54 protein-coding genes (1 of these 54 running past the window's edge) are annotated in these 56,396 nt (G+C 61.7%); 36 read left to right on the top strand and 18 right to left on the bottom strand.

The window, feature by feature from the left end; genetic code table 11:
* The 3 genes from F8C90_RS05635 to F8C90_RS05625 form a co-directional block, all read left to right on the top strand.
* Positions 1-919 carry the 3' end of a DEAD/DEAH box helicase gene (locus F8C90_RS05635; protein WP_211361034.1) on the top strand. The gene continues 1,712 nt to the left of window position 1, outside the view, so the window shows 919 of its 2,631 coding nt (coding positions 1,713-2,631); its start codon lies off the left edge, out of view; the stop codon is at positions 917-919.
* A 215-nt stretch (positions 920-1,134) separates the two neighbouring features.
* Positions 1,135-1,521 (top strand): heavy-metal-associated domain-containing protein, encoded by a 387-nt coding sequence (locus F8C90_RS05630; protein ID WP_158049479.1) that lies wholly within the window; start codon positions 1,135-1,137, stop codon positions 1,519-1,521.
* Positions 1,522-1,609: 88 nt separating this feature from the next.
* Positions 1,610-3,124 (top strand): BspA family leucine-rich repeat surface protein, encoded by a 1,515-nt coding sequence (locus F8C90_RS05625; protein ID WP_158049478.1) that lies wholly within the window; start codon positions 1,610-1,612, stop codon positions 3,122-3,124.
* On the opposite strand, the gene F8C90_RS05620 is transcribed toward F8C90_RS05625, so the two are convergent.
* Genes F8C90_RS05620 through F8C90_RS05605 form a run of 4 tightly spaced genes read right to left on the bottom strand, consistent with a single transcriptional unit; the run spans position 3,064 to position 5,269 of the window.
* A complete protein-coding gene (locus tag F8C90_RS05620; RefSeq protein WP_158049477.1) occupies positions 3,064-3,438 on the bottom strand; it encodes a fluoride efflux transporter FluC in 375 nt (124 codons plus the stop codon). The genes F8C90_RS05625 and F8C90_RS05620 overlap by 61 nt on opposite strands.
* A complete protein-coding gene (locus tag F8C90_RS05615; protein WP_158049476.1) occupies positions 3,435-4,058 on the bottom strand; it encodes a fluoride efflux transporter FluC in 624 nt (207 codons plus the stop codon). The genes F8C90_RS05620 and F8C90_RS05615 overlap by 4 nt, the downstream gene beginning before the upstream one ends.
* Positions 4,058-4,765 (bottom strand): 5'-methylthioadenosine/adenosylhomocysteine nucleosidase, encoded by a 708-nt coding sequence (locus F8C90_RS05610; RefSeq protein ID WP_158049475.1) that lies wholly within the window; start codon positions 4,763-4,765, stop codon positions 4,058-4,060. Before F8C90_RS05610 ends, F8C90_RS05615 begins: the two co-directional genes overlap by 1 nt.
* Before the next feature lie 9 nt (positions 4,766-4,774).
* Positions 4,775-5,269 carry an S-ribosylhomocysteine lyase gene (locus F8C90_RS05605; RefSeq protein WP_158049474.1) on the bottom strand — a complete coding sequence of 165 codons (495 nt, stop codon included), beginning with the start codon at positions 5,267-5,269 and terminating at the stop codon, positions 4,775-4,777.
* 321 nt (positions 5,270-5,590) lie between these two features.
* Here F8C90_RS05605 and F8C90_RS05600 point away from each other — a divergent pair, with 321 nt between their 5' ends.
* The 7 genes from F8C90_RS05600 (at position 5,591) to F8C90_RS05575 (ending at position 13,948) form a co-directional block, all read left to right on the top strand.
* Complete coding sequence (locus F8C90_RS05600) at positions 5,591-6,001, top strand: hypothetical protein (protein ID WP_158049473.1); 411 nt, start codon at positions 5,591-5,593, stop codon at positions 5,999-6,001.
* A 178-nt stretch (positions 6,002-6,179) separates the two neighbouring features.
* A complete protein-coding gene (locus tag F8C90_RS05595; protein ID WP_211361033.1) occupies positions 6,180-6,971 on the top strand; it encodes a helicase-related protein in 792 nt (263 codons plus the stop codon).
* A 296-nt stretch (positions 6,972-7,267) separates the two neighbouring features.
* Complete coding sequence (locus F8C90_RS05590; RefSeq protein WP_170264563.1) at positions 7,268-9,517, top strand: molybdopterin-containing oxidoreductase family protein; 2,250 nt, start codon at positions 7,268-7,270, stop codon at positions 9,515-9,517.
* Complete coding sequence (locus F8C90_RS11405) at positions 9,418-9,855, top strand: 4Fe-4S dicluster domain-containing protein (protein ID WP_417059092.1); 438 nt, start codon at positions 9,418-9,420, stop codon at positions 9,853-9,855. Before F8C90_RS05590 ends, F8C90_RS11405 begins: the two co-directional genes overlap by 100 nt.
* A gap of 158 nt (positions 9,856-10,013) precedes the next feature.
* Complete coding sequence (locus F8C90_RS05585) at positions 10,014-10,958, top strand: LysR family transcriptional regulator (RefSeq protein ID WP_158049471.1); 945 nt, start codon at positions 10,014-10,016, stop codon at positions 10,956-10,958.
* 192 nt (positions 10,959-11,150) lie between these two features.
* On the top strand, positions 11,151-12,488 hold the full coding sequence (locus tag F8C90_RS05580; protein ID WP_158049470.1) for an MFS transporter: 1,338 nt from the start codon (positions 11,151-11,153) through the stop codon (positions 12,486-12,488).
* Positions 12,489-12,535: 47 nt separating this feature from the next.
* Complete coding sequence (locus F8C90_RS05575) at positions 12,536-13,948, top strand: SLC13 family permease (protein ID WP_246155805.1); 1,413 nt, start codon at positions 12,536-12,538, stop codon at positions 13,946-13,948.
* A gap of 70 nt (positions 13,949-14,018) precedes the next feature.
* On the opposite strand, the gene F8C90_RS05570 is transcribed toward F8C90_RS05575, so the two are convergent.
* The 4 genes from F8C90_RS05570 to F8C90_RS05555 all read right to left on the bottom strand — a co-directional run bounded on the left by F8C90_RS05570 (position 14,019) and on the right by F8C90_RS05555 (position 18,286).
* A complete protein-coding gene (locus tag F8C90_RS05570) occupies positions 14,019-14,453 on the bottom strand; it encodes a helix-turn-helix domain-containing protein (RefSeq protein WP_158049469.1) in 435 nt (144 codons plus the stop codon).
* 11 nt (positions 14,454-14,464) lie between these two features.
* Entirely contained in the window at positions 14,465-14,719 is a 255-nt protein-coding gene (locus F8C90_RS05565; protein WP_158049468.1) for a DUF4160 domain-containing protein, read from the bottom strand.
* A 115-nt stretch (positions 14,720-14,834) separates the two neighbouring features.
* Entirely contained in the window at positions 14,835-15,662 is an 828-nt protein-coding gene (locus tag F8C90_RS05560) for a 4Fe-4S dicluster domain-containing protein (RefSeq protein ID WP_158049467.1), read from the bottom strand.
* Positions 15,663-15,664: 2 nt separating this feature from the next.
* Complete coding sequence (locus F8C90_RS05555) at positions 15,665-18,286, bottom strand: molybdopterin-dependent oxidoreductase (RefSeq protein WP_158049466.1); 2,622 nt, start codon at positions 18,284-18,286, stop codon at positions 15,665-15,667.
* Between the two features lie 584 nt (positions 18,287-18,870).
* On the opposite strand from F8C90_RS05555, the gene F8C90_RS05550 reads away from it, so the two are divergent.
* The 7 genes from F8C90_RS05550 to yfcE all read left to right on the top strand — a co-directional run bounded on the left by F8C90_RS05550 (position 18,871) and on the right by yfcE (position 26,139).
* Entirely contained in the window at positions 18,871-20,406 is a 1,536-nt protein-coding gene (locus tag F8C90_RS05550; protein WP_170264562.1) for a response regulator transcription factor, read from the top strand.
* Between the two features lie 184 nt (positions 20,407-20,590).
* Positions 20,591-21,865, top strand: coding sequence for an ArsB/NhaD family transporter (locus tag F8C90_RS05545; protein ID WP_158049464.1), 1,275 nt, complete (start codon positions 20,591-20,593; stop codon positions 21,863-21,865).
* 96 nt (positions 21,866-21,961) lie between these two features.
* Complete coding sequence (locus F8C90_RS05540) at positions 21,962-22,498, top strand: VanZ family protein (protein WP_158049463.1); 537 nt, start codon at positions 21,962-21,964, stop codon at positions 22,496-22,498.
* Positions 22,499-22,585: 87 nt separating this feature from the next.
* Positions 22,586-23,620 carry a threonine aldolase family protein gene (locus F8C90_RS05535; protein ID WP_158049462.1) on the top strand — a complete coding sequence of 345 codons (1,035 nt, stop codon included), beginning with the start codon at positions 22,586-22,588 and terminating at the stop codon, positions 23,618-23,620.
* A 79-nt stretch (positions 23,621-23,699) separates the two neighbouring features.
* Positions 23,700-24,224: a nitroreductase family protein gene (locus F8C90_RS05530; protein WP_170264561.1), complete on the top strand. Its 525-nt coding sequence runs from the start codon at positions 23,700-23,702 to the stop codon at positions 24,222-24,224.
* A complete protein-coding gene (locus F8C90_RS05525) occupies positions 24,225-25,460 on the top strand; it encodes an SLC13 family permease (RefSeq protein WP_158049460.1) in 1,236 nt (411 codons plus the stop codon).
* A gap of 115 nt (positions 25,461-25,575) precedes the next feature.
* Entirely contained in the window at positions 25,576-26,139 is a 564-nt protein-coding gene (yfcE, locus tag F8C90_RS05520) for a phosphodiesterase (RefSeq protein WP_158049459.1), read from the top strand.
* A 112-nt stretch (positions 26,140-26,251) separates the two neighbouring features.
* On the opposite strand, the gene F8C90_RS05515 is transcribed toward yfcE, so the two are convergent.
* A complete protein-coding gene (locus F8C90_RS05515; protein ID WP_158049458.1) occupies positions 26,252-26,674 on the bottom strand; it encodes a flavodoxin in 423 nt (140 codons plus the stop codon).
* A gap of 110 nt (positions 26,675-26,784) precedes the next feature.
* The gene (locus F8C90_RS05510) at positions 26,785-27,477 is read right to left on the bottom strand and encodes a DUF3793 family protein (RefSeq protein WP_158049457.1); all 693 of its coding nucleotides are present in this window, start codon (positions 27,475-27,477) and stop codon (positions 26,785-26,787) included.
* A gap of 178 nt (positions 27,478-27,655) precedes the next feature.
* Between F8C90_RS05510 and F8C90_RS05505 the strand changes: the two genes are divergently transcribed.
* Complete coding sequence (locus F8C90_RS05505; protein WP_158049456.1) at positions 27,656-28,171, top strand: flavin reductase; 516 nt, start codon at positions 27,656-27,658, stop codon at positions 28,169-28,171.
* 74 nt (positions 28,172-28,245) lie between these two features.
* Here the strand turns inward: F8C90_RS05505 and F8C90_RS05500 are convergent, their stop codons facing one another.
* From F8C90_RS05500 to F8C90_RS05465, 8 genes are all read right to left on the bottom strand, one after another.
* On the bottom strand, positions 28,246-28,749 hold the full coding sequence (locus tag F8C90_RS05500) for an NUDIX hydrolase (RefSeq protein ID WP_158049455.1): 504 nt from the start codon (positions 28,747-28,749) through the stop codon (positions 28,246-28,248).
* A 15-nt stretch (positions 28,750-28,764) separates the two neighbouring features.
* Complete coding sequence (locus tag F8C90_RS05495; protein WP_158049454.1) at positions 28,765-30,975, bottom strand: HelD family protein; 2,211 nt, start codon at positions 30,973-30,975, stop codon at positions 28,765-28,767.
* A gap of 46 nt (positions 30,976-31,021) precedes the next feature.
* Positions 31,022-31,882, bottom strand: coding sequence for a TIGR02452 family protein (locus tag F8C90_RS05490; RefSeq protein WP_158049453.1), 861 nt, complete (start codon positions 31,880-31,882; stop codon positions 31,022-31,024).
* A 35-nt stretch (positions 31,883-31,917) separates the two neighbouring features.
* Positions 31,918-33,135: an ABC transporter ATP-binding protein gene (locus tag F8C90_RS05485; protein ID WP_246155803.1), complete on the bottom strand. Its 1,218-nt coding sequence runs from the start codon at positions 33,133-33,135 to the stop codon at positions 31,918-31,920.
* Positions 33,136-33,249: 114 nt separating this feature from the next.
* Complete coding sequence (locus F8C90_RS05480) at positions 33,250-34,272, bottom strand: FecCD family ABC transporter permease (RefSeq protein WP_158049451.1); 1,023 nt, start codon at positions 34,270-34,272, stop codon at positions 33,250-33,252.
* A gap of 22 nt (positions 34,273-34,294) precedes the next feature.
* Positions 34,295-35,866, bottom strand: a complete 1,572-nt coding sequence (locus tag F8C90_RS05475; protein WP_158049450.1) for an ABC transporter substrate-binding protein — start codon at positions 35,864-35,866, stop codon at positions 34,295-34,297.
* 4 nt (positions 35,867-35,870) lie between these two features.
* Entirely contained in the window at positions 35,871-36,404 is a 534-nt protein-coding gene (locus tag F8C90_RS05470) for a hypothetical protein (RefSeq protein ID WP_158049449.1), read from the bottom strand.
* Positions 36,405-36,548: 144 nt separating this feature from the next.
* On the bottom strand, positions 36,549-37,475 hold the full coding sequence (locus F8C90_RS05465; protein ID WP_158049448.1) for a sirohydrochlorin cobaltochelatase: 927 nt from the start codon (positions 37,473-37,475) through the stop codon (positions 36,549-36,551).
* Between the two features lie 527 nt (positions 37,476-38,002).
* Here F8C90_RS05465 and cobM point away from each other — a divergent pair.
* From cobM to F8C90_RS05375, 18 genes are all read left to right on the top strand, one after another.
* Positions 38,003-38,794, top strand: coding sequence for a precorrin-4 C(11)-methyltransferase (gene cobM / locus F8C90_RS05460; protein WP_158049447.1), 792 nt, complete (start codon positions 38,003-38,005; stop codon positions 38,792-38,794).
* 1 nt (position 38,795) lies between these two features.
* Positions 38,796-39,980: a cobalt-precorrin-5B (C(1))-methyltransferase CbiD gene (gene cbiD, locus F8C90_RS05455; protein ID WP_211361032.1), complete on the top strand. Its 1,185-nt coding sequence runs from the start codon at positions 38,796-38,798 to the stop codon at positions 39,978-39,980.
* A 4-nt stretch (positions 39,981-39,984) separates the two neighbouring features.
* A complete protein-coding gene (locus F8C90_RS05450; RefSeq protein WP_246155801.1) occupies positions 39,985-40,377 on the top strand; it encodes an SAM-dependent methyltransferase in 393 nt (130 codons plus the stop codon).
* Positions 40,378-40,419: 42 nt separating this feature from the next.
* On the top strand, positions 40,420-41,511 hold the full coding sequence (locus F8C90_RS05445) for a cobalt-precorrin 5A hydrolase (RefSeq protein WP_246155799.1): 1,092 nt from the start codon (positions 40,420-40,422) through the stop codon (positions 41,509-41,511).
* Positions 41,511-42,254: a precorrin-3B C(17)-methyltransferase gene (cobJ, locus tag F8C90_RS05440; protein ID WP_158049444.1), complete on the top strand. Its 744-nt coding sequence runs from the start codon at positions 41,511-41,513 to the stop codon at positions 42,252-42,254. Before F8C90_RS05445 ends, cobJ begins: the two co-directional genes overlap by 1 nt.
* A complete protein-coding gene (cbiE, locus tag F8C90_RS05435) occupies positions 42,242-43,714 on the top strand; it encodes a precorrin-6y C5,15-methyltransferase (decarboxylating) subunit CbiE (protein WP_158049443.1) in 1,473 nt (490 codons plus the stop codon). The genes cobJ and cbiE overlap by 13 nt, the downstream gene beginning before the upstream one ends.
* Positions 43,711-45,093, top strand: a complete 1,383-nt coding sequence (locus tag F8C90_RS05430) for a cobyrinic acid a,c-diamide synthase CobB (RefSeq protein ID WP_211361031.1) — start codon at positions 43,711-43,713, stop codon at positions 45,091-45,093. The genes cbiE and F8C90_RS05430 overlap by 4 nt, the downstream gene beginning before the upstream one ends.
* The gene (locus tag F8C90_RS05425) at positions 45,086-46,228 is read left to right on the top strand and encodes a nicotinate-nucleotide--dimethylbenzimidazole phosphoribosyltransferase (RefSeq protein WP_158049442.1); all 1,143 of its coding nucleotides are present in this window, start codon (positions 45,086-45,088) and stop codon (positions 46,226-46,228) included. The genes F8C90_RS05430 and F8C90_RS05425 overlap by 8 nt, the downstream gene beginning before the upstream one ends.
* Positions 46,225-46,773: a bifunctional adenosylcobinamide kinase/adenosylcobinamide-phosphate guanylyltransferase gene (locus F8C90_RS05420; protein ID WP_158049441.1), complete on the top strand. Its 549-nt coding sequence runs from the start codon at positions 46,225-46,227 to the stop codon at positions 46,771-46,773. Before F8C90_RS05425 ends, F8C90_RS05420 begins: the two co-directional genes overlap by 4 nt.
* On the top strand, positions 46,770-47,537 hold the full coding sequence (gene cobS, locus F8C90_RS05415; protein WP_170264559.1) for an adenosylcobinamide-GDP ribazoletransferase: 768 nt from the start codon (positions 46,770-46,772) through the stop codon (positions 47,535-47,537). Before F8C90_RS05420 ends, cobS begins: the two co-directional genes overlap by 4 nt.
* On the top strand, positions 47,534-48,535 hold the full coding sequence (locus tag F8C90_RS05410; RefSeq protein ID WP_158049439.1) for a histidine phosphatase family protein: 1,002 nt from the start codon (positions 47,534-47,536) through the stop codon (positions 48,533-48,535). The genes cobS and F8C90_RS05410 overlap by 4 nt, the downstream gene beginning before the upstream one ends.
* The gene (cbiB, locus tag F8C90_RS05405) at positions 48,535-49,509 is read left to right on the top strand and encodes an adenosylcobinamide-phosphate synthase CbiB (protein ID WP_158049438.1); all 975 of its coding nucleotides are present in this window, start codon (positions 48,535-48,537) and stop codon (positions 49,507-49,509) included. The genes F8C90_RS05410 and cbiB overlap by 1 nt, the downstream gene beginning before the upstream one ends.
* Complete coding sequence (locus F8C90_RS05400) at positions 49,506-50,729, top strand: pyridoxal phosphate-dependent aminotransferase (RefSeq protein ID WP_170264558.1); 1,224 nt, start codon at positions 49,506-49,508, stop codon at positions 50,727-50,729. Before cbiB ends, F8C90_RS05400 begins: the two co-directional genes overlap by 4 nt.
* Positions 50,722-52,221, top strand: coding sequence for a cobyric acid synthase (locus tag F8C90_RS05395; protein WP_246155797.1), 1,500 nt, complete (start codon positions 50,722-50,724; stop codon positions 52,219-52,221). The genes F8C90_RS05400 and F8C90_RS05395 overlap by 8 nt, the downstream gene beginning before the upstream one ends.
* A complete protein-coding gene (locus tag F8C90_RS05390; RefSeq protein ID WP_042435541.1) occupies positions 52,218-52,733 on the top strand; it encodes a cob(I)yrinic acid a,c-diamide adenosyltransferase in 516 nt (171 codons plus the stop codon). The genes F8C90_RS05395 and F8C90_RS05390 overlap by 4 nt, the downstream gene beginning before the upstream one ends.
* On the top strand, positions 52,734-53,375 hold the full coding sequence (locus tag F8C90_RS10920) for a precorrin-8X methylmutase (RefSeq protein ID WP_170264557.1): 642 nt from the start codon (positions 52,734-52,736) through the stop codon (positions 53,373-53,375). It abuts the gene before it with no gap.
* Positions 53,372-54,145, top strand: a complete 774-nt coding sequence (gene cobK / locus F8C90_RS05380; RefSeq protein WP_170264556.1) for a precorrin-6A reductase — start codon at positions 53,372-53,374, stop codon at positions 54,143-54,145. The genes F8C90_RS10920 and cobK overlap by 4 nt, the downstream gene beginning before the upstream one ends.
* Positions 54,146-54,887: 742 nt before the next feature.
* Positions 54,888-56,207 (top strand): glycosyltransferase family 2 protein, encoded by a 1,320-nt coding sequence (locus F8C90_RS05375; RefSeq protein ID WP_158049433.1) that lies wholly within the window; start codon positions 54,888-54,890, stop codon positions 56,205-56,207.
* The last annotated feature ends 189 nt before the right edge of the window (positions 56,208-56,396 follow it).

Raw genomic sequence — 56,396 nt, 5'->3', positions numbered from 1 at the left:
CAACGTGGTGTCGATGGTCGAGGCGACGCTTGAGGATCCGCGCCAGGTGCTGCGCGCCCAGGAGCGCCGTGCGCGCGACCGCGCCATGGCCGAGATGAAGATGGACGGCGTGGAATACGAGGAGCGTCTCGAGCGCATCGCGGACGTGACCTACGAAAAGCCCCTTGAAGATTTGCTCGATGCCGCCTTCGAGAAATACTGCGAGGGCGTGCCGTGGGCGCGCGACTTCTGCCTGCGCCCGAAGTCGGTGCTGCGCGACATGCTGGAGAGCGCCGCGGACTTCAAGGGGTATATCCAGAAGCTGGGGATTACGCGCTACGAGGGTGCCCTTCTCAGATATCTGTCCGAGGCGTTTCGCGCCCTCGACCGCACGGTTCCCGAGGGCAAGCGCGACGAGCGGCTCGAGGACGTCGTCGCTTGGCTGGGGCTTATCGTGCGCTCGGTCGACTCGAGCTTAGTTGACGAGTGGGAAAACGCGGGCGCCGCGCTCGATGCCGCGCCGCCTTCGCCCGAGGACGAGCCAGTGGTACGCGATCGTCGCGGGCTTACCGTTCTTGTGCGGAACGCCCTGTTCAGCCGTGTGCGTGCGGCGGCGCACCGCGACGTTGCGACGCTTGGCGAGATGGATGCGGACTGGGGCTTCGGCGAGCGTGCTTGGGCGGTGGCGCTCGACGAGTTCTACGACGCACACGAAGAGGTGCTCCTCGATGCAGATGCGCGCTCGAAGGCCTATCTCGTGCTCGACGAGTCCGACGAGGAATCGGCCCACGTATGGCATGTGCGCCAGATTTTCCACGATGCGGAAGGCGACAGCGATTTCGCGATAGCGGCCGATGTCGATTTGGACGCCACACAGGCAGGTGACGGGGTGGTGTTCGCGAACTATCGCGTAGGGTTCGCCGAGGACCTGGGGGAATAGTCGGTCGGGAGCTTCAACCGCCTTCTGCGCCCCTCGGCGCCGAATCACTGCTGGCTCGTGCATTCTCATATACCCCCTGAGGGTATATGGATACTCTGTGGCGTCTTCTTTCGCGACGGTTTTCCCTCGCTAACTTCTCGTGGTACACTGCCGAAAGTATCAAAAGGAAAACTTCTTGCGTATCAAGAAGCGAAGGCTTTCGGAGGAGCTGCCGAATGAATGCACCAACCTTGATCATCATCGTCGCTATCGCAATCCTTATGGTCTTCGCGCTTCGCCGAGCCTACCGCGTGTTCTCGCTCAAGGATGACTGCTGCGGCGGCGGCCCGAAAGCTCCCAAGGCGAAGAAGGTGGCTGCTGTTACGGTGGAAGACACTGACGAGGCGAACTATCCCTATTTGCTTGACGTTAAGGTGAAGGGGATGACCTGCGAAAAATGCGTCGGGCGCGTGCAGAACGCCCTCAATGCTCAGCCGGGGATATGGGCGAGGGTCGACCTGGGGTCGGGCATGGCTCACATTTTGGCGAAATCCCCTATCGACCGCGACGCTGTCGAACGAGCGGTGGAGGACGCGGGATATTACGTGTCGCATCGCGATTAGCTTTTCTGCCAGGGTAATCGTCTCGCTACAGCGCCGCTGAACAGAAATAGCGCGCGAATCACTAGAGCAATACTCCGACGGGACAGTTGTGGCGCCGACTTCGTGGAAGATCGAGAACTCCGGCAGCACCCCTGCGCGTCTTGCTATGGCCACGGCGACTACCGCCTACGACGGCATCTCAGCTTCGGCGAAGGCAAACGGGTCGACACTGCTCGACTACTCAGGAGGCTTCGCTTCCTACGACCCGACGCTGATCGTTCCCGCGAAAGGGTCGCTCGATGTGAGCTGGGCGGTGTCCCGGCTCGATCCCGCTGTGCATGCCGCCCTGTTCGAGCAAGCAGCCCAGCACCCCGTGACGCTGCTTTCGGCGTCGTTTCTCTTCTGTGCTCAGTCGACAGAACCGAGTGCTTCGGATTCCGTCCCGTTCGCAGTCTATTCCGAAGACGATGCCTCGCTCACTTTCTATAAGCGCCGCGCCCTGCCCGTCGAGGGAAGCGTCTTCGAGGGCAAGACGGCGACGGCGGTGTACGCAAATATCCAGAATACGAAGAGCACTCCGCCGTGGAAAGGCATCGCGCGCAAAATAGAGCGCGTCGCGGTCGTCGATGAGGGAGTCGCCCCGCAGACGATGTATGCATGGTTCTTCAACTGCGCCAATCTCTTGTCGGTCAACCTTTCCAAGCTCGATACGTCGAAAACGACGAGCCTGGAATATGCTTTCTCGGGGTGCAAGTCCCTCACAGATATCGATCTTTCTACGCTTGACACAAGCTCTGTCAGGTCGTTTGCCGACGTGTTTCAGGACTGCTCGTCGCTTCGGAGCGTAAACCTCGCAGATTGGGACACATCGAGCGGGAATAACTTCAGGCAGATGTTCATCCAATGCGCATCCCTTGAGGAGCTCGACGTCTCGTCGTTCGAGACGGGCAACGTTACCACATTCAAGGAGATGTTCTACGGGTGCAGCTCGCTTAGGTCCCTCGATTTGTCGCACTTCGACACAAGCGCCGCAACCACCTTCGCGTCGATGTTCTACAACTGCGCCTCGCTTGCCACTCTCGACCTGTCCTCGTTCGACACGTCGAATGTGGAGACTATGGCAGACCTGTTCACCGGCTGCTCCAGGCTTGCAGAGGTGACGCTCGGCGAGTCGTTTGCCTGGGTTGGCTCTAAGTGCTTCCTGCCGCAGCCGAGCGCTGGGGATATTCCCGGGGCGGACGGCCTGTGGCATGCCGCATCGGATGGGGCCTCCTATCGGCCTTCCGCCGTGCCTGGCAACAAGGCGGACACATATCGCGCCGTCGCGCCTGGTGGGGAAGGCGATGCTGCAGAAGATGACTCAGATGTCTCGAATGGAGCGGATCCCACAGGCGCTGCGGAAAGCGCGTACGGTGCGGGTGCTGCGGAAGATTCGGGCAATGCGGGATGCGCGGGCTCCGAGAACGCCGCGGGCGGCGCGGACACCGCGCCCGGCGCGAGCGCCCCTAACAGCGAAAACCACGCCATCGCCGTGGAAGGCCTGGCGGCAGCCGGGCGCGAGGCCTACATAACCGCGCTCGCGATGGCGAACCCGAGCGCTGCGGCGCCCAGCGTGGTTGCGTAAGTCGCAGCAAGGTATCCGGCGCCAAGCGCGCGCTTACCACCCAAAACAAGCTCCACCGCCTCGTAGTTCATGGTCGACAATGTGGAGAACCCGCCGAGAAAGCCCATAGTCGCCGCGAGGTAGAGCACCTCGTTAAGATCAGCCTGAACCGCCAAGGCGATTCCCGCCAAGGTGCACGAGCAGATGTTGATGATGAGCGTCGCTACAGGGAAATCCCCGTGCGTGAGTGCCTTGAGAAAGCCCGTTGCCTTACTGCGGCAAAGCGCTCCCAAGGCACCGCCGAATCCTACGGCGACAAGCAGAAGGGGACTCATCGTTTGCCTCCCTCATCTTCGGGGGAGGAATCCTCCACAGTTGGGTTACCCTCGCAATCCTTGCCCCACTCCTGTGCGAAGGCGTTTCGGGCTTGGCCTTTTGCCCTATCGGCTTCCCGCATCACCTTTGCTCGGCGTGTGGCATGTGCCCGATGAATGGCTTCGCGGCGTCGCTCGATGTGCGCAAGGCGGCGAGCATCGAGGCCGCGACAAGCGGCGTGTCCTGCAAGCGAGGCAAGAAACGTCGTCGCGAGCGTCGCTACGATATAGGCTGTCCACAGGCCGACCTCGCCTGCCTGCAGAAAAGCGAGGCACTCGGTCGAGAACGCTGATATTGTGGTGAAGGCGCCCACAAGCCCCACGCCGAGCGACTTCACGAGAGCGCCCGGCAGATGCATGCGGCGCCCCACGTACTGGTTCACCAGCTCCAGCACGAAACAGCCGAAGATGTTGATGACGAGCGTTGCCGCAGGAAAGCCGCCGTTTGCGGGCAGCGCACATTCCAGAAGATAGCGAAGCGAGGCGCCGATGAATCCCATGCCCAAGATGAGCGGCGTGAGTGTTCCCTTGCGGCGCAGCAGCTTTTGCGCGCGGGCGGCGGTATGTGTTTGGGCGGACATTACACGAGGCGGCCTATCATCCGCGTGACGAGCGCAGCGCACTGGCGCGCCGCCTGCGCCTCGAAGGTGGGGTAGTCGATATAGTCGGTGCCGTCCGCCTTGTCGGAGATGGCTCGCACGATGGCGAAGGGAACGCGGTTCAGCCAGCAGACCTGGGCAATCGCCGCGCCTTCCATCTCGCAGCAGCTCGCGTCGAACGTGTCGGCGATGCGGTTTTTGTCGGCGTCCTCGCGCACGAAGACATCGCCCGAGGCCACACGGCCTTCCCAGGTTTGGATGTCGAGCTCGGCTGCGGCGTCCACCGCTGCGCGTCGGAGCGCCTCGTCGGCGGGGAAGGCGAGTGTGGACAGCCCTGGCGTTTGCCCTGGGGCGTAACCGAGGTTCCTCACGTCCATCAGGTGGTTCACGGCGTCGGTCGCCACCACGATATCCCCGATGTCGATCGAGGCGTCAAGCGACCCCGCGACGCCGGTGTTCACCACGCCGCGCACGGCGAAACGATCGATGAGCAGCTGCGTGTGGGCGGCCGCATTCACCATGCCGACGTCGCACTGTGCGACGACGACGGGCGCGCCCGATAAGGTGCCGGTGAAAAACGAGAGCTGCCCGGTGTGGGAGGTCTCGACCGCGCCCTCCGCGGCCATGTTCTCTTTCAGCAGCTCAACTTCGACGTCCATCGCGCCGATGATGCCGATAGGGTTCTCCATCGATGTGTCCTAGTCCAAAAGCGCCGGATAGTGCGTGTGCGCGTCGTCGAGCACGGAAAGCGTGTCGGCAACGTAGCGGCGTGCCCACCATTTCGCCTGAGCCAGGTCGGAATCGTGGTAGTTGCCGCATTCTTCGGGCTTTGCGCCGGGGATTTCGCCCTCGAAGTCGCGCGCGAACTCGAACAGGCGAAGCACGAGGTCGGCAACGTCGGCTGGTTCATAGGCGCCGAACAGCACGAGATAGAACCCGGTGCGGCAACCCATGGGGCCGAAGTAGATCACGCGGTCCTTCCATTCCGCATCGTTGCGCAGGAAGGTGGCGCCGAGGTGCTCAATCGCGTGCACGGCGGCGGTGTCCATCACCGGCTCGCGGTTCGGCGCCGTCATGCGCAGGTCGAAAGTGGTGGTCACGCAGCCAGTCTTCTCGTCGGCGTCGCTGCGCGATACATAGACGCCGGGCTCGAGCTTGGTGTGGTCGACGGAAAAGCTTGCGATTCGTTCCATGAATTGGCTCCTTTGAAGGTTGTCTTAGTTGGAAGGATATACGATTCGTCGATGCGCGCAAGCGTGCTCCCCGTTGTCGGCGTTGCTGGGTGCGCCGTGGGGTCTGTTCGCCACAAAATCCACTTGGATCGGTTGGCTCTGCGGTGTGAGGCCGGGGCCGTCCGCTCGCCGCGTTCTTCAGGGTAATGAAAGGAGTTCGACTTACTGAAAGATGGGCCCGATGTCCTAAAAGCTTCACCTTGCGGTTTTGCCCGTCGGTTTTCGCGCGGGCTCCTGTATCCTTATGCATAACAATAAGTTGGCGACAGCAGGGAGGGTCGTATGAAAACTAGTTCACAGACAGCGTTGAAGGTTCTGTCGATCATCGGCATCGTCGTGGGAGCGATTATCGCCGTTTCCGGAATCGTGCTCACCGTGGGCGCTAACGGATTCGCCATGTACCAGGCGAGTTCTTCCGGTGCCGGCGTTGCGGTATTAGGCACCATCGGCGGCGTGGTCCTAATTATCGCCGGTGCCTTTAACGTCGTCGTCGGCGTGTTCGGCGTGCGCGGTGCGAATGACCCGTCGAAGATCGGCGTGTTCTGGGTGCTGTGCATCATCGGCATCGTGTTCAACGCGCTCGGCCTCATCATGGAGGCGACTGGTTCGGGTATCAGTGCCAGCAGCCTGATCGGTACTCTGTTCGTGGTCGTTCTGTTCATTCTTGCGAACAACATCAAGAAGCAGGCTTAAAGCACGCTGGCCATCTTCGACTGACGTAGTTTTTCGCTCGAGGGAAGCTCGCAGGCGGTAATGCCGCTAGCGGGCTTCACTTCGTTCCAGGGGAGTAAAACAACTCGCAAAATTATGCGAGTCAATAATTTCGCAATATTTTGCGAATTGGATAGAGCGCTCACGCCTGTCGCGCCTCGTGTCAGCCTCTGCCGTCGCCCGCCGCGTTCCGCGCCTGCGCTTGCCAGCCCCTTCTCTTAACCTGTTCCTGGTGGCGATGGCGTTCTTCGTCGCAAGCTGCGTGGCCGGTGATACCAGGGTGCTTGCCGCCACCGTGAAGCTGGGCATGGGGTATGACAAGTCGGACATCCGTTTCGTCATTCATTTCCAACTTCCGCAAAACCTCATCGCATACTACCAACAAATCGGCCAAGCGGGACGCGACGGTAAGCCTGCATACGCGTTTCTCCTGCATGGGGAAGAGGACGAAGAAATCCTCACCCATTTCATCGCGACCGCGCAAGCGTCTCCCAACTTGCTGAAGGACATCGTCGGCATGGCTCGATCCGGCGTGAGATATGGGGAGATGCTCAAGGCTCTCAACGTGAAGGGGGGCAAGCTCGACGAGGCCTTGAAGTATCTTCTTGTCCACGACTACCTGTATCGGGACGGATCCGTCTATCGTGCAAGCTTCGGGAAGGCGTTCGACGCGGCGGCGGAGCGGGGGAAGCGGGACCAGATCACCAAGACGCGAATCGCCGAGCACGAGGCGCTTATCGGGTACCTCGATTCGACCGACTGCTTCATGAAGCACGTGGCAGCCGAGCTCGATGCCCCCGATGCGCAAGAGACGTGCGGCATCTGCGCGAACTGCCGGGGCGGCTTCATCGTGCCCGTAAGCGCAGATCAGAGCACCGTGGCGGCAGCGACTCGGTACTTAGGCGGACGACATGGTGGATTCTCGGTGGACCTTTACCGTCGTTGCAGCTGAGCTGCTGGAAGCTGGCGCTTCGAGCGTTTATCCTTTTGCGCTAGTCAAAACGGGCAGTGGGGATTAAATGAGCGAGAAATACACCGAAGAGCAGAAGACTTTCAAATAGATAAGCACTGAAAAAGCATTTTGACCTGCTTTTATTTGATTAATTAATAGCCGGAAAGATAAACGAAAAACTAAGCTGCATTCATGCGTCTTACAATCGGGCCAGCGTTACAAGCCAGATAAGGTGAGGAGTCGCTATGGAGGCGAATCGAGGGGAGTTTAAAACCAACTGGAAGGAAGCGCAGCTGATGGGTCCCACACAGGATGACCCAACGGGCCGCGAATGGACATGGGAGGAGGACGGGTATACCGTCATTCGCTCGAACGCGCGATCAGGCCCAGGCTGCCACGACAACTGCGGCATTCTTATGTACGTGAAGGATGGTGTACTCGAAAAAATCGAGGGCGATCCGGAAAACCCGTACAACCAGGGTCGTCTTTGCCCGCGTTGTTTGGCGTTCAAGGAGATGCTGTATCACAAAGACCGCCTGCGATACCCGATGAAGCGAGCTAAGGAAGACAGGGGAAAGAACACTTTCGAGCGCATCACCTGGGATGAGGCGTATGACATCATCGAGCGCGAAATGAAGGCCGTCATCGAAAAGTACGGTCCCGAATCGATTTGGGTGACGCAAGGTACGGGTCGTGACATCAACGGCTATGGAAAGCTTATGGCGCTGTGCCTGGGGACTCCGAATTATGGTACGGGTTTTCTTTCGGGGCAGGCTTGTTATGCGCCGCGCATGTTCTCGACCTCGCTTAAAGCGGGCGGTTTGTTTATCTGCGATTACTCCCAGTTCTTCGCTGATCGTTATGATAATCCGGCTTGGGAACCGCCTGGATGCATCCTCGTGTGGGGCAACAACCCCGTCGTCGCTAACTCTGACGGAACGCTTGGCCATTGGGTAGTTGAATGCATGAAGCGCGGGAGCAAGCTTATCGTCATCGACCCGAAACTTACCTGGTTGGCTGGTAAGGCTGATGTATGGCTTCAGGTTCGTCCGGGTACGGACACGGCGCTTGTACTCGCACTCTGCAATATCATCATTGAGAACGACTTGCAAGATAAGGAATTCATCGATTTATGGTGCTATGGCTACAATGAGTTCGCCGAGAATGTGAAGAAGTATCCTGCGTCGTTTGCTGCAAAGACGTGTGGCGTGGACGAGGATTTGGTCGTCGAAGCTGCTCTTGAAATCGGCCATGCGAAATCGGCATGCTTGCAATGGGGCGTTGCGATGGACCACACATCAGAGGGATTCATTACAGGCATGGCGTGCTTCGATCTTATGGCTCTTACGGGCAACTTTGAGAAGCCTGGCTCGATGGTTGCCGCAAATCCTGTGTGGGACATGAGCGTAACGTGGCTTCCGCGTGAATGGGTGTGGGATGGATGCCATAAACCGCTGGAGCATCCCGAGCTCACCATGAACGACAAGTACCCTGCGCTCAATGCAATTGCTGCTATCAGTCCCGATATGCTGCTTGAAGCCATGGAAACGGGCAAGCCGTACCCGATCAAGGCGATGTTCATGATGCAAAACAATGCCATCGCTTGCATGGGCGCACAGCCGCAGCGCATCTTGCCCGCACTTCAGAAGATGGACTTCAACGTAGTGGTTGACCTGTTCTTGACTCCGACGGCACTTGCTTGCGCCGATGTCCTGCTCCCTGCAGCGTGCTTTGCGGAACGCATTGGTATCACGGGGCACCAGCCTTATGCTTTGGGCGCAATTGCTCAGGCTGTTGAGCCTCTTGGTGAATGCAAATCCGATCAGCGTATCATCTACGAAGCTGGCGCCCGCTTTCAGAGCGAAGAGTACAAAAAATGGGACAGCGAAGAAGGAATGTATGACTACCTGCTTCGTAACACGGGCCTTACTTACGAGTCTCTTCGAGAGCGCACCTGGCTCTACCCGGAATTTGAGTACTACAAGTACAAGTCTGGCAAATTGCGTCCCGATGGCACGGTCGGTTTTGCCACGAAGACCGGGCGGTATAATTTCTATTGCCCAGAGATGACCTATTTCGGTCTTTCTCCCTTGGCTGACTACGAAGAGCCGCCCGAAAGTCCGATTTCCCGTCCCGATCTGGCAGAAAAGTACCCGCTTGTTCTTACCACTGGCGCTCGTTCCTGGGGTTTCTTCCATTCTGAGCACAGGCAAAGCCCGTCTATGCGCAAAATCCACCCCGAGCCGACGGTGCTCATCCATCCCGAAACGGCAGAAAAGTACGGCATTGCCGATGGCGACTGGGTGAAAATTGAGAACAATTACGGTTCGTGTAAACAGAAGGCGAAGCTTTCTATCCGTATTCGAAAGGATACTGTTTCAGCTGATCATGCCTGGTGGTTCCCTGAGCGTGATCCGAACGACGGTACGCTGTTTGGCGTCATGGAATGCAATATCAACAAGCTTATTCCCATGCGTCCCGGCAAGGTGGGCTTGGGCGCGTCATACAAATCGCAGTTGTGCAGCATCGCAAAGGCGGAGGGGTGATTACCATGAGGCAAGTTCTTGTTGTTGACTATGAGTATTGTTCAGGATGCCATACATGTGAAATTGCATGTCAGCAGGAACATGGGATGGATCCTGACAAGTACGGCATCAAGCTTACGCAAATCGGCCCTGATGAAATAAAGCCACGGAAATGGCAATTCGAATTCTTGCCTATTCCCACAGATCGCTGCGACATCTGTGCGAATCGCCAGGCGAAAGGCAAGCTGCCTTCGTGCGTGCAGCACTGTCAGGCTGGATGCCTTTACCTGAGGGACGCTGACGATTTGGGAGATTTGCTTTCGAAGAGGAAGGTGTCGCTCTTCACATTGGGACGCTAGGTTGGTAGTCTCTCGCTGCAATAGGACAGGGCGGTTGGATGACATGCGTTATCCGACCGCACCATGTCTGAAGTGCATAGCTTGCTGCTTTGAAATGGTGCTTAGTCGTTTGTTTCCAACGTATATAATGAGGGGCAAAGCGAGAGGGGAGCAAAGCGGTGAAAATCGATACTCTGTACGAATTTCTCTTGCTTGCGTCTACGCTCAACTATACCGAAACCGCGAAGAGCTTTTTCGTTTCTCAGCCTGTTCTCAGCAATCATATCGCTGGTCTTGAAAAGGAGTTGGGCGTTCGGCTCTTTAACAGGAATAGCCATGCGGTCGAGCTCACGGAGGTGGGCGCGATTTTCGTTGCCGATGCGCGGAAGATTGTCGACGATTATGAGAGCGCTATGGGTCGCATCGCTCATTATCGTGAAGGTGTTACTTCGTGCGTGACGATAGGCTTTCTTCTCGGATCGTATGGCTCGTTTCTTCCAGAAGTGTGTCGTAGGTACAGCGTCAAGCATCCAGGTACCGAGTTCGAGTTCAAGGAGCTGGAAATCGGCGCTGTGCAAAGGGGACTTTCGCAAGGGACGATAGACGTTGGTTTTACGCTTTTCTCTGAAGCCGGCAATTCGAATCGCTACGAGTTTCGATGCCTCTATAGAGATCGCTATAAGCTTGCGGTTCCTAAATCGCATCGACTTGCAAAAAGGTCGTCAGTTACTATTGACGATTTGCGAGACGAGGTTGTGCTTGCTCCGCGGTTCGATAGCTTTAGGAGCACTCTCACTCAGACGAGCGTGAGGCTTCGCAATGCTGGTATTGACGTGCGAAACGACGATCGCATTGTCGATGCGGCGGCGCTTATGGCGACGCTCGTGTCGAGCGGGCGAGTGGCCATGGCTCTCGATCATCTCAGCGTGTATGGCAACGGCAACGTCGTGTTCGTTCCTATTGAGGGAACTGGATTCGATTTATGCGCCGGTCCGATGTGGAAGAAATCGCAAGGCAATGGGGCGGTTGAATCGTTCATTAGCTTTCTCGCGAAGGAGACAAAGGGCTTCTCGCGCGAGGATTATCTCTCAAGGCAAGGAGCCGACACGCTTCCTTTCGAGTGACGAGACATTTGCTCCGTTGTTTTTAAATTACCAGTTCAGGCTTCTATTTAGTGCATTGCTGACTGCGTCTCAACATCTAAGGTTGAGATGGTGAGCCATGATCCAAATTCAACATGAGCGTCTGTAGACCCTAGGTACGGTTGTGGGGATACTTGCCTTCAGGGGGAGGCGGACACGAGGGGAGTGGGCTGCATGTCATCTATCACGCAGCGAAAAGAGCTAGAGGCAAAAGATTCAAAGTGTGGCTTCTTTTACGGTTACGCGCTCGTTGTGATTCTTGGCTTTCTATATTTCTGTTCATCGGGGATTATTCTCGCGACGGCTACCATCGTGAATCCGCTCATGCTTCAAGACGAGGCGCTCGGGATGAACGCGACGATGCTCGGAACGGGGTTCTCGCTCTTCGTGCTGGTGCAAGGTATTTCAGCGCCGCTTGTTGGTGCACTGATCTCAAAGTTCGGTGCTCGTTTCAGCATGACGCTCGGCGCGATGGTTCTCCTTTGCGCCATACTCGCGCTCATCTTTTTCGTCTCTTCGCCGGTTGCCTATTTTGCCGTGTTCGGAGTTGTGGCAAGCGCGGCTACCATGATGGTGGGTCAGCTTGCGGTGCAGAGCACTTTGGGCAGCTGGTTTGTGGAGCGTCGTGGCGTAGCGATGACCTGCATGATGGTCATTGGTGCAAGTTCGTCATTTATTGCACCGCCTGCCGTGAACGCCATCATGGGAGCCACTGGCGGCGGTTGGAGAAGCGGCTGGTATCTCATTGCCGCGCTTGTTGCGTTGGCTATTCCTGTGGCGTTTTTCTTGGTGAAAAATCACCCTTCTGACATCGGGGAAATACCTGATGGCACGTCAGGAGCCAAGGTGGCAGCTAAAAAATGCGATTATAGGTTCGTGGTGTACAAGAATAAAGAGAGCGTCCCGTTCAAACAAGTTGTTCGTACGCCGACGTTTTGGCTCATTTCCCTTGCGGCAACGAGTGGGTTCGCGGCATATACGCTCTCAACTTCGCAGGGTTTTCTCCATTTTACGTCGCTCGGTTTCGATAGTGGTCTTATTGTTGCGGGGGTGGCGCTTATGGGGGCAATGGGCCTTGTGGGCAAGATTTCCATGGGGATAGTGTCCGATCGCATTGAGCCGATACGGCTTATCGTAGTAGCCGCGCTCATTCTCGTGATTGGTATCGTAGTGGGTGCCGAGGCGTCAAGCGATGCCATGCTGCTCGTTTTCTACGCTTGTATTGGCGTTGGGTTCGGCGGCGTGAATGCAGTATTTCCGACGGCTATGGCTAACTACTTCGGAGCAGGGTCGCTTTCGAAAAATTTAGGTACTGGGATTATGATTACAACCCTTGTCGCTTCGGCTCTTCCTATTATGAGCGGTGCTTTTTTCGATGCGACGGGGTCGTGTGCTCTGGCGTTTTACGTAACCGCGGGAATCGTTGCGGCGTGTGCGGTGTGCGGCATACTCGTTCGTTTTCCTGCAAGGGGAGAAGGCGGCGTTCGCAGTAAGGAGGTTGTCGGGGGTTAAATGGGAGTCCGTTTCTGTTGTGTCTATAAATCTATAAGGAGGAGATAATGGAAAGCACGAACGTACCCATGTCGAAGCGACTCATCGGTATTGCTTTGGCAGCTGTTTTTATCGTAGGATCGATTTTCGTTCCAGGAAGCGAGACGCTCGGTCACGAAGGGGTCATGACACTTGGCTTGCTTTTGGCGCTGGTGTCCTTGTGGGTGACATCTGCGCTACCTTTGGGTGTTACGGCACTTTTCATCATTGTAATGTGTCCGGTTTTGGGCATCGTCGGCGGCTTGGGCCAGGCAATTGGCGGTTTTGCTAGTCCGGCACTGTTCTTCATCATTGCGGTGTTCTCGCTGCCCGTTATCATGTTGAAGACCAACTGGGGAACTCGTCTTATTGGGGCCCTCATCAAATGGACGGGATCGAATTCTCGCAAGCTGGTTCTGGGCTTTATGATTGCGACCACGCTTGTCTCGACAATCATGTCTGACGTGCCTTGCACGGTCCTGTTTCTTGGTTTTGCACTTGCCATCCTGAAAGCTGCAAACGCCAAACCCTTAGAATCTAATCTTGGACGCTGCTTGATGATTGGCATCCCGATTTCTGCCGTCACGGGTGGCATGGCAACGCCGGCAGGTAGCTCTTTCAACGTTGTTGCAATGAATATTCTCCAGAAGGCTACGGGCGCGTCGGTCTCGTTCCTCGATTGGGTCATCGTCGCGTTGCCGGTGGTTATCGTGATGGTTCCCGTCACCTGGTTCTTTATCACTCAGATTCTGAAACCCGAACCCATTACCGACGAGTGCCTTCAGGGTATCCGCGAACAGGCTGCCGCAGCTAAGAAGATTGAGCCCTATGAAATCAAGGCTATTATTGTCGTGCTCGGCTTGCTCGTTCTCTGGATTGCCGGCAACTGGATTCCGGTGCTGAACGCTACGGTCGTTGCATTGATCGGTCTTACCGTGATGTTTCTTCCTGGCATGCAACTCCTGTCTTGGAAGGAATTTCAGGACGCCGTGCCCTGGGGCATTGTGCTCATGTGCGGGACCATCATGTCGCTTGGTTCGGTTATCGAGTCTACGGGTGGCGCTGCGTTTTTGGCTGGTCTTATCACCAATAGCGGCGTTATGAGCCTGAGCTCGTTTGCGGCGTTGGCACTTATGCTTGCCTTCGTGTATATCCTGCACACCGTCTGCCCGATTGGCGTCGCCATTCTTGGTATCTTCCTGCCGATTATGATCACGCTGTGCGCAGGGTTCGGCATGTCGCCTGCTGTTCCGACTATTGCCTTGGCGGTTGTCGTTGCTGGCAACTACCTCATGCCGGTGAACCCGACGGTCATGTTAACGTACGGCGAGGGTTACTATACCTTTGGTGATATGTTCAAAACGGGCATTATTCCATCCATCGTGCTCGTTCTTCTCATGGCGGCATGGATGCCGTTTATCGTGGGAATCTTGGGCATCTAGCTAGTTTCAACGTCTCAAGAACTTATCTATCAAGGCCTGCGATCCGCTTCGGATGGCAGGCCTTTTTGTGCTATGCGGAAACCGGATCGCCGTATTCTCTCTGCATGGCGTCTTTTGTTACGATCCACTGTTTCCCGTATTTTCGTGCATCAACACCTGAGACGATCTTTCCATATGAAACTGCCTTGCGAAGTGTCGATTCGCTCAACCCCCACAGCTCTGAGGCGTCAGCGAATGACATAAGGTCGTCAAAAGGCGTGCTTTCTGTGACCCCGTTATACCAGAGCTCATCGCACGAAAGATCGATGTAGTCATTCCATATGATGCCGTAGCCGCCGACGTCTACTTGGACATCGTTGAACAACGAGTCGTCTTCGAGGGCTTTGAAAGTGGGAATTCTCATTGCGAGCGGGGCAACATCATATTTCTTTGTGGTTCCGTCGGTGAATAGAACGCTAAGCTTCATATTGGGTAGTGGATAGACATCTTTGATTTTGTGAAACATTGAATACCTCCTTAACTCAGTGGGTCGAGTTTCTTGAACTCCTGCGTTTCCCACATGCTGAGCAGGGCATCGCGATTGATTCCAATCCACTCCCTGACCATCCCAGATGCGCGTGCAGGCAACTTGCCATCAAGCAATCCGCCTGTATTGATATCGAACGCGGCGGTATCTTCGCCATAAATTGCATGAACATGGGGAGGGTTGTGCTCTGATTGCAGAAAGTACATCCGAATCACGATTCCGTAAAATGTTGAAAGTGCTGGCACGGCTCCCCTTTTCAATCTTGCAGATAATATAGTATCACGATACAGTGATAATATGGAGTAAAAAAGCCCAAGCCTATAGAGGCTTGGGCTTTGAAAAGTGCTGCGTGGGACGTTGCTATCCTAACTGGTTAATATAGAGATCGATCGGACCAATGTTTTTATCTTCATTGGTGGTATCTGCCTCGATGACTCGAGTGAGATAGCCATTGGCTTCGACGTATACCCTAAACTTTGCGGCGGGAATCTGGTGGAACCAGAAGTCGCCGAAGTCGTCAGATTCGGTCACCTTGATTTCGCCGGAATCGAGATTCTCGAGTGTGATCTTTGCCCCAATGATGACTTCGTCAGCCTCGAGATCAACGATGATGCCGCCGATGAATCGCTTGGGCAGGTTCAGATAGTACATGCGCGGCTCGTCACTGGCGGCCCGCTCGGGCGCGATGGCCTCGGCTTTTGCGATTTCGTCAGCAAAATCCTCTTCGTCCCCAAAGCGCAGTGCTTCGTGCGGACATACGTCTACGCAGTGAGGAAGTTCTCCCTCGTCGACCAGGTGAGCGCATCCAGTGCATTTTTGAGGTATTGAGAGTTCCTCGTTCCAGAAGATGGCGCCATAGGGGCAGGCATCTACAAGCTCGCGCTTGCCTTCGGCCTTCACGGGATCGATGATAACCAAGCCATCTTCGCGCTTATATACCGCGTCGGGTGCGGCTTTCATGCATGGGGCGTTGTCGCAGTGTTGGCAGCGATGCATCACGTAGGATACCTTCACCTTGGGAACTTGCCCTCGAATGATTTCTTCCATGGAGGTCCAAAATTGCCCAGTGTCGGGTTGGGGTTTAGCATAGGGGAGCCATTCGTTGTCGACATGCTCGTCCTTGCATGCTAGCTGACAGTTGCGGCATCCGTTGCACTTTGCTGCATCGAAGATGAAAACCTTGCCCATGGCTATTCGCCTTCCTTTCCGTTGACGACGCGCGCAGTGGCAACAAGACCGCACGCTGGATCGTAGTCGCGCTCGAACGCTTCGGGATATTCCTCGGCAAGCTTGTGCACATCAACCTTCTCGATGTTTACCAAAAAGCCGCTTGTCACTTCGCCGTGGGCATGATTGGACGTGCAGGCGGTTGGAGCGATAAGGTTGTTCGCGCCGCCGCGGTCGAGACCGCCCTCTCCTAATACAATGGAGTCGCAGCGCGCGCCGTGATCCTGATAAACTGCGCCTGGCATAATGCGCTCTGACACGATAACGCCGCCAAGTACGGCACCGCGCTCGTTGTACACGCGCACCACATCTCCCGTTTCGAGACTGAGCTTGCCCGCATCTATTGGGTTCACCCATACGGGTTCATATTTGTAGCCGTCGGGCCCGGTTACTTTGCAGGTTTCCATTTCGCGGAACCACGTGACGTCGTCGTGCTGGGCATGTACGCGGAAATGCGGGTGGTTAGATACCAGCAGGAACGGATACTTACGACCGCGCTCCAGATACTGGCGTTCCTGATGCCCAGCGCCTTCGTCAACCCAATGCGGAATGGGGCCACGTTCTTTGTCGTCGGGGAAGTTCTGCGCAAGCGTGGTGGAGTAGTACTCCAGCTTGCCGGATGGTGTGCGGAGCGGGTTTGCCTCGGGATCGTCGTGGAACTCACGCACGCCAGCGGGGATGTCTTTCCAGTCCTCGCGAGTGGGGAAGGCGTAGTACTGCTTCTCTTTGAATTCTTCAAAGGACATGCCTTCGGGAGCACCACTTGTGTCAAAGCCCACGCGAATCCATTCGTCGTCGGTTTTCCCCCCCAGATATTTGTCGTAGATATCCTCGTAAATGCCGCCGAACTTCTCGAGTTTCTTGGCTACTTCTGCGACGACTTCCTTGTCAGACTTAGACTCGCCTAAAGGCTTAATTGCCTGGCGCTCATAGAACACGACGTTCCACTGGCCTGAGTCGCAATCCGTACCGATGTCTTCCGTTTCGAATTTGGTATTCGAGGGAAGGATGATGTCGGCGAACATGGTGTCGTTTTCCATCCAGGGATGCTGCACCACGACGCACTCGATCGACTCGTCGCGCAGCGCATCCTGCATTTTGAATCCGCCGTTCCAGCATGTTTCCCAGCAGGGAGAATCGGACCAAATCATGTGCACGCGGCTTCCGCCTTCGGGCGGGAAGGTGTAAGGGCCGTCAAACTGGTCTTCACGAGGCAAGCCAGCGGAGATGTGTCCGTACCATGAGACGGGTGGATTCATGATTGCTTCGGGAATCATGGTCTTGGGGATGAAGCTTGTCTTGGTTCCGGTGACGTATCCGCGATACGCAGCTCCCAGACTGGGGATATGCGTTGAAGGAGGCAGGGGGTCAAGCGTGGGAATGCCGAAGAGTGTCCACTCCATGAATTTGAACTGGTTAGCGCCAGGCTTTCCGAGACCTTGCATGCCCAGAAGTGCCACTTCGAGACGTGCTGGTTCATGCGCGAAGCATGAGCGGATGAACGAGCCGCCGTTGCAATGCGCGATGGAGACTGCGTGCTTGGCCCAGTAGCGGGCGAGCGCCTTGATGGTGTAGGAAGGCACGCCGCAGATCTTTTCGGCCCACTTCGGCGTCTTCGGAACGCCGTCCTCGCCGCCTAAAACGTAGTACTTGAAGTTCTCGAAGCCAACGGCATGAGTGTCGAGATATTCCTGGTCGAAGGTTCCGTCCTTTATCCAGGTATAGGCGATGGCAAGCTGCAGCGCGGCGTCGGTGTTGGGAAGGACGGGGATCCACTTGTCGGCGTGCACGGCATTGGCATAGTTCACGTCGGGGGAGATGTGAATTTGCTTCACCCCAATCTCTGTGAACCAGAAGCAGATTCGGCTTGCCATGTATCCTCCCCAGCCGAGGGGAGTGGTCTCAGGGTCGCAGCCCCAGAACAACACTGCATCGCCATTTTCGGAAATGTCTTTGATTACGTTGTTCTGCTTGTTCTGTTGTCCGAGCGGGTCCATGCCCCAGATATGCTTGGCGCCCCAATACCAGCCTTCCCAGCTGTCGGGCTGGCGGGACTGCAAGGTAAACCCGCCGCACAGATCGAGTAGATGGGTAATACAGCCGTGGCTCGCGTGCACCACTTTCGTTTCGCCGTGGCCGTCAATTTCGCATAGGATTGCCTCCGGGGCATATTCATCATGCATGCGCTTTATTTCGGCTGCAACGATTTCTGCTGCCTCGTCCCAGCTGATGCGCTCATAACCGCTTGTGCCGCGATTTTGTGGATTGCGTTCCCCCGCCGGATCCCAGTCAATGCGCTTCATAGGGTAGGGAATGCGGTTTTTAGAATAGACGCGCTTCTTGTAGCAAAGCGACAATGGCGAAATCAGTGTTTTAAAGCCCGGCTCGAAGGTTTTTCCCCTTGCTTCGATTTTCCAGGCGTTTAATTCCTCGGGAGTTTGATGCTCGTCGAAGTGAAACGGCCTGATACGCAGGATTTTGTTCGCCTCCTCATCGATGTCAACTGTGCAGGCGTTGGCGCCGAGTCCGAAGCTGTCAAATCCGAGGCCCTTGACAATCGGTGTCCCCTTTGCGTTCTTGCTCATGCGTGCTCCTCTCCTTGCTCTCGTCTGATTGAGTCGGGATTTCCCCGGCTTATCCATGGATTAAATGCTGCGTGTCCCCAAATAATCGCTTTTGGCTACCCCCGAGGCACATTGACTTTTGGCGCTCCGGGGACAGAGGGAACGCTCGGTGTCTTTGGCACACTCGGTACGGAAGGTGCACCCGCTGCACCGGGGACCTTTGGAATCGAAGGTGCGCTTGGCGCCCCTGGCACGGGCGGCGCCCCGACGGCGGTAGTCGCTTTGGCTCCGCACTTGGGACATGCATCGAGGCTTGGGTCAACCATTGCTCCGCATTTCGGACATTTGACAGGACCCTGATCGACGCTTGGTGGTCTGAAACACATGAATTTCCCCTCTCGCTCGTTTGGTTGAAAGGCGCATCGGAAAAACGAGAAGCCAGCTTGACAGCCTTCTTGTTGCCAGCGGGACACCTTTTTTAAGCGCGCCTCTCTTTTAACTAAATGGAGTATCTTTTATTGGGTGTGCCTGGTCGACAGCTGGTAATATTGAAATGAGAGCAACTTGAGGGGTCGTGTCATACCCAGATGTTTAGGGGGAGAGGTATGGAAAGCGTCGAAGGGGAAGATGCATCGTCGGAGGGGGCGACTCGGCGGCAAGCCGGCGTCGCATCGCTATTCGCGGTGGCGGTTGCCGGCTTTTCGTGTTTGATAGGTTGGGAATTGTCGGCGGTGTTCTCGCCGTCACTCCCGCTTCTGTCGTTTTGCGATATTCAGACGGCAATTTTTATACGATGCATTTCTGTGTTGACGCTTGCTTTCGCCTTTGGCTTCTTTGCGGTGAAAGCTGATTTATTTTTCAAAAATCGAGATAGACTTGCGGTCGCTGCGCTGATCGTGTCGTTTTTGCCCATGATATGCGCGTGCGCCTACACTGCGACAGGTGCTCTCCCGATTATCGTTCTTGAGATTTCGTGGGCGTTGCTCGGAATTTCCCAAGCAATCTTGGCTACGTACTGGTGCGTAATATTCAGTCTAATGGAGTCGTCGTTCACCATGAGGGTGGTGGTCTCGGGAGGGGTTGGCGGCACATTCCTGTTCGTTATCGTGAACGCTGCGGGAGAGCTGTGGGTGAGTATGCTCGAATTGTGTCTCATCCTCTTCATTTCGGTCTTGTCTGCTGCGATGATTGCGCGCTCCATTCCGAAAAGCTCTATCCCGAATGTGCAGGATTTTCGCCGCGTGCCCGACTTGTCTGCTCCCGCGTTCTTTTCCGTCGCGAGTTGTGGTGCGGTGTATGGACTTATGAGCATTGAGGTGTGTTATCAAGGCTTCATGGCAGCGCTCGTGGGCGGTGCAAGCGGCATCTTCGGTGTTGCTCTCGCAGTTGTCTGGTGCGTGCTTGGCTCGCGTGTCGACATCGATGTGGGGGTTGTTCAGCGTATCGCTTTGCCACTTTTGGTAGTAAGCCTTCTCATGATGCCCCTGTTTGAGGGTCCTTTGCGTGTGATTTGGGCGTGCGTTGCCTTGGCGACGCTTGCGCATAATCAAATGTTCACTTGGTTCTCGGTGAGCATCGAGAACTATGAGTTCCGTCTGCATCCCGTGCGCCGTTTCGCGCTTCGTCAAATTCCGTCGTGGGTTGGTTTCTTTATCGGATGTCTTCTAGCCTACGCCGCCGCTTTCGTATTCCGCCTCGAGAGTGAAAGTCTCTACCTGTTCACTTGCGTTTTCGTTGTAGTTATTGTTGTGGCGTTCTCTGTTTACGGTGGTGATGAGTCGAAGACGAAAAGGCGGCTTGATTCGCTCATCAACGTTGCGGCGCAAAAGGCGATAGAAGCGGTCTCGAAGCCCGAGGAGGTGGAGGTGATACCCTCCGCGAGCACTTGTGATGGGGGAGAGCCGTTTTACTCAGAGGGCTTTCAAGACCGTTGCGAAGAGGTGTCGCGCAAGTATTCACTCACCCCGCGCGAAACCGAAGTGTTTGCGCTTCTCGCAAAGGGGCGTAACGCCGAGTACATTGCTGGGCAGCTAATGGTGACGCCTGCCACTATCAAATCGCATATCTACCATATCTATCAAAAGCTTGGTGTGAACTCCCAGCAGCGTTTGATGGACCTGGTGGACGAAGGCAAGCGATAATATTGCGTTCCTCGGAGTGTTTCAGCATTAGCCGCCTATTGTCACTGTGGCCTTGATATATCCGCGGCATCTTTGAATGCATCCGCCGAGATTTGCGGCTTTTCCAACTTAAATGTTGATGACAAGGCCCCCTTCTTCATGGATACTGATTCGAATGCGAAAAATCGAACAGTAAAGGAACCGCATGGGCACAACCCAGATAATCGCCATCGTCGTGTTCATCGTCGTCATGGTGGCAATCGTAACCGAGAAGATTCATCGCGCGCTCGCTGCCGTCGTCGGCGCGATGGTCCTGCTCATCCTCCACGTGGTCAGCTTCGACGCGGCTATGGAACACGTCGACTTCAACACGCTCGGCGTGCTTTTGGGCATGATGCTCTTCGTCGCCGTGGTGAAGCTATCGGGGCTTTTCGAGTACCTCGCTATCAAGTGCGCGCGCCTTGCGAAGGGCAACCCCTGGCTAGTGATGGTGCTCTTCGTCTGCCTGACCGCGGTGCTCTCGGCCCTGCTCGACAACGTGACGACGGTCCTGCTCATCGGTCCCATGACGGTCACGGTCTGCCGTCTGCTCGACCTTGACCCCCTGCCGTTCTTCCTCGCCGAGATCATGGCCTCCAACATCGGTGGCACCGCGACCCTCATCGGCGACCCGCCCAACATCATGATCGGCTCGGCCGCGGGCCTCTCGTTTGCGGACTTCGTCATGGTCGACGCGCCCGCGGCGATCATCTGCCTCATCGTGATGATCGGGCTGTTCTATCTGCTGTTCGGCCGCAAGTTCAAAGTCGACGAGGAGCACAAGCGCGCCCTCATGGAGCGCGACGAGCGCGAGGAAATCAAGAACCCCACGCTTCTTCGCCAGAGCGTCATCATGATCATCCTCGTGACGGCGGGCTTCATGCTGCACGGATCGCTCGGCGTCGAGTCCTGCGTCGTTGCGCTTACGGCCGCGGGCATCCTCATGCTCATCTCGGGCGAGCGCATCGAGGAGGCCCTCGCGCATGTGGAATGGACGACGCTCGTCTTCTTCGCGGGCCTCTTCATCGTGGTCGGCGCCTTGTCCGAGGTTGGCGTCATCGGCATGCTCGCACAGGCCTTGATCGACGTCACGGGAGGGTCGACCTTTATCGCCATGCTTGTGTTGCTCATCGCCTCGGCCATCATCTCGAGCTTCCTCGACAACATCCCGTTCGTGGCCACGATGATCCCGATCCTGCTTTCCATGGAGGCAACCGGCATGGACGTTATGCCCCTGTGGTGGGCGGTGTCGCTCGGCGCTTGCCTCGGCGGCAACGGCACGCTTATCGGCGCGTCGGCGAACGTCGTCATGTCCGACATCGCCAAGAAGCACGGCACCGAGATCACGTTCATGGGCTTCTTGAAATACGGCTTCCCGATCATGCTTGTCACCATCGCCGTGTCGGCTGTGTACCTTGTCGTGCGCTTCCCGCCGATGTAGGGTGTGACGTGTAAGGCGGGCGAACCAAGCGATCGAATCGGGGCTGGCAAATGCCGGCCCCGTTTTCATGCCATCGAAAGAGAAAAGATAGGAATCATGTCATCTTCTGCGTCAAATGAGCATCGCGAGGAATGCGTGCGGCTTGCGGCGTGCGTCGTGGCGCTCCTTGTGTGGATGGGGTTCATCTTCTTCATGTCGGCAAACGACGGCGACCACTCTCAGGGCATGAGCGATGGCGTGACGTCTGTCGTACTCTCGACGGTGTGGCCGGGCTATTCCGGCATGTCGTCCGACGAGCAGGCAGCTGTCGTGGAATCGCTCAGCTTCCCCGTGCGAAAGGCGGGGCATTTCAGCGAGTACGCCGTGTTGGGTCTGCTCGCCTTCGCGACACTTCGCCAGGGTCAGGTGCTTCGATCTTCCCAGGCGATTCGGATCACGCGGAAGATCGCCCCTGCGGCGGTGGGCGCGGTGGTTATCGCCTTCGTGTATGCCTGCTTCGATGAGTTCCACCAGCTGTTCGTTGCGGGTCGAAGTGGGCAGCCGTTCGATGTCGGTGTTGATACCGCAGGCGCGCTTGTGGCAGTCGCCATTGCGGTGGTTGTGGTGCGCATGCGGGAAAGGTGCCGCGTTTAGCGCGGTCTTGGCCCGCCTTCCTCGTTGGTGCGATATGCTGTTGCCTATATGTTTCGTAAACCGCTGTTTCCCGAAAGCCAGGATTTCATGATCAGACTCAACTGCGATTACTGCAAAGGCGCGCTCCCCGAGGTTCTCGAGGCGCTCCAGACTATTAACGACCAGGCGTTTTGCGGCTATGGCTGCGACGAGGTGTGCGAGCGCGCGGCCCGCCTGATTCGCGAGCGTGCAGGTGTGCCCTCGGCCGATGTGCACTTCCTCGTTGGCGGCACGCAGGCGAACTTCATCGTCATCGAGTCCGCCCTGCGCCCATGGCAAAGCGTCATCTGCGCCGATTCGGGGCACATCAACGTGCACGAGACCGGAGCGGTCGAGCATGCGGGCCACAAGTGCGAAACCGCACCTGCTCACGATGGCAAAATCAGCGCCGACCAGGTGCGCGCCATCGCCGCCAACTGGGCGGGAAGCATCATTCCCGAACATATCACGCAGCCAAAGATGGTCTATCTTTCCATGGCGACGGAGACGGGTTCCGTCTACACGCTTGCCGAGCTCGCCGCCATCCGTGCGGTATGCGACGAGTTCTCGCTCTACTTGTTCATCGATGGCGCGCGCCTGTCCTACGGCCTTGAGGCAATCGGCGGCGACGTTTCCCTCGAGGACATCGCCGGGCTCGCCGACGTGTTCTACTGCGGCGGCACGAAATGCGGCGCGCTGTTCGGCGAGGCCGTCGTCATCGTGAACGACGAGCTCAAGCCGCATTTCCGCGCGAACATGAAGCAGAACGGCGCCATGCTTGCGAAGGGGTGGCTGCTCGGCGCGCAGTTCGAGGCGCTCTTCACCGACGACCTCTACTTCAAGGTTGCCCGCCGCGCGAACGAGTACGCCGCGCGCGTGAAGGACGCTTGCGCGAAGGCGGGAATTCCCCTGTTCGCGCAGACGACGACCAACCAGGTCTTCATCAACTTCACCGATGCTCAGTACGCGCAAATCTCTGAGCAGTTCGAGTTGGAATTCGAGGAGCGCACGGATGAGGAGCACGTTGCCATTCGCGTCTGCACGAGTTGGGCCACGCGCGAAGAGGAAATCGTTGCGCTCGAGGAGGCCATTGCGGCTTTGTAGTCGTCTCCTCGGAGGGTGTCGCTGCTCGCTAGGGAAAAGCTCGTGCCCTGAGCGAGCCGCAAGGAAAGAAAGGAACCTCATGGAAATTCTCGATACGCTGCTTCATCGTCGCAGCATCCGCAGCTTTACGGGAGGCAGTGTCCCGCGCGAGACGGTCGAGGCGCTTCTCGTCGCGGGAATGTCCGGCCCTGCGGGGAAAGGGAAGAAGCCCTGGCGCTTCGTCGTCGTCGAGGATGCGAAGACAATTTCCCGCCTTGCCCAAGCTCGCGATCCCAAACAGAAGCTCTTCGACACAGCGAGCCTGGTTATTGCCGTGTTCGGGGATCCGTCCATCGCCGACACGTGGGTCGAGGACTGCTCGGTTGCTATGACCAACATGCACTTGGCGGCCGATGCGCTGGGCCTTGGCAGCTGCTGGGTCCAGGTCCGCATGCGCACTGCCGCCGACGGTACGCCTTCGAGCGACTATGTGCGCCGCGTGCTCGACGCACCGGAAGGGCTCTCCCTTGAAGCGATGCTCGTCGTGGGGAACATCTGCGAGCATCCGGCTCCCCATACGGCCGCCGACGTCGATATGTCGCTTGTGAGCTGGGAAAGCTTCTAAGTGCAACGCCTTCGCGATTTCGTGCGGCGCGAGGTCGTCCTCGTTGCCGCTATCGTGCTCGCCGCCGCGTCGTGCATTGCCGTTCCGCCCGACGCGGCGTACTCTGCCTATATCGACTGGCACACGCTCGCGCTGCTCTTTTGCCTAATGGCTGCCGTTGCCGGGCTTCGCTCTCTCGGCGTCCTCGATTCGATGGGGAAGTGGCTCGTCTCGCGTGCGAAGTCCCAGCGCGCAATCGCGTTCGCGCTTGTGGGAATCGTCTTCTTTGCAAGCATGGCGGTGACAAACGACGTGGCGCTCATCACGTTTGTCCCCCTCGCCCTCGTGACGCTTCGCGCGGCGGGCATGGAGGGTCGCGCGCTCCTCGTGGCTGCACTCATGACGGTGGCCGCGAACCTCGGCAGCATGCTTACACCTGTCGGGAATCCCCAAAACCTGTACCTGTTCACTGCTTCGGGGATGTCGGTTTCCCGCTTCCTGTCGCTCATGGCTCCCTACACGGGACTTTCCGCAGCGCTTATAACGGGGTGCATTTTCGTGCTGTTCAGGTCGAAGCCTTGTTGCGGGGAAGAGGCTGGCAAGAACAAGGGCTGCGTTCGGGGTGCTGCTCGTGGGGAAGAAATCGTCTCGCGGTCGTGCTGGTCCGATGGCGCCGCGCATGAGTTCGCGAATGGGGCTCGCGAGGATGCCGCCCCTGCGCCCCTGCGGAGATGCAGCTGCGGGCGTCTTGCAATTTACCTGGCGCTGTTCTGCATCTGCCTGCTCGCAGTTGCGGGAATCGTCGATGTGCGCATAGTGCTTGCCGTCGTCATCGCGGCCGTCGCGCTTACTGATGCTGAGCAGCTTCGACGCGTCGATTTCTCGCTCCTGCTCACGTTCGTGGCGCTGTTCGTCTTTGTGGGGAACATGGTGCGCATTCCGCTTGTCCACGATGCGGTGGCGGAGCTCGTGGGGCGAAATGCGGTCATCGCCGCAGTGGGCGCGAGCCAGGTGGTCAGCAATGTCCCCGCGGCCGTGCTGCTCTCCGGGTTCACGAGTCAATGGGACGCCCTCATCGTGGGCACGAACCTTGGCGGGCTTGGGACGCTCATCGCCTCGATGGCGAGCCTTATCACCTTCAAGGCGATCTCTATCGGCCGCGTGGGGGCGAAAATGCGCTATCTCAAAGTATTTACGCTGGTCAACGTAGTGTTTCTGGTGGCTTTGCTCGGGCTTGCCCTGCTTTTTGGCCTATAGCCGCCCAGCAAACCAAGCGCCTGCCGTCGTGGGATAGGGCTTGCTGGCGTCAACCTCGCTACGACCTGCATCTCGGATAGGGTATGCTTTCGCAAAGACAAGAAAGGAGCGCTCGATGAAGCTATTGATTGCATCCGATATCCACGGCTCGGCGTACTGGTGCCGTGCGCTCATGGCGCAAATCGAGGCCGAGTCGCCCGACACCGTCGTTCTTCTGGGGGACCTTCTCTATCACGGTCCGCGAAACGACCTTCCGCGCGATTACGCGCCGAAGGAGGTGCTCGCGATGCTGAACACGCTGGCCGACCGCGTCGTTGCCGTGCGCGGCAATTGCGACAGCGAGGTCGACCAGATGGTGCTCGATTTTCCCTGCATGGCCGATTATGCGATCGTGATGGACGCGGAACCTGCGGAGGGCGCAGATGGGCAGCCCGCCTCAAAGGCCGGGCCGCGCCTGCTGTTCTGCACGCATGGCCACCTGTTCGGGCCGCAGAATGTGCCGCCGATCGCGCGCGGCGCAGCCCTTTTGTACGGGCATACCCACGTGAAGGAGATTGCCTCTCGCGATGGCGCGCTCTTCGTGAACCCCGGTAGCGTCTCTCTTCCAAAAGACGGCTCGAACAGTTACGCTGTCTATGAAAATGGTGCCTTTGAGCTGCGGGAACTTGTAGGGGAATAAATACGGGCGCGTCGCGCCGTCGCCAAGCCCTTTCTTTCCCGATCGGGCCCGCATCCGCGCGCGGCGCAGCCCTTGTCTTCTCGTTGGCGCCGTCGCCAAGCCAGCGCCGCCCTTATTTTGCGATCAGCGTGCCAAGGCGCATGCAGTCCGCAGAGGCGTCGTCGTCGGGATAGTCCTTCGCGATGACGGAGTCGACCACATCGACGCCCGCCTCCTCCGCGCGCTTCTCCCAGAGCTCCATCCATTCGCCGTCGTTCCAATCGTAGGACCCGAACAGCGCCACCTTGCGTCCGGGAAGATGCGGCTCCACCTCATCGTACATGGGCAAGAACTCCATCTCCTCGAGCTCCTCGTCGCCCATTGCGGGGCAGCCGAACGCGAAGGCATCATAGCCGTCGAGCTTGCTCGAATCGAAATCCGCGGCTTGGACGAGATCGGCTTCGCCGCCGGCGGTACGCACGCCTTGCGCAATCAGATCTGCCATGGCCTCGGTGTTACCCGTGCCGCTCCAATAAACGATGGCGACTTTATTCATGATAGGTTCTCCTTGCATATCGGTTGCTATTCGGTTCCGAGCGCTTTTATTCAGCGCCGGGCGATGTGCACGCAGGCTCCCCTCCCGCGTGCACATCGCCCGGCGCGCTCTTAGCTGGCCTGGGAATATGCCTCGTCAGCAGGGAATGCGTCGTCGAGGATGGCAAGGCATTCAAGTGACACTCCCTCGTCGAAGAGCTCTTCGTAGGCGCGCGTGCATTCCTTGTATTTGCAGAAGCACTCCTTTGCATCCTGCTCGCATGAGTACACCTTCCAGCATCCGCTGCACAGGTAGTTCTCGCCCTTGTTCTCGATGAACCCCATAACGTCCTCAAACGGGTATCCCAGAAAGAGGCCGATCTCGTGAGGGAACGCGCATGACCCTGAAAGCGTGCTTTGCAGGTCGGTCCCGCAGATGCGCTTGTGCAGAAGCTCGATGCAGGCCGCGAGGGAGCCGGTGTCGTATCCCTCCTGCGCGAGGAAGCTTGCAACCTCAGGCTGCGAAAGGTCGCGTCGAAGCAGGTCGGGGCGGTAGACATAGAGAAGCACCCCGGATTTCCTTCGTGCCAAAAGCTCGATGCGCACCCCGTAATCATAGAGCTTGTCGCGTGTTGTGCGCAGCGCGTAAGCTAGGTTGTGCTCATGGGTCCTCGCAGAGACTATCCCCGACTTGCTCTTGCCAAGCCCAGGAACCGACTCGTCGCGGCAGACGAACAGGCTTCCTGACTTGATGCCGGCGAGCGTCGGCGTGCAGTGATGTACCAGTTTTCGCTCGAACAATTTCACGTATTCGCGTTTGTCCATGAGAGCTCTCCTTTTGTAGGGTTTTCTCAGTGATAGTTAACTCTGGGAAACTTATAATTCAGCGGCAGACCTGAGTCAAGCGTTTGGATGAAAAAGTTTGCCAGTGGTTACAATATTGCAAAAACACGATCTCCCGATTCGCGTTATCATGGACGAATTCACACGTAAGGAGATTGCTATGGCTTTCAAAGAAATCGCACCTGAGGAACTGATGCTCAATCCGTTTACGAAAATCGGGAAGGAGTGGATGCTCATCACCGCCGGCGCCGATGCCGAGCATTGCAACACCATGACCGCGAGCTGGGGCGCCATGGGCGTTATGTGGGGCAAGAACGTGGTGAGCGTTTACATCCGCCCGCAACGCTACACAAAGGAGTTCGTCGATGCGCAGGAGCGTTTCACCTGCGCATTTTTCGGCGAGGGAAATCAACATGAGGCACTGAGTCTTTTGGGCAAGGTTTCCGGGCGCGACGTTCCCGACAAGATTTCCCAGGCGGGGCTTACCCCTGTTGAGGTCGGCGGGTCGATTGCCTTCGAGGAGGCCGAGCTTGTGTTCGTATGCCGCAAGCTGTACGCGCGCGAGCTTCCGCCGGAGGACTTCATCGACACCTCCTGCGATGCGCGCTGGTATCCCAACCACGACTACCACACCATGTACATGGCCAAGATTGAAAAGGTTCTCGTAAAGGAATAGCCCTGCACTTCAGAAAGCAAGGATGCCCGCACAAGAGCCAGGCGGGACGAGGGAAAGCCCGCGCGAGCTTTCTGCTACAACGAAAAGAGTGCGGCGGTGTTGCCTTTGGCTGCCTGGGCCTTGTACTCGCTTACGATGGCGAGTCGACTGGCGGTCGAGGTGGCCAGGGGATGGGGAAGCTCGTCGGGAGAAAACCAACCGACCTCGGTGCTCTCGTCATCCCCCACGAAAGGTGCAGCATCGTCGTCGGTGGGCGTGCAGATGAAAAGGATGTCCATGTATCGGCACTGGTCGCCGTTCGCGTACTTCACCAGGTAGTTTGATGATTTTACGCTCGCGATTGCCTGCGGTGCAACGTGCACGCCCGTCTCCTCGAGTACCTCGCGCACGCATGTGCGGCCAGGCTCCTCCCCAGGCTCCACAATGCCGTACATAAGCGCCCATTCGCCTGTGTCGCTGCGTCGCCCGAGTAGGATGCGCCCGTCTGCATCTTCGACATAGGCTGTAATTCCCGTAAGCCAAAGCGGGTCGTGGCCGATCTTCTCGCGCAGCGAAAGGATGAAGTTCGGGGTCGTCATCGCGGCTCCCTGCATCTATTGCAAAAGCGGTGTCAGCTCGCCAAGGGCGAACACGTCGAGCTCGCGCGTGGCGCGCGAAATGCTCGTGTAGAGGCGGTTTTTCGCGATGCGATCATCGGCGGGGAAGAGTCCTGCGCTTGCGTTCGGAATGATGACGTGGTCGAACTCAAGTCCCTTCGCAAGCGGCAGCGTGAGCAGCACGCACCCCGACCGAGGCAACGCTCCCGTCGCATCAACCAGCTGGGGGGCGTCGTTTCCCAAAGCCGCGACAAGCTTCGTTGCCTCGTGCTTCCACGGCACGATGACGGCGGTGAGCCCCTCGTCGCTCGAGCCCGCCTCGCGCACGGCCTCGCGCACGGCCTCCGTCCACGCGTCCTTGTCGTCGAAAACCTCGACGCGGGGCGCCGAGCTCTCGCGTTGCACGGACGACACCTCCATGCGCTCGCTTTCGGGCAGAAGGCGAGCGAACAGGTCGGTGATGCTGGGGGTGGAGCGGTAGCTCGTCATGAGATGACACTCGCTCACCTCGCCGCGCAAGCGCTCAAACGTACTTTTGACCTGCGCGAACGTTAGTCCACCCTCGCGAATCGCCTGGTTCTCGTCGCCGAGTAGCATGAAGTGGGCGCGGGGGAAGAACCGGGCGAGAACTGCGAGCTGGGGAATCGTGTAGTCTTGCACCTCATCGATCATGACGTAGCGCGCGTCGGGGTTCGAGAGTCCCGTGCACGCGATCTTCAAGTAGAGCCACGCCGCGGGCGGTAGGCTTTCCGCGCCGATCAGGCGGCGGCCCAGGTTGTCCACGTGGAGCCACTCGTCGCGCGCGATCATGCCGTACGCGATGTCGAAGCGCCCGCGGATCAGCTTGAGCGCGGCCTTGCGCACCTCTTTGTCGTCGTCGATGTTCACCGGTTCGCCGAACGCCGCGAGCTGCTCGTCGTGGGTGAGGGATACCACCTCGTCAAAGGCCTCGTCGCTTGACGCCATCGAGGCAAGCTTGGAGTCGAGACGTCGCGTGAGTTCCTCGCGCATCAGGTTCGACAGGCGCGCGCCGGGCTCGATGCGGGGCCACTTCGCGCGCACTTGATGCACCTGTGCTTGCGTGATCAGCTTCACGTGCCCCACGCGGATGTCGCAGAAATCGCCCTGCTCGTACTCGAACCTGCCGCTTTCAAGCGCCTCGTCGATGCGCCAAAGGGTCGCCTCGTCGACGGTGCCCTTCCCGAAGCCCTGCCCCTGCGGCAAGAGCGTGCGCGCGAACTCCGCGAGGGTGAGGGTCTCCGGGTTGCGCTCTCCCATGTCGGGCAGCACATTCGCAATGTAGTGGCGAAACACCGGGTTCGGCGTGATGAGGAACACGTCTTCAGGGCGGAGGCTCTCGCGGTGCTGGTAGAACAAATACGCGATGCGCTGGAGTAGCACTGAGGTCTTGCCCGATCCCGCGATGCCGGCGACGAGCAGCACGGGGCAGTCTTCATGGCGGATGACGGCGTTTTGCTCCTTTTGGATGGTCGCGGTGATCGCCTGCATCTGAGAGGTTCGCTGCTTGGACAGCGACGCGAGAAGCAGCGAATCTTGGATGGCGATGTTGGTGTCGAAATAGGCGCGCAGCTCGTCGCGCACGATGTCGAACTGACGGCGCAGCGTGAGGTCTACGGCGATCGTGCGGCCGTTCGCGCGGTAGTGCGTGGGACCCATGTCTTGATTGTAGTACACCTCGGCGACGGGCGAGCGCCAGTCGACTACGAGGCGCCGACAGCTGTCGTCGGACACGCCCGCAGCTCCGATGTAGAGCTCCTTCGGCGCGGCGCCGCGTTTGAAGTCGAGGACGATCTTCGCGAAGTACGGCTGGCTTAAGAGCAGGCCGATGTTGGAGAGCTTCTCGGCGGCGGCGTCTTGCGTCTGGTTGTATGAGTCGATGACGCTGTTCACGGTCGCGAAGTCGGCGTAGGTCTCGAACGCCTCGGTGTCGCTGCCGTAGTTCTGCTTGATTTCCTCCACCATCTGCTGTTTTGTGGCCGCCGCCGCGTCTTCGTTCTTGCGCATCTTGACCGCAAGCGCGCCCGCCATCGACTGGAGCGTGGCGTAGGTGTCGCTTAAGTGCTGCTGCTCCTGGGCAAACACGGGGTCGTTCTCGCTGCCCTCGTCGTTGGCGACGTCGGGGGCAGCGAGATTTCCGTCGTTGGTTTTCGATTCGGATGCGGTGTCGTGTGCGCGTTCGTCTGACATGGACGGCTCTCCTTGGCTGAAATATCGGACGAACCATTGTAGACCATTAGGCGCGCAGCGTCACTCCCTCGGGGAGATCGGCAGGGTCGAAGTCGAAGTCGTCTTCGGTGTCCTCGTCGGCGACAGGTGCCTGTGCAACCTCGGGCTCGGGGGCCTTCTTCTCGCCGAAAGCGGCGTCGAAGGCGTCGAAGCTCGCGCGCGGCACGGCGAACGTGATGTGCGCGATGGCCCCGGGATGGGCCTCGATCCATGCCTTGAACAGGCCGACCGACATTTCCGCATCGAACCCTTGCGGCCCGCATCCAAAGGCGCCCACCACAAGCGTTTCGCAGCCGCTCTCCGCCGCGATGCGCAAGAGCGACTCGATGCGGCTGGCGAGCGCGTGCTCGCACTCGCGCTCCGAGCGGTGGTTCTCCAGCGCTCGGGTGCGGATGGGCTCGGGGATGGCGAGCACGTCGGCACGGCGGATGGTGCCATCGCGCACGAACGCCACGTCGGGCAGGTAGAGCGCTCGATCGGTGAACAGCATGCCGGACGAGTAGCCGCGGTTCTTGCTGTGATAGAGCTCTTTGCAGGCGCAAAGCGCGGGGTAGAGGTTGCTCTCCGCGCAGAGAATCTGTTCGGGACCGAAGCTTCCGTCCTCGTAGGCTCCGCCGGGACGGGTGAACGAGCACGGATCGACGACCGCGACCTTGCCCTGCGCGCCAAACACTGCCTTCGGCGCGAAATCGGTCGTCACCGATGTCGTGGTCTCGCCTTCCGCCTCGGCTACGGGAAGCTCGCGCCCTTCGCCGTTCTCGTAGATCTTGGCCGCCTCGACGGTCGCCTTCGTTTCGCTTGCAAACGCCCCGCGCATCAGCGCAAGGTTCTTCGCTGCGGCTTCGCGCCGCTCGTCACGTGTGGGCATGCTGCGTCCTTCCCTTAAGATAATGCGAACATCGTTTATGGTAGCAGCCTTGCGCGCTGGGGTACGTATCCATTTCGTAACGATGCGCCTTCGCACGCTCGCATGACCTCGATGCCATGCGAGCGTGCGAACTCGATGAGCTCGGCGTTGCGGGCGTTTATGGTGCCGAAGGCGGCGGGGCACACGATAAGGCGCGCGCAGTGGACGAGGAGCTCTTTGGCGCGGGCTATGGTTTTATCCCCGATCGGCTCGAAGGCGCGCTCGGCCACGCATTCCGCCGCCAGGTCGCGCGCGAGCTCGCAATCGATGTCCCCTTCGTGCAGAACGCCCGCGTAGAACGCCTTGCCCTGTCGGATGAGCTGGCGAAACACAGCCGACCCCGTACCTGCGCCGGCGATGACGAACGTGTGCGCATCGCCGTGCGGGCGCCCAATTTCCACGCTGCCGAAGCGCTCGTTGAAGGTGCCATGTTGAAGGCCGTAGAGCTCGCCGATCGTCTCGCGCGTGAATATGTCCTCGGGTGCGCCGGCGCGGAAGACCCGGCCGTCCTTCACGCAAATCACCTTGTCGGCGCTTTTCTGCGCGAGCTCGAGTTCGTGGATGGACATGATGACAGCCACATTCCGCGATTTCGCAAGGTGGCGAAGTATTCGCAGCAGGTCGATCTGGTAGCGGATATCGAGATACGACGTGGGCTCGTCGAGCACGAGCACACGCGGATCCTGCGCGATGGCGCGTGCGAGCATGACGCGCTGGCGTTGCCCGTCGCTTATCTGCATGAAGTCGCGCTCGGCGAGCTCTTCCACATGCGCGGTTTTCATGGCCTCGTCGACCCGACTATGGTCGTCGGGCGAGAGTGTGCCCATTCGCCCGGTGTAGGGATGCCTTCCCGCCTCTACAACATCGCGGCAGGTGAGGAGCTCGGTCTGGGGGCGATCTGTCAGCATAACGGCAAGGTTCCTTGCGAACTCCGCCGTCTTCCATCGGGAAATCTCCCGCCCGTCGAGCTCGACTGCGCCGGCAAGCGGTGCCAGATGGCGTGTGATGGTTTTCAAGATGGTCGACTTGCCCGAGCCGTTCGGCCCGATGAGCGCCACGACGTCGCCCGCGCGAACCTCCAGATCGACGCCTTCGACTACGACCTTCTTGTCGTAGCCCGCCGACAGGTCGCTTATGCGGAAAAGCGGCGCTCCGTCAGCCTGCGTTTCGACCGGGGTTTCGAGGTTCGACTCCGCTCGGAGGGGGCGTTCCACGCGCAGTTCCGCACGAGCCGAAAGTGCCTTCTGGCGCTTTCGTGCGAGCTCAGGACTGTCTGAGCATGGAACGCCCCCTCCGAGCGTTTTGGGCCGCGGCACGAATTCCCCCATCTACCTCACCCGCTTCTTCAACATGAGCGCGATAACCACCGGCGCGCCGAAGATGGCGGTGACGGCGCTGATGGAAAGCTCGACGGGAGAGAACAGCGTGCGCGCGATCAAATCGCAGCCCGCGCAGAAGATGGCGCCTCCCAAGAAGCACGCAGGAATCACGCGGATGGGCTTCGACGACTTCAGCGCCGACTTCACGAGATGCGGAACCGCGATGCCTACGAACGACACCGGGCCAGCGAACGCGGTCACGCAGGCGGAGAGCATGCTCGCTAGAAGGACGAGCACCACGCGGAAGCGTGCGACGTTCACGCCGACGCTTTTCGCGTAGGCTTCTCCCAGCTGGAAGGCGGAAAGGGGCTTCGATATCGCGAATACGCATGCGCTCACGGTGATCACCACGACCGCGATGACCGCGACGTCGTCCCAGCTCGAACCCGAGAAGCTACCCAAAGACCAGTTGTGCAGGTTCACGATGGACTGATCGTCGGCGAAGGCGATGAGGAAGTTCGTCGCCGCCGAGCAGATGTATCCCACCATGACGCCCGCCACGATGAGCATGGCCATGGAACTTATGCGCCGTGCGATGAGGAGCACGAAGCCGATGGTGATAAGCGAGCCCAGAAACGCTGCGGCCACCATGGCCGGCGAGGACATGGCCTGGTTCGCGCCCAGAAGTACGATCATCGTAAGCGCGACGACGAACTTTGCGCCCGAGGAGACGCCCAAGATGAACGGGTCGGCGATGGGGTTGTTGAAAAACGTCTGCAGCAGGAACCCGGAGAGCGAAAGTGCCCCGCCGAGAAGCACGGCTGAAAGCACGCGCGGCAGGCGAATCTCCCAGATGACCTGGCTTTCCATGGAATCGGCCGCGCCGCCCGAAAGGATGCCGGGGATGTGGTCTGCGGGCACGAGCACGCTCCCGATGCACAGGTTGGCCCCGACGAGCACGATGAGGGCAACAGCGAGCAGCGCCGTCACGACGCGACACCGCGCGGCGCGCCCCGATTCGTCGTATGCCATGGAAAGCCGGCTTCTCATGGCGCTAGCCGAGCTTCCTCAGATAATGGAAGTCGCTCGCGTCATCGCCGGTGAACGCCCCGTGCAGCTCGTCGATAATGTCGGCGGTAGAAGTCATCTGCTGGTACATGTCGGCGCTTGTGACCCAGACGTTGCCGTTCTTCACGGCTTTGAACTGCGACAATAGCGCGTTTTTGCCTACGAAGTCGTTCAAGGTGGCAACCGATTCGTCGATGGTGCCGTTGTAGACGATGATGTCGGCATCCTTCGCCGTCGCGTAGAAGCGCTCCATTTCGAGCGTTACTGACGAACCTGACGTCGACGCCGTCTGCGCGTCATCGAGCGCGTAGCTGCCGCCCGCAAGCTCGATCATCTGCGCCACGTAGTCGCCCGCCCGCCGCGTGACGGCGGCCCCGTTCGAGTTAATGTAGAAATACGCCACGGTTTTACCTGACGACGCGAGCCCCGACGTTTGCTCGACGCGGGCCTTCTGCTCGTTGAACAGGTGCGCAGCCTCGTCTTCCTTGTCGAACAGGACGCCGAAAAGCTTAATCCACTCGACGCGCCCGAGTGCTTCGGGCTCGCTCGACGACTGTTCGGTGAGCACGACGAGCCCGAGCTTCTGCAGCTTTTCCTTCACATCGGGCGTGTGGTTGATCATGGCGTTCTCGATGGCGAGCGTGCAGCCCGAGGCCGATATTCGCTCGTAGTCGGGCGCGCTGTACTTGCCGCCGTAGGCGATTGCCCCACTTTCGAGCGCGCTTTTGAAGCCCGCGACCGAGCAATCGTCGGCCTTCGTGCCCGACATGAGGATATTGTCGTTCGCATCGAGCGCGTCGACCAGGCACATCGTCGCCGACGACACGAGGTACACCTTGTCGGCGGGGCGCCTTATGACCGCGATGTCGGAGCTCAACCCATCAGGTACCTTCGCATCTTGCGGTACCACGAGGAAGCGCTCTCCGTTCGAAACGCAGATAAGCCGCAGGCCGCCTTCGAACTCGTCGACAGTGAAGTGCTCGGCGTATTCAAGCTGAAGCGCCCCCGTCGGCTCCCAGCCGCAGCCCAAATCGGCGTTGTGGAAGTCGGCCGCGGCGCTTGGAGCCGTTCCCGCAGGGGAGCCGCCGCTTGCATCGTCGCCCGATTTCTCCTTCATGGTGGATGAGTCGAAGTAGAGCGTGTAGTCGATGGTGTGCGGCGTCGACATGGCGACGGTCTCGGCCGACACGGCGATGTCCTCGTCGAGCGTGACGGGTATCTCGAACGTGGAGTTGCCGCCGTCGTTTACGGGCGCGTAGTCCACGCCGTCGGCGGTCATCTTGTCGTAGTTCGAACTCGACCAGGTGATGGTCGCGGTGTAGGTGTCGCCATCCTTCACAATTGTGGTGGGTGAGGCGATGCTTGCGCGCCCTGACCCGCCGGAAAGCGAGACGCTCACAGTGTATTCCTGAGAGCCCGCCGTGCCACCGGTCGCGTTCGGGCTCGCACTGCACCCCGCGAAGGGAAGCGCGAGCAGGGCGACGAGAACGCAGGCGATCGCGCGCGCCGCGATGCTGCGGCGCTTCCTGCTTTCCCCCTTGGGAAGAATCGACCGCATGGCGTTACTTCAGCGCGTCGGCGCGCAGATCGACGCCGGCGGATTCGAACACGAGCGTGCGGTCGTACCACCGTTCCTTTTTAATGCTCCACGCGGCGCAGGCGGTGTCCTCGTCGAGCGCTTCAACGGGCACGTCGTAGGTGTACTTGCCTTCCGCGTTTTCCACATAGGGGATGAAGTCGGCCTCGCTCGCGGCGGCAGCCTCGTCGCCCGTGCCCATGAAGAGCTTGCCGTAGCCCGTGCCGGAAAGCGTCATCACGCAGTGCATGGAGCCGTTTTCCGCGATGAGCTGGGCGTCCACAATCTTGAACATGTTCGAGCTGGAATCTACGGTGATCGAATAGGTGCCGTCGGCCACCTTGTCGGCGGTGATGGGGGCAGCGCTTGCGCCCTCGGGCGCATCGGCCGCCTGTTCGGTCTTTTCCTGGGAATCGGCATCGCTTGCCTTTGCGCTGTCGCTTGAATTTCCGGCGCAGCCGGCGAGCGAGAACGCGCAAAGCGCCGCCGACAGGGCGAAGGCGAGGGTTTTCTTCAACATGGAGGGGTTCCTTTCAATCGGCTCGCCCGCCCGCGCCGTGCGGTGGGCGGGCGGGATGCGAATGCAACGGGCATGCGCCGTCGGTCGGGGAAGGCGCATGCCCGTTGCACGGGGACGCGACCGGCGCCCCCGTGCGCGGCGAGTTTACAGCTTGGCGATGGCGTCGTCCACGTGCGAGACGTAGATGTCGTCGACCGCGACGTTCTGTCCCAGACCCTGGAGCAGGCACGTCACTTCGAAGCCGGCGGCCACGAACTTCGCAGCCCAGCTGTCGGGGTCGGTCTCGTCTGCCATGTCGTTGTTCGCGTGGTCGCCCGCGACCACCATGAACGGCGCGAGCACGGCCTTCTTGTAGCCTGCGGCGCTCGCGGCGGCGATAACATCCTCGCAGGTCGGTTCAGCCTCGACGGTGCCGACGAAGAACTGCGTCAAGCCCTCGTTCTTGAACACTTCCTGCATCTTGGCATAGTCGGCGTTGGAATCGGCTTCGGTGCCGTGGCCCATGAGGCACAGCGCCGTCTTGCCGTCGTCGAAGGACGCCATGTTCTCCTTAATGGCTGCGGCCACCTTCTTGTAGTCGTCGTCGGAGGTGAGCAGCGGGTCGCCGAGCGAGATCTTGTCGAACTTGTCGGCGTACTTGTCGAGCTCGTCTTTCACGTCGGCGTATTCCAGGCCAGCCATGAGATGCGTCGGCTGCACGATGATTTCCTTCACGCCGTCTTCCACGCAGCGGTCGAGCGCCTCGGTCATGTTGTCGATCGTGATGCCGTCGCGCTTCTTCAGCTTGTCGATGATGATCTGCGCGGTGAAGGCGCGGCGGATGTCGTAGTCCTGCCAGTACTTCTCGCGGATAGCGTCTTCGATGGCGCCGATGGTGATGTGGCGCGAGTCGTTGTAGCTCGTGCCGAAGCTCGTGACGAGGATGACCGGCTTCACGGCCTTCTCCTTTTCGCTCGATTTCTCGGAACTCGCGGAGGTGCTGGAGCAGCCCGCGAGCGCGACTCCGGCGAGCGCGATGGCTCCGGTTGCTGCGGCGCCCATGAAGCCGCGGCGTGACATCTGGTCGGACATGGTTTTCCCTTTCCTCGGTTTGCCGGTCCCCCGGCGACAGTTGCTTATCGGCACAAGCGAAAGAAAAGCGCGCTCGTCCGCAAAGGGATAGCGCGCCTGTTTCTTGCCGGCTGCGGCCGGCTCATTCGAAAGGGAAGCGCACTCCTCGGGGTTCACAAGGAGCTAACGCCACGGCGATGCCGTGAGGAAAAGGCGAAGCAGTCTGGCTTGGGGCGCGAGGCGGTTCGCCCGCGCGTCCTACACAGTAATGTCCCTTGCCCAGGATTCCCACCTGGTTCCCTCCGCAAGCCAGCGCGGGCTGTGCGGGCGCCGCGCCGGTCGTTTCCTTTTATTCGATTGTCATATGCTCGTTGCCGAAACTGTTACTATGATAGTGGGCGCTTGTGGGCGTGTCAAAGCCAGGGCGGGCGGCATTGCGCCTCCTGCCTACGTATTTGCGCCGATTGCCGCTGCGGGCGCCGTGTTTTGCCTGCTGCGCGAAGGGCGGCGTAAACGGTTGCGATGAGAAACGGGAAAGGAAGGCTCGGATGATCCATATCGTTGGCGCAGGTTCGGGCGCCGCCGACCTTATCACGCTGCGCGGGGCGCGTCTTCTGCGCGCGGCCGACGTGGTCGTTTGGGCGGGGAGCCTTGTGAACCCCGAGCTGCTCGCCGAGTGCAAGGAATCCTGCGTCGTCTACGACAGCGCGCACATGACCTTGGAGGAAGTGCTCGACGTGATGTGCGCGGCGGATGCGCGGGGCGAGGAAGTGGTGCGCCTGCACACGGGCGACCCGTGCCTGTACGGCGCCATCCAGGAGCAGATGGACGCGCTCGACGCGCGCGGCGTGGACTACGAGGTGGTGCCCGGCGTGTCGAGCTTTTGCGGTGCCGCGGCGGCGCTTCGCCAGGAATACACGCTGCCGGGAATCAGCCAGTCGGTCGTGATCACGCGGCTTTCCGGGCGCACCTCCATGCCCGCGGGCGAGGGCATGCGCACCATGGCGGAAAGCGGCTCGACTATGGTCATCTTCCTGAGCTCGGGTATGCTCGCCGAGCTTTCCGCCGAGCTTTTGGCCGCGGGCCGCAGCTCCGACGAGCCGGCGGCGCTCGTGTACAAGGCGACCTGGCCTGAGGAGCGCGTGGTGCGCTGCACAGTGGGCACGCTCGCCGATGCGGGCGCGCGAGAGGGCATCGACCGCACGGCGCTCGTGGTGGTGGGCCGCGTGCTCGGAGCTCGCGGCGGGCTTGCGCACGACGGCGCGCAAGCGGAGTCGTACGAGCGCAGCAAGCTTTACGACCCTTCGTTTGCCACGGGGTATCGGAAGGCGAGCAGCTAGCGTGGCCTTCGAGCACTACATATATACCGGGACGACCCGCCTGCGCTGCGGTTACACCACGGGGAGTTGCGCCGCGCTCGCGGCGAAGGCGGCCTGCGAGATGCTCTTGTCACGAAAGCCCGTCGGCCGCGTGTCGATCGTCACCCCCGGCGGGCTGCCCGTCGAGGCGGACGTGGTCGACGCATGCATCGGCGAGGGGTGCGCCCAGTGCGCCGTGCGAAAGGACGCAGGCGACGATGCCGATGTGACCGACGGCGTGCTCGTGTACGCGCGCGTGGAACATGCGGGGTCGGGCACGGGCGCTGCGGGCAGCAAGGGCGCGCCCGCGCGCGAATCGGAAGTTTCCGTCGATGGCGGCGTGGGCGTGGGGCGCGTGACGTTGCCCGGGCTCGAGCAGCCGGTGGGGGCGGCCGCCATCAACGCGACGCCGCGCGCGATGATCACTTCGGCGGTGCGCGAGGTGTGCGCCGCGCACGGCTTTTCTGGAAATATTGCTGTGACGATTTCGGTACCCGAGGGTGTTGCCCTTGCCGAAAAGACCTTCAACCCGCACCTGGGGATAGAGGACGGCATCTCCATCCTGGGCACGACGGGCATCGTCGAGCCGCGCAGCCTCGCTGCCTTGCGCGACAGCATCGAGCTCGAGATCCGGCAGCATGCGGCTATGGGGCGGCGCGGAGTCGTGCTCACGCCCGGCAACTACGGCGAGCAGTTCATCTCGGGGCATTTCCACCTAAACGGTGCGCCGGTGGTCGTCATCTCCAACTTCGTGGGCGATGCGATCGATTGCTGCGTTCGCGAGGGATTTACCAATGTCCTTCTTGTGGGACACATCGGCAAGCTGGTGAAGGTCGCGGGCGGCATCATGGACACCCATTCGCGTACCGCCGACTGCCGCGCGGAGATTCTGGCCGCCCACGCGGCCTTGGCCGGCGCGGGCGCGAAGACCGTGCGCGAGATCATGTCGTCGGTCACGACCACGGCGGCGCTCGAGGTAATCGAGGCCGCCGGCGTGGGGGACGCTGTGCGCGCCTCGCTCGCTGCGGCAATCGAGGACAGGTTGCGCCGCCGCGCGGCGGGCGCATGCGACATCGCCGCGGTCGTGTTCGACGCCGAGCGCCGCGAGCTTTTCCGCACGTCGGGCGCCGATGCAGTTATCGGGGAATTGGGGGCGACGTATGAGTAAAGGCGTGCTGTACGGGGTGGGCACGGGGCCTGGCGACCCCGAGCTGCTCACGGTCAAGGCCGTCCGCACAATCGAATCGTGTCCGGTCATCGCCGCACCGCAGACGGCGGACGGGGTCATGGTCGCGCTCGACCTCACGCCCGAGATGTCGTCGCCTCTGCACATCGTGCCCGGCGGCTACGACGACGTGCGCCGCGCAATCGGCTGGCCGGGGACGAAGGTGGTCATGAAGGCGCGCCGCTCGCTTGCGGACACGAAGCGCATCCTTCGCGAGGAGGGCGCCTTCGACGGTGCCGAGCTCGTAGAGGACTGTGGGCTTCCGGGCGAGCGCGTGTACCGCTCGCTCGACGATGTGCCCGATCGGGGCAGCTACTTCTCGACGATGGTGGTGCGCTAGATGAGGGTTTCCTGCATAGCGTTCACTGAGAGGGGGTATGCGTTGGCGGAGCGCACCGCACGCGCGCTTTCCGATTGCGCGCAGACAGGTGAAGATGACCCTAGCTGGGACGTTTCCGTTTCGTGCGGGTTCGGCGAGGGGAAGGCCGACCTGCGCGCATGGACGACGCTCGCGTGGGAAGCGTCGGACGCGATTCTGTTCGTGGGCGCGGCGGGCATCGCCGTGCGGGCGATCGCGCCGCATGTCGCCTCGAAGGCAAACGATCCCGCGGTTGTGGTGATCGACGAGGCGGGGCGCTTTGCCGTCCCGCTTTTGTCGGGGCATTTGGGCGGTGCGAACGAGCTTGCGCAAACTGTGGCACGCGCGGCAGGGGCCATCCCCGTCATCACCACGGCGACCGACGTCCGCGGCGTGTGGGCGGTGGATACGTGGGCGCGCTGTGCGGGGCTCGCCGTTTCGAATCCCGAGGCCATCAAGCGAGTGTCGGCGCGGCTGCTTTCGGGCGGGCGCGTGGCGCTCTATTCCGACATGCCGATTTCGGGACAGCCGCCTGAGGGGGTTGACATTGCGTCCGACCGAGCTCGGACCGATATCGTCGTGTCGCCGTTCGCTGGCGCGAATGCAGGTGCGTCCGTTCGCGCGGCGGAGACAACGGGCGAGGTCGTGCCCGCCGGTGAGACGGGGAAGCCGGCGGGCGTGCGGGCACAGGCACCTGCGCCCGAGCCACTTCGCCTTGTCGTGCCCTGCATCGTTGCGGGCATAGGGTGCCGTCGCGGTGCGTGCGCCGAAGCGATCGAGGAGGCGTTTCTTCTCGCGTGCGGGCAGGCGGGTATCTCGCCTTCGGCCGTGCGCGAGGCGGCGACGATCGACGTGAAGGCGCACGAGGAGGGTCTGCTCGCCTTCTGCCGCGCGCGCAATATCCCGCTTGCGACGTATTCCGCAGAGGAGTTGTCGCAGGTCGAAGGCAGCGTTTCGCCATCTGATTTCGTGCGCGCGACGGTGGGGGTCGACAACGTGTGCGAGCGCGCGGCGCTCGCGGACGGGGGCAAACTTATCTTCCCGAAGCTCGCTCACGGCGGCGTGACCGTCGCGTTTTCCAAGGTAACCATCGAACTTTCGTTTAAGGAGCGGTGATGGGAAAGCTCTTCGTGGTGGGGATCGGCCCGGGCGGCCCCGACGGCATGACGATTGCGGCCCGGCGCGCGCTCGAGGCGGCCGACATCGTTGTGGGGTACACGAAATACGTGGAGCTCGCGCTCGCCGCCGTGCCCGACGCGGCGCATCTCGCGACGCCGATGATGCACGAGGTCGAACGGTGCCGCCTGGCGCTTTCGCGCGCGCAGAGCGGAGAAGCCGTGGCGCTCGTGTGCAGCGGTGACGCGGGCGTGTACGGCATGGCGAGCCCCGTGCTGGAGCTTGCGGAGGACTACCCCGATGTAGACGTGGAAGTTATCGCCGGGGCCACCGCGGCTCAGAGCGGGTCGGCGGTGCTCGGCGCCCCGCTTGCCCACGACTTCGCGGTCGTGTCGCTCTCCGACCTGCTCACGCCGTGGGAGGTCATCGAGCGCAGGCTCACCGCCGTGGCGAGCGCCGACTTCTGCATCTGTTTGTACAACCCGCGCAGCAGAAAGCGCGCCGACAGGCTCTCGCGCGCGGCGAAGATTATGCTCGAATGGAAGGCCCCCGACACGCTCTGCGGCTGGGTACGCAACATCGGGCGCGAGGGGCAGCAGTCGGGCATGTGCAGGCTCTCCGAGCTGGGGGAGTTCGACGCCGACATGTTCACCACCGTGTTCGTCGGCAACGCGGACACGAAGCGCGTAGGCGGCCGTATGGTCACGCCGCGCGGGTATCGGGAGATTCCATGCGAAAGGTAGCGATCATCGGGGCGGGGCCCGGAAACCCCGACTTGCTCTCGCGCGCGGCGCTCGACGCGATCGACATCGCCGACGTGGTCATCGGCGCCCATCGCGCGCTTGCCGGCATCGATGTGCCGCCCGACGTGGTGAGATGCGAGCTCGTGAAGACGGCGGACATCGTCGCCGCGCTCACCGATGCGGCGTCGTGGCAGCGCGCCGCGGTCGTGATGACGGGCGATGTGGGGCTGTTCAGCGGCGCGCGCCGCCTGGTGGAGGCGCTCTCCGGCGACGCGCAGGTGGACGTGCGCGTCATTCCCGGCATAAGCTCAGCGTCGTATCTCGCCGCGCGCCTCGCGCGTCCCTGGCAGGATTGGCGCTTCGCGAGCGCTCACGGCGTGGCGTGCGACATCGTGGCCGAGGCCGAGCGCGCAGGTGAGCTCTTCCTCGCCACGTCGGGTGGGGAAGACCCCTCGCGGCTTTCGGGCGAGCTTGTGCAGGCGGGCTTCGGGGACGCGCGCGTGACGGTGGCCGAGCGCCTGTCGTACCCCGACGAGCGCATCACCTGCGCGACCGCAATTGAAATCGCAGGTCAGACGTTCGACGACTTGAACGTGATGCTTATCGAGTTCGCAGGCGGCGCCGGGTCGCCCGCGGGCTCTAGCGCAGCCTCCGAGGCGCCGGCCGGCGCGTCTGCGCCCGCGGCGGCTTCTTCCGCGGCGGACTCTGCGGGCGCATCCCGCGCCGCGAGCTCCCGCTGGCCGTACGCTTCCTCGGGCATTCCCGACGAGCTCTTCATCCGCGGCGACGTTCCTATGACCAAGCAGGAGGTGCGCGCCGTCGCGCTCGCGAAGCTGCGCCTTACCGCGACCGACACCGTGTGGGACGTCGGCGCCGGCACGGGGAGCGTGTCGATCGAGGCGGCGCTCGTCGCGCGAGCGGGGTCGGTATGGGCGGTCGAGCGCAACGCGGCCGGCGTGCGGCTCATCCGAGAGAACGCGGATGCATTCGGGTGCGGCAACGTGCATGCGGTCCCCGGTGTCGCCCCCGAAGCGCTCGCGAAACTGCCCGCCCCCGACGCCGTGTTCGTCGGCGGGAGCGCGGGCGAGCTTCCCTCCATCGTGGAGGCGGCGCTCGAGAAGAACTCGCAGGTTCGCCTGTGCGTGCCATGCGTCACCGTTGAGACGCTCACCGAGGCGTGCGCGCTCCTCTCGGGTTCGCGCTTTAAGGGGTTCGAGGCGTGCCAGGTGTCGGCCGCTCGCGCCGAGGCTGTAGGCTCGCACCATCTTATGAAGGCGCAAAACCCCGTGTTCCTCGTCAGCGCGCGTGGTGCGGGCGCGGATGCCGAGGAGCTTGCCGAAGTCGGAGCGCTTGCTGAGTCGCCTGTCGGGGAGGACCCCTCTGCCGAGGGGAACCCATTCGTTGAGGTGGTCTCGCTTGCTAACTGCAACGCCGCAGGTGGGGAAGGCGGCGCCCGGTGAGCACGTCCATCCCGCACTTCATGGTCGCTGCGCCCTCGAGCGGGAGCGGCAAGACGGTCGTAACGTGCGCGCTCCTGCGCGCGCTCGCGCGCCGCGGCCTTGCATGCGCGGCCTTCAAATGCGGCCCCGACTACATTGACCCGCTCTTTCATCGCCGCGTCGTGGGCGCGCGCTCGGGCAACTTAGACGGCTTCTTCACCGACGCCCCGACGCTGCGCGCCCTGCTCGCACGCGGCGCCGCGGGCGCGGATGTCGCGGTGCTCGAGGGGGTCATGGGCTTCTACGACGGCATGGCGCCCGGCGTGGCCGACGCGAGCAGCTACCAGGTTGCGCGCGACACGGAAACGCCGGTCGTTTTAGTGGTGAACGGGCGCGGGGCGTCTTTATCGCTCGCCGCCGTAATCCGCGGCATCGCCGAGTTCCTGCCTTGCGCGAACGTGCGCGGCGTCGTGCTGAACAAGACGAACACCGCTGCCTGCGCCTACGCGGCGCCTGCGATCGAGAAGCACACGGGCGTCGCGGTTTTGGGGAATATCCCCGCCGACGAGGCGTTCTCGCTCGAAAGCCGGCATCTGGGGCTTGTGACCGCCGACGAGGTCGAGCAGCTCTCCGCGCGCATCGACAAGATGGCCGAGCTGGTGGAAAAGAGCGTCGACGTCGACCGCTTGCTCGAAATAGCGGCGACGGCACCCGATATCCGCGAGGAACCTTACCGGTTGGAGCCGATCGCGGGAGCGCGGCCCATCGTCGCCGTCGCGCGTGACGAGGCGTTCTCGTTCTACTACGAGGAGAACTTGCGCGCGCTCGAGGACCTGGGTTGCGAACTGGCCTTTTTCAGCCCCCTGTGTGATAGCGAGTTGCCCCGGGGGACAAGCGCCCTCTATCTGGGGGGCGGCTACCCGGAGCTCCATGCGCGGGAGCTCTCCGAGAACGCGCCGATGCGCGAGGCGGTGCGGCGCGCGGTGGAATCCGGCATGCCGACGGTCGCCGAATGCGGTGGGTTTCTGTACCTGCAGCGCGAAATCGCCGATAGCGAGGGGCGGCGCTGGCCTGTTGCGGGCGCCCTTGAGGGCGCAAGCGAGAACGGGGGAAGGCTGTCCCATTTCGGGTACGTGGAGCTCACTTCCCAACGCGACGGGCTCTACGGGCCGCGCGGCACACGCATCCGCGCGCACGAGTTCCACTACTGGCAGTCCACCTGCCCGGGCGGCGACTTCTGGGCGCAGAAGCCCCGGCGCGACAAGGGCTGGCCGTGCATGACGACCACCCCGTCCCTGGTGGCGGGCTTCCCGCATGTGTACTATCCTGCGAACCCCGACGTTGCGCGCGCGTTCGCGTCTGCCGCAGCGTCGTTCGCAGAGAGGAGACGGCATGGCTGAAGCAACCGAAACCGCGCTTGCCTGCATCCGCGAGGAAGTCGAGCGCGCGTTCTCGTCGGCGCCGGGCGCCGTGCTCGAAGCCGCGCTCTCCCGGATTGCGCCCGCAGACGAGTGCGCCCGCGCCGCCGCGTACGCCGCGTGGGACTCCATCGCGCACCCCTTGGGGGGATTGGGCGACTTTGAGGACGCCGTCGCGTGTATCGCCGCAGCTCAGGGGAGCGCCGAGGTGGCCGAGTTTCCCCGTGCGCTCGCGGTATTCTTCTCCGACAACGGGGTCGTTGCCGAAGGCGTGTCGCAAAGCGGGCAAGACGTGACGCGAGCCGTCGCGCGCAACATGTGCGAGGGGGCCACGAGCGCCTGCCGCATGGCGGCGTTCGCGGGTGCCGAGGTCGTGCCCGTCGACGTGGGTATGGCCCGGGGCATAGAAGACGCGCGCATGGTGCGCGCGAACGTGCGGCGGGGGAGCGGCAACATCGCGCACGGCCCCGCTATGTCTCGCGATGGGGCCGTGCGCGCGATCGAGGTCGGAATCGCCGTCGCGTGCGGGCTTGCCCGCGCCGGCGTGCGCCTTCTCGCCGCGGGCGAGATGGGCATCGGCAACACGACCACCTCGGCGGCGGTGGCCGCAGTGCTCCTCCGGGCGGACGCGCGGAGCCTCGTCGGGTGCGGCGCGGGGCTCTCGGACGCCTCGCTCGCGCGCAAGCGCGACGTGGTCGAGCGCGCTATCGACGCGAACTCGCCCGATCCCGCCGACCCGATCGACGTGCTCTCGAAGGTGGGCGGCTTCGACATCGCGGCGATGTGCGGCTTCTACCTGGGGGCCGCGGCCTCGAAGGCGCCGGCGCTCCTCGACGGGGTCATATCCTGCACGGCGGCCCTGTGCGCAGCGCGCCTGTGCCCCAACGCCTTGGGCTACCTCGTGGGCACCCACGCATCAAGCGAACCCGCAAGCCAGGAGCTCCTTCGCGAGCTCGGCATAAAGGTACCCCTCGACGCAGGCATGCACTTGGGCGAGGGCGCGGGCGCCATGGCGTATCTGCCCCTTCTGGATTCGGCGCTGCGCGTGTACCGGGATGGGAAGACGTTCACGGCGACTGGCATGGCTGCTTACGAGCATTTCGAGGCCGGGAAATGACGGTGACGCTCGTCATCGGCGCCGCCGCGAGCGGCAAGAGCGCCTACGCCGAGTCCCTGTGCCTCGGGCACGACGGCCCCCGCGTGTACCTGGCAACGATGGAGCCCTTCGGGGAAGAGGGCGCCCGCCGCATCGCGCGCCATCGGGCGCTGCGCGAGGGCAAGGGGTTTTCCACCCTCGAGCGCACGCGTGACGTGGGCGCCGCAGTGCCCGGGCTTCCGCGCGGCTGCACGCTTCTTTTGGAGGACGTGGGCAACCTGGTTGCGAACGAGCTCTTCGCGGAAGGCGGCTTGTCCCCACGTGACCCCGACGCTGCGGCGCGCGAGGTGCTCGGAGGCATCGAACGGCTCGCTCAGGCCGCTGCGTATACGGTGGTGGTCACCGTCGACGTGTTCGCCGATGGGATGCGCTACGATGAGGGGGCCGAGGCATGGAGGCGCGCGCTCGCGCGCGTGAACGCGGGCGTGGCGGCGCTGGCCGACCGCGCAGTCGAAGTGGTATGCGGGATTCCCGTGTGGATGAAAGGCGAAGGACCTACAAGGTGAAGATAGCGGAGGCGATCGGCGCGGCGTTCGGCACGTTCTCGCGCATCCCCGTCCCGAAATCGGCCTGGACCGATTTCGGGTTAACCCATGCGCTTGCCGCGTTTCCCCTGGTGGGCCTTGCGGAAGGCTTCCTCATGACGGCGTGGGGGCACGTGGCGAACCTGCTCGGCGTGCCCGCGACCATCGTCGCGGCCGTGCTCGTGGCGCTGCCTGTGGCGGTGACGGGAGGCATCCACCTAGACGGGCTCTGCGACACCTCCGATGCGCTTGCAAGCTGGGCCCCGCGCGAGCGAAAGCTCGAGATCATGCACGACCCGCGGGCGGGCGCCTTCGGGGTCATCGGTGTTGTCGTGTACCTTATTCTGCAGTTTTCCCTGTTCACCGCGCTGCCGCTTACGGCGGGAGCGTTCCTCGCGCTTCTGTGCTCGCTCGTGTTCTCCCGCGCGCTTTCGGGGCTCGCCGTTGAATGCTGGCCCGCCGCGCGGGCGGACGGCATGGCCGTGGGGCTCTCGCCTGCGAAGAAGCGCGCGGCGATCGTCGTGCCGCTTTGCGCTTTCGCTGCGGCGTCGGCTGCAGGGATGGTCGCGTGCGCTCAGGCCGTCGGCGCCCTTATGGCGGTGGCGGGGCTTTTGGCGCTCGCGTGGTACCGCCATGTTGCCCTGTCCCGCTTCGGCGGGGTGACGGGGGATTTGGCCGGATGGTTTCTGCAATGGGCCGAGCTCGCGATGCTTGCCGTGCTGGTGGCGGGGGGCATGCTCCTATGATGCTCGTGGTAGGTGGCGTACATTCGGGGAAGAGGACCTTCGTGCGCGAAAAGCTCGGGTTCGCGGCGGACGATTTCGTCGACGCGGCGCAGCTTGCGGAGGGCGGCGTGCCCGCGGCTTTTGCCGGCCGCGTTGCGTACCGTGCTGAGGAACTCGTACGCGCGCTCGACGCTGACCGGGCGCTCGAGCGGCTGATCGGCTTCGACGCAGTGATTCTGCCCTTGGTCGGCTCGGGGGTCGTCCCCATGCGTGCGGAAGACGCCCAATGGCGCGAGCGCGCGGGGCGCCTGGGATGCGCGCTCGCTGCGCGCGCCGACGTCGTCGTGCGCATGACGTGCGGGATTCCCCAGGTCATCAAAGGAAACCTTGCTGATGCGCCTCGAGGGACGCAGGGCGCGGGCGCGCCTTTGGAAATCGTCTTCGTGCGCCATGGTGCCACGGCGGGCACGGAAGACCATCGCTACAGCGGGGCGGGCACCGACGAGCCCCTGTCGAGTGCGGGCGAGCGCGCTTTGCGCGACCTCGCGTGCGATCGTGACGTGTTTCGTGTTATCACGAGCGGCATGGCCCGCACCGACCAGACGGCGCGCATCCTCTTCCCGAACGCGGAGCTTATGGCGTGCCCCGGTCTGCGCGAGATGGATTTCGGCGACTTCGAGGGGCGAAGCGCCGCCGAGCTTAAAGAGGATGCGCGCTACCGCGCCTGGGTAGACTCCTGGTGCGAGACGCGCTGCCCGCATGGCGAGGGCAAGAGCGATTTCACCCGCCGCGTCGTCGCGGCGTTTCGGGAGGCGTGCGAATCGGAGCGCGCCCAGGGGAGTGGGCGCGCCGTCTTCGTCGTTCACGCGGGTACCGTGAAAGCGCTGCTCTCCGAGCTAGCTGTCCCGAAAATGGGATACTTCGACGTGCATACCGAGCCGGGCGGCGCATGGGCCGCCACCTGGGATGGGCGCTGCCTTCGCGACGTTCGCCCCGCTTCGGGGGGCGATGCCCGGTGATGACGATTCTTGCCGTCGCCGCCGGGTTCGCGGCCGACCTTGCCTTCGGCGACCCGCGCTGGCTTCCCCATCCCGTCGTCGCCATGGGGCGCGCGACCACGTGGGCCGAAGGCCGCCTGCGGGGCGCATTCCCGCAAACGTCCGCGGGCACGCGCGCCGCGGGGCTTGTGCTCGCCGTGGCGCTTCCGCTTGCGTGTGGGCTTTTGACCTGGGGAATCCTGCATTTTTGCGGCATGGTTCACTCCGGCTTGCGCTTCGTGGCCGAGGCATGGGCGAGCTATCAGATTCTCGCGGCATGCGAGCTGCGCCGCCAGAGCCTGGCCGTGGCCCGCGCGTTCTCGAAGGGCGGCCTTGTCGCGGCGCGCGAAGCCGTCGGGCGCATCGTGGGACGCGACACGTCTGTTCTCGACGAGCAGGGCGTCGCGCGCGCCGCCGTGGAAACGGTGGCGGAGAACGCGAGCGACGGCGTCATCGCGCCGCTTTTCTACCTTATGATTGGGGGTGCGCCCTTGGGCATGGCGTACAAGGCGGTGAACACGCTCGACAGCATGGTGGGCTACAAAAACGAGCGCTACATCGACTTCGGCTGCGCCTCGGCGCGCCTCGACGATGCGGTGAACTGGATTCCCTCGCGCTTATCGGCCCTGCTCATGATCGCCGTGTGCCCGATCGTCGGGCTCGACGCGCGCGGGGCGGCGCGCATCTGGCGCCGCGACAGGCGTCGCCATGCAAGCCCGAACGCGGCGCAGACCGAGTCAGCGTGCGCGGGCGCGCTCGGGCTGCGCCTGGCAGGACCCGCGGTGTATTTCGGCAAACTCGTTGAGAAACCGACGATAGGCGACGCGTCCCGCGAAATCGAGTGGGGCGACATCGCCCGGGCGACAAGGCTCATGCTCGCCGCGTCCGTATGCGCGCTCGTCGTCTTCGGCGCCGCGCGCGCGGCGGTCGTGCTCGCCGTGGGGGCGATGGCATGAGGGAAGATCACGCCGCGCCCCGGGCTGCCAGGGGAATCCTACGCGCCCGTGCGCATGGGGGCAGCGCGCAATCGCTCGGCATCGCTTGCGAAGGGGGCGCCTCCGACCTCATTGACTTCTCGGTGAACGTGAATCCGGCAGGCCCCTCGCCGCGCGCCGTCGCCGCAGCTCGCAAGGCGCTTTCTCGAATCGACGCCTACCCCGATAGGGAAAGCCTCGCCCTCGTTCGCGCCCTAGCGCGCGCCCAGGGCATTCCCGAAGATACTATCGTCTGCGGCGCGGGCGCATCCGACATCATCTGGCGGCTCGCCGCGGCGGTGCGCCCGAAACGCATCGTCGTGTGTGCGCCGACGTTCTCTGAATATGCGGAGGCGGCATCGTACTACGGCGCATGCGTGCAGGAGTTCCCGCTCTCCGAAGCGGACGACTTCGACGTGCCCGCCTCCTTCGCCCGCGCGATCGAGGGGCCGGGAGACGTGGCGTACCTCTGCAATCCGAACAACCCGACGGGGCGCCTCGTCGACCCCCGCGTGATCGATGCCGCGGCTTGCCGCTGCGAGCAGGCGGGCGCGCTGCTCGTCGTGGACGAGTGCTTTCTCGGATTTGCGCCCGACGCCCGCGAAAGGAGCGTGGCCGCACGCGCCGCGTGTTCGCGCCATGTGGCCGTGCTCTCCGCGTTCACCAAGCTCTACGGAATGGCGGGGTTGCGGTTGGGATATCTGATCAGCGGAAACGCCCAACTCATCGAGGGGATTCGCCGGGCGGGGCAGGCGTGGCCCGTCTCCTCGGTCGCCGAGGCCGCGGGCATCGCCGCCCTGGAAGACGCCGAATACGTCTCGCGCACGCGCGATGTATTGGCGGGCGAGCGAGCGTGGCTTTCCCACGAGCTCTCCTCGCTCGGGCTTTCCGTCGTGCCGTCGGATGCGAACTTCCTTTTAGTCCGCACGCCGGCGAAAGACATCCCCGAGCGCCTGTATAATCAGGGGGTTTTGGTCCGCACGTGCGACTCGTTTTCGGTACTGTCCCGTTTCTGGTGCCGCGTCGCGGTGCGCACGCGCAAGGAGAACGCCCGGCTTGCGATGGCGTTCAGCCGCGCGCTTCGGGCGGAAGGCGCATCGGGCGAAGGCGAACCCGACGAACGGGGCGGCGCTTCTTGCAGCGGCGCTATGGCGGGCGCGGATGGCCGAGGCTCGGCGAAGGAGGTCGATACCCGTGGGTAGGGCGAAGCCCATCATGATCCAGGGCACCATGTCGAACGCGGGGAAGAGCTTGCTTGCGGCGGGGCTGTGCCGCGTGCTTTCGCAGGACGGCCTGCGCGTGACTCCCTTCAAGAGCCAGAACATGGCGCTCAACAGCGGTGTCACGGCCGACGGGCTCGAGATGGGGCGCGCCCAGATCATGCAGGCCGAGGCGTGCGGCATCGCGCCCGACGTGCGCATGAACCCCATCCTGCTCAAGCCCGAAAGCGATCACCGAAGCCAGCTCATCGTGGCCGGCAAGGCGCAGGGAGCCTTCGCTGCGAGGGACTACTTCGCGCGAAAGAAGGCGCTCATGCCGCAGATTTTGGAGGCGTTCGATTCGCTCGCGGAGGAAAACGACGTCATCGTCATCGAGGGCGCCGGCAGCCCCGCCGAAATCAACCTCGCCGAAAACGACATCGTCAACATGGGGCTCGCGCGCGCCGTGTCCTCCCCCGTGCTGCTCGCGGGCGACATCGACCCAGGCGGGGTGTTTGCCCAGCTCTACGGCACGGTCGCGCTCCTTGCGCCCGAGGACCGCGCGCTTTTGCGGGGGCTTGTGGTGAACAAGTTCCGCGGCGATGTGGAAATCCTGCGCCCGGGTTTGGCCCCGCTCGAGAAGATGTGCGGGGTTCCCGTCGTGGGGGTCGTGCCGTATCTTACGCTCGACCTGGACGACGAGGACTCGCTCGCGCCGCGCCTATCTGCCCGCGAGGCGCGCGGCGTCATCGACGTCGCCGTCGTGCGCCTTCCGCATCTGTCGAACTTCACCGACTTCGACCCGCTTTCGCGCGTGCCCGGCGTGGGCGTGCGCTACGTTTCCTCGACGACCGATCTGGGCCGACCCGACCTGGTGGTGCTCCCCGGCTCGAAGACCACGCTCGACGACGCGCGCTGGCTTGCGGCTAGCGGCATCGGAGCCTGTGTACGCGCGCTTTCGGGCGCGGGCACGCCGGTGCTCGGCATATGCGGAGGCTACCAGCTTTTGGGAGACGAGCTTTCCGACCCGCACGGCAGGGAAGGCGCTGGCACCGCGCGCGGGCTCGGGCTCATCCCCGCAAGTACGGTGTTCAAGGAGGAAAAGCGCCTCGCCCAGTCGGAGCTGCGCATCACGGGCGCCCAAGGCGCGTTCTCGGTGTGGAACGGCATGACGGCGCGCGGGTACGAGATTCACGACGGCGAAACGACCGTCTCCTGCGCCCCTGCGGGCACGATTGGCGGCAAACCAGAAGGCGCGGCCTGCGGAAACGTGTTCGGAACCTATCTCCACGGCCTGTTCGACGAACCGGGGGTGGCGCTCGCCCTCGCGCGCTCGCTCGCGCGCATGCGCGGCCTGCCCGAGAGCGTCGTGGGTGCTGCGGGCGCGGCGTCCGCAGCCGATCACCGTGCGCGCGAGTTCGACCGCCTGGCCGACGCCGTGCGTGGGGCGCTCGACATGGAGTATGTCTACCGCATCATCGAGGAGGGCGTATGATCCACGTGTATCATGGCGACGGCAAAGGCAAGACCACGGCGGCGATGGGCCTCGCCCTCCGCATGCTCGCCGCAGGCCGCCGCGTCGTCGTCGTGCAGTTCCTGAAAGACGGCGAAAGCGGGGAGGCGCGCCTGCTCGCCGAGCATTTCGGCGTGCCCGTGTTCGCGGGGAAGGCGTCGGACAAGTTTACCTGGTCGATGACGTCGGAAGAACTTGCCGCGACGTGCGAGCTGCACGATGGGAACCTCGCTTCCGCGCTCGCCGAGCTCGAGGGCGCGCAGGAGGGGCTGCTCGTGCTCGACGAGGCGCTCGACGCGCTTTCGAAGGGGCTTGTCGACGAGGCGCTCGTGGACCGCGCGCTCGATATGTCCGCGCGCGGCGTCGAAGTAGCGCTCACCGGGCGCGCGCCTTCCCGCAAGATCGTGGAGAAGGCCGACTACATAACCGAGATGCGGTGCGAGAAACACCCCTACGAGCAGGGGATATGTGCAAGGGAAGGAGTGGAGTACTAGATGGATTCCAAGGAGATGGCGCCCGGCGACATCGAGCGGCGCAGCTTCGAGATCATCACCGAAGAGCTCGGCGGCCGCACGTTCCCGCCGCTCGAAGAGCCCGTCGTGAAGCGCGTCATCCACACCACTGCCGACTTCTCGTACGCCGATTCCCTCGTGTTCACCCATGACGCCGCGCATTGTGCGCTCGACGCACTGCGCGCAGGGGCCACGGTGCTCACCGACACGAACATGGCGCTCGCAGGCATAAGCAAGCCCGCGCTCGCAAAGCTCGGCTGCAAGGCCGTGTGCTACATGGCCGACCCTGATGTCGCCGCGGCTGCGCGCGCCGCGGGCACGACTCGCGCCGTTGCGAGCATGGACAAAGCTTGCTGCATCGAAGGTCCGCTCATCGTGGCCGTCGGCAACGCTCCCACAGCACTTCTGCGCCTCGCCGAGCTCATGGACGCGGGGAAGATCGCGCCCGCGCTCGTCGTTGGGGTGCCGGTCGGGTTTGTGAACGTGGTCGAGGCGAAAGAGGAGCTACTCGCGCGACGCGTGCCGGCCATCGTCGCGAGGGGTCGCAAGGGCGGCTCGACCGTGGCGGCCGCCATTATGAACGCGCTGCTCTACCAGATCACGCGCCCAGGCGGCCCGAAGTGACGGCGCCCGCATCCGCGCCGGCGCTGCGCATCTTCGCCGGCACCACCGAGGGCCGCCTTCTGTGCGAATGGGCGAGCGGGGCGGGCATCCCCGCCCGTGCCTACGCGGCAACCGAGTACGGAGGCGAGCTTTTGGGCGAGCTTCCGGGCATCGAGGTGCATGCGGGCAGGCTCGACGAGGCCGACATGGAGCGCGAGCTTTCCGGCGCGCGCATCGTCGTCGACGCCACGCACCCCTTCGCTACGCTCGCAAGCGGCAACATCCGGGCCGCTTCGCTCGCCGTGGGTGCACGATGCCTGCGCCTTGCGCGCCCGGCCGGGGCGCTGCCCAAAGGCGTCGTGTCGGTCGCGTCGATCGCCTGCGCGGCGCGCTTTCTCTCCGAGAACCCGGGTCGCGCGCTTCTCACGACGGGGAGCAAGGAGCTTGCTCCCTACACGCGCGTCGCCGATTTCGCGGAGCGCTTCTTCGTGCGTGTGCTCCCGCTGCCCGGCGCTATAACGAAGTGCATCGACGCGGGGTTTTCGCCGTCGCACGTCATCGGCATGCAGGGGCCCTTCACCCGCGAGCTCAACGAGGCGATGCTTCGGCAGGTGGGCGCCCAGTGGCTTGTGACCAAGGACTCGGGAACCGTAGGCGGCACGGCCGAGAAGCTCGCCGCCGCGCGCGACGTGGGAGCGCGCTGCATCGTGGTCGCCCGTCCCGCCGAGGGAGGCGGGGCCCTTTCGCTTCGGGAAGTGGAAGACGCGCTCTTACGGGAGTTCACGCGCTAGGCGCTCGCCGCGCCTGCGCGCCCTCCCGCCCGCGTGGGGGGTGTCATGTGGCAATCTATCTGGGCAACGACATGATCATCGACGCGTATGGGCCGGTGGACGTGCACAGCATGTGGTCGCGCGGCGTGCCCCGCGGCGTGTTGCGCTTCTATCAGTGATCCGCGTTCGGGCCCAGTGGTCGTGAGGACATCACCCCTGTTCGAGCTTGATGGCAATCCTGCGAGCTTGGGCTCATCGAGGCCAAAATGAAAGCGGGCGCCGGATGATCGGTCCGGCGCCCGATTCGAGAGGCGTTTCGGCTATTGGTGTGGGCGCGGCTTTTGCCCTTGTATGTTTAGGAAACTCCTCTCCTCGAAAAGTATGATACCTAATGAGATAGTCATTTTTCAGTCGTGATTTTCTCGATCTGATGTGCGAAAATGCTACTTGTCACGTTCTCCCAAAATGTAATCGTGCGGTTACGTTTTCCCCTGCTCGGCGTTGCGGCAGTGTGCAGCAAAACATGCTGTGCGCCCGCAAGCAATCCCTCGTTAATATGAAGATGCTGTGCACCCAAGGTGTGCAAGCTGCCCTTTTATTGCCCGAAAAGGGCGTTTCGGCTACAGCTTTCCCTCGTGAGATGCACAAAACCGCTCAAGGCCGCTATAATCCAGAAAGTTTGAACGGAAGTGCCGCGGACGGATGCGGCGAAGTCAAAGTTCGCCCGTGCGCGGGCGGCCACAAGTTGTAAGGGGCAGGGCTGGTGCTCGACCAATTCTTCTCGCAGATATCGTTTGTGGATATCTTCAACTTCTGCGTCTTCATCACGTTTACCATTTGCTATACCTATCAGCTCTACTACGTGCTTGTCGTGCTTTCACGCAAGCCGAAGCAGCTTGTCGCGAAAAAGAACCACCGATACGCTGTCGTCGTTTCTGCCCGCAACGAAAGCGCGGTCATCGGCGACTTGATCCACTCCATCAAGGTGCAGAACTACCCGACAGAGCTGATCGACGTGTTCGTCATCGCCGACAACTGCACCGACAACACCGCCGATGTGGCGCGCGAGGCGGGCGCGATTGTGTTCAAGCGCTTCAACACCGAACAGGTTGGCAAAGGTTATGCGCTCGATTACGGCTTCAAGATCATCCGCAGCCAGTATGCCGACCGAGGCTACGAGGCGTATTTCGTCTTCGATGCCGACAACGTGCTCGACGTGAACTACTTCCGCGAGATGAACAAGACCTTCGACAACGGCGCGAAGGCGTCCACGAGCTACCGCAACTCCAAGAACTACGACTCCAACTGGATTTCTGCCGGCTATGCCGTGTGGTTCCTGCGCGAGGCCAAGTTTTTGAACCAGGCACGCCTCACGCTTAACACGAGCGGCGCGGTGTCGGGCACGGGCTTCTTCATCGCGGCGGACATCATCGAGAAGAATGACGGCTGGAGATGGCATCTGCTCACCGAGGACATCGAGTTCTCCGCGAACAGCATCCTCGAGGGCATTCGCATCGCCTACACCCCGACGGCGGTGCTCTACGACGAGCAGCCCGTTACCTTCCGCGATTCCTGGAACCAACGCTTCCGCTGGGCGAAGGGCTTCTACCAGGTGTTTTGGCACTACGGCGCGCGCCTTGCGAAGGGCGTCTTCACCAATCCCAAAGGTTCCCGCTTCGCCTGCTACGACATGCTCATGACCATCGCTCCTGGCATGCTGCTCACCATCGTGTCGGTCGTCTTCAACGCGATTATCATCGTGCTTGCAGCGACGGGCGCCATGTCGACGGGCGTCATGATTGCGAGTTCCATCTCGTCGATTTTCTTCTGCCTGTTCAACTACGTCATGTTCATGTTCCTCTTCGGCGTGCTCACAACGTTCGTCGAGTGGGATTCCATCCACGCGCCCACGCGCAAGAAGGTGCTCTACATGTTCACCTTCCCGTTCTTCATGCTGACGTATGTGCCCATCGCGCTCGTTGCCCTCGTGAAGAAGTGCCAGTGGAAGCCGATCAAGCACAGCATCTCGGTCGACGTCGAGGAGTTCTCGGAAGCCCAACAGGGTATCGCCGCGCAGAAGTAAGCTGCCGGCAGCTTCTCTCAGATTACGCGTTTTCCAGTGGGGGTCCCTCAGGGGGCCCTCTGTTTAATATGAGTAGAACATTGTCAAGAGGCAATGAAGGCCCAAGCCAGGAAAATCTTTCCCGACTTGGGCCTTTCTATCATCACCCGATGATTTCTTCCGACAGGTTGTGTCATCAAACCGACGCTC

The sequence above is a fragment of the Ellagibacter isourolithinifaciens genome (genome assembly GCF_008831035.1).
Taxonomy (GTDB): Bacteria; Actinomycetota; Coriobacteriia; order Coriobacteriales; family Eggerthellaceae; genus Ellagibacter; species Ellagibacter isourolithinifaciens.
Note: the sequence above shows the minus strand (reverse complement) of the source record. Positions and strands in the feature narration are given on the sequence as shown.

Excerpts from the sequence above, each read along its gene's own strand:
- F8C90_RS05620 (WP_158049477.1), bottom strand. The coding sequence starts at position 3,438 with ATGAGTCCCCTTCTGCTTGTCGCCGTAGGATTCGGCGGTGCCTTGGGA.
- F8C90_RS05490 (WP_158049453.1), bottom strand. The coding sequence starts at position 31,882 with ATGCCCACACGTGACGAGCGGCGCGAAGCCGCAGCGAAGAACCTTGCG.
- F8C90_RS05530 (WP_170264561.1), top strand. The coding sequence starts at position 23,700 with ATGGAAATTCTCGATACGCTGCTTCATCGTCGCAGCATCCGCAGCTTT.
- F8C90_RS05630 (WP_158049479.1), top strand. The coding sequence starts at position 1,135 with ATGAATGCACCAACCTTGATCATCATCGTCGCTATCGCAATCCTTATG.
- F8C90_RS05545 (WP_158049464.1), top strand. The coding sequence starts at position 20,591 with ATGGGCACAACCCAGATAATCGCCATCGTCGTGTTCATCGTCGTCATG.
- F8C90_RS05580 (WP_158049470.1), top strand. The coding sequence starts at position 11,151 with ATGTCATCTATCACGCAGCGAAAAGAGCTAGAGGCAAAAGATTCAAAG.
- F8C90_RS05550 (WP_170264562.1), top strand. The coding sequence starts at position 18,871 with ATGGAAAGCGTCGAAGGGGAAGATGCATCGTCGGAGGGGGCGACTCGG.
- F8C90_RS05510 (WP_158049457.1), bottom strand. The coding sequence starts at position 27,477 with ATGGACAAACGCGAATACGTGAAATTGTTCGAGCGAAAACTGGTACAT.
- F8C90_RS05540 (WP_158049463.1), top strand. The coding sequence starts at position 21,962 with ATGTCATCTTCTGCGTCAAATGAGCATCGCGAGGAATGCGTGCGGCTT.
- yfcE (WP_158049459.1), top strand. The coding sequence starts at position 25,576 with ATGAAGCTATTGATTGCATCCGATATCCACGGCTCGGCGTACTGGTGC.
- F8C90_RS05480 (WP_158049451.1), bottom strand. The coding sequence starts at position 34,272 with ATGGCATACGACGAATCGGGGCGCGCCGCGCGGTGTCGCGTCGTGACG.
- F8C90_RS05420 (WP_158049441.1), top strand. The coding sequence starts at position 46,225 with ATGACGGTGACGCTCGTCATCGGCGCCGCCGCGAGCGGCAAGAGCGCC.
- F8C90_RS05605 (WP_158049474.1), bottom strand. The coding sequence starts at position 5,269 with ATGGAACGAATCGCAAGCTTTTCCGTCGACCACACCAAGCTCGAGCCC.
- F8C90_RS10920 (WP_170264557.1), top strand. The coding sequence starts at position 52,734 with ATGGATTCCAAGGAGATGGCGCCCGGCGACATCGAGCGGCGCAGCTTC.
- F8C90_RS05570 (WP_158049469.1), bottom strand. The coding sequence starts at position 14,453 with ATGTTTCACAAAATCAAAGATGTCTATCCACTACCCAATATGAAGCTT.
- F8C90_RS05560 (WP_158049467.1), bottom strand. The coding sequence starts at position 15,662 with ATGGGCAAGGTTTTCATCTTCGATGCAGCAAAGTGCAACGGATGCCGC.
- cobJ (WP_158049444.1), top strand. The coding sequence starts at position 41,511 with ATGGGAAAGCTCTTCGTGGTGGGGATCGGCCCGGGCGGCCCCGACGGC.
- F8C90_RS05390 (WP_042435541.1), top strand. The coding sequence starts at position 52,218 with ATGATCCACGTGTATCATGGCGACGGCAAAGGCAAGACCACGGCGGCG.
- F8C90_RS05535 (WP_158049462.1), top strand. The coding sequence starts at position 22,586 with ATGATCAGACTCAACTGCGATTACTGCAAAGGCGCGCTCCCCGAGGTT.
- F8C90_RS05470 (WP_158049449.1), bottom strand. The coding sequence starts at position 36,404 with ATGTTGAAGAAAACCCTCGCCTTCGCCCTGTCGGCGGCGCTTTGCGCG.
- F8C90_RS05515 (WP_158049458.1), bottom strand. The coding sequence starts at position 26,674 with ATGAATAAAGTCGCCATCGTTTATTGGAGCGGCACGGGTAACACCGAG.
- F8C90_RS05475 (WP_158049450.1), bottom strand. The coding sequence starts at position 35,866 with ATGCGGTCGATTCTTCCCAAGGGGGAAAGCAGGAAGCGCCGCAGCATC.
- F8C90_RS05615 (WP_158049476.1), bottom strand. The coding sequence starts at position 4,058 with ATGTCCGCCCAAACACATACCGCCGCCCGCGCGCAAAAGCTGCTGCGC.
- F8C90_RS05495 (WP_158049454.1), bottom strand. The coding sequence starts at position 30,975 with ATGTCAGACGAACGCGCACACGACACCGCATCCGAATCGAAAACCAAC.
- cobM (WP_158049447.1), top strand. The coding sequence starts at position 38,003 with ATGATCCATATCGTTGGCGCAGGTTCGGGCGCCGCCGACCTTATCACG.
- F8C90_RS05575 (WP_246155805.1), top strand. The coding sequence starts at position 12,536 with ATGGAAAGCACGAACGTACCCATGTCGAAGCGACTCATCGGTATTGCT.
- F8C90_RS05505 (WP_158049456.1), top strand. The coding sequence starts at position 27,656 with ATGGCTTTCAAAGAAATCGCACCTGAGGAACTGATGCTCAATCCGTTT.
- F8C90_RS05425 (WP_158049442.1), top strand. The coding sequence starts at position 45,086 with ATGGCTGAAGCAACCGAAACCGCGCTTGCCTGCATCCGCGAGGAAGTC.
- F8C90_RS05400 (WP_170264558.1), top strand. The coding sequence starts at position 49,506 with ATGAGGGAAGATCACGCCGCGCCCCGGGCTGCCAGGGGAATCCTACGC.
- F8C90_RS05410 (WP_158049439.1), top strand. The coding sequence starts at position 47,534 with ATGATGCTCGTGGTAGGTGGCGTACATTCGGGGAAGAGGACCTTCGTG.
- F8C90_RS05500 (WP_158049455.1), bottom strand. The coding sequence starts at position 28,749 with ATGACGACCCCGAACTTCATCCTTTCGCTGCGCGAGAAGATCGGCCAC.
- F8C90_RS05590 (WP_170264563.1), top strand. The coding sequence starts at position 7,268 with ATGGGTCCCACACAGGATGACCCAACGGGCCGCGAATGGACATGGGAG.
- F8C90_RS11405 (WP_417059092.1), top strand. The coding sequence starts at position 9,418 with ATGCAATATCAACAAGCTTATTCCCATGCGTCCCGGCAAGGTGGGCTT.
- F8C90_RS05555 (WP_158049466.1), bottom strand. The coding sequence starts at position 18,286 with ATGAGCAAGAACGCAAAGGGGACACCGATTGTCAAGGGCCTCGGATTT.
- cbiE (WP_158049443.1), top strand. The coding sequence starts at position 42,242 with ATGCGAAAGGTAGCGATCATCGGGGCGGGGCCCGGAAACCCCGACTTG.
- F8C90_RS05465 (WP_158049448.1), bottom strand. The coding sequence starts at position 37,475 with ATGTCCGACCAGATGTCACGCCGCGGCTTCATGGGCGCCGCAGCAACC.
- F8C90_RS05610 (WP_158049475.1), bottom strand. The coding sequence starts at position 4,765 with ATGGAGAACCCTATCGGCATCATCGGCGCGATGGACGTCGAAGTTGAG.
- F8C90_RS05600 (WP_158049473.1), top strand. The coding sequence starts at position 5,591 with ATGAAAACTAGTTCACAGACAGCGTTGAAGGTTCTGTCGATCATCGGC.
- cbiB (WP_158049438.1), top strand. The coding sequence starts at position 48,535 with ATGACGATTCTTGCCGTCGCCGCCGGGTTCGCGGCCGACCTTGCCTTC.